Origin of the sequence: Solirubrobacter deserti (genome assembly GCF_027587175.1) — a bacterium.
Taxonomy (GTDB): Bacteria; Actinomycetota; Thermoleophilia; order Solirubrobacterales; family Solirubrobacteraceae; genus Solirubrobacter; species Solirubrobacter deserti.
In genome coordinates this window covers 1-45,450 of sequence record NZ_JAPCID010000056.1, presented here as the reverse complement: position 1 = coordinate 45,450, position 45,450 = coordinate 1, and the positions used below count along the sequence as shown (strand labels likewise).

Annotated in this window: 43 protein-coding genes and 3 pseudogenes; 27 read left to right on the top strand and 19 right to left on the bottom strand. The window is 72.4% G+C overall.

The window, feature by feature from the left end; all coding sequences use genetic code 11:
* A pseudogene (locus tag OJ962_RS28280) lies at nucleotides 1-354 on the top strand (hypothetical protein); the annotation flags it as partial.
* Nucleotides 355-392: 38 nt separating this feature from the next.
* Here the strand turns inward: OJ962_RS28280 and OJ962_RS28275 are convergent.
* Nucleotides 393-2,501 (bottom strand): MMPL family transporter, encoded by a 2,109-nt coding sequence (locus tag OJ962_RS28275; protein WP_202957516.1) that lies wholly within the window; start codon nucleotides 2,499-2,501, stop codon nucleotides 393-395.
* Nucleotides 2,502-2,656: 155 nt separating this feature from the next.
* Between OJ962_RS28275 and OJ962_RS28270 the strand changes: the two genes are divergently transcribed.
* Nucleotides 2,657-3,133 carry a GNAT family N-acetyltransferase gene (locus OJ962_RS28270; RefSeq protein WP_202957672.1) on the top strand — a complete coding sequence of 159 codons (477 nt, stop codon included), beginning with the start codon at nucleotides 2,657-2,659 and terminating at the stop codon, nucleotides 3,131-3,133.
* Here the strand turns inward: OJ962_RS28270 and OJ962_RS28265 are convergent.
* Nucleotides 3,120-4,040 carry a DUF2332 domain-containing protein gene (locus tag OJ962_RS28265; protein WP_202957515.1) on the bottom strand — a complete coding sequence of 307 codons (921 nt, stop codon included), beginning with the start codon at nucleotides 4,038-4,040 and terminating at the stop codon, nucleotides 3,120-3,122. The genes OJ962_RS28270 and OJ962_RS28265 overlap by 14 nt on opposite strands.
* A gap of 20 nt (nucleotides 4,041-4,060) precedes the next feature.
* On the opposite strand from OJ962_RS28265, the pseudogene OJ962_RS28260 reads away from it, so the two are divergent.
* A pseudogene (locus OJ962_RS28260) lies at nucleotides 4,061-5,764 on the top strand (aminodeoxychorismate synthase component I); the annotation flags it as partial.
* Between the two features lie 46 nt (nucleotides 5,765-5,810).
* Here the strand turns inward: OJ962_RS28260 and OJ962_RS28255 are convergent.
* Together OJ962_RS28255 and OJ962_RS28250 are read right to left on the bottom strand one after the other, a co-directional pair.
* Nucleotides 5,811-6,311, bottom strand: a complete 501-nt coding sequence (locus tag OJ962_RS28255) for a methyltransferase family protein (protein WP_238932285.1) — start codon at nucleotides 6,309-6,311, stop codon at nucleotides 5,811-5,813.
* 2 nt (nucleotides 6,312-6,313) lie between these two features.
* Entirely contained in the window at nucleotides 6,314-6,664 is a 351-nt protein-coding gene (locus tag OJ962_RS28250) for a nuclear transport factor 2 family protein (RefSeq protein ID WP_202957513.1), read from the bottom strand.
* Nucleotides 6,665-6,714: 50 nt separating this feature from the next.
* Here OJ962_RS28250 and OJ962_RS28245 point away from each other — a divergent pair, with 50 nt between their 5' ends.
* Nucleotides 6,715-7,461, top strand: coding sequence for a helix-turn-helix domain-containing protein (locus OJ962_RS28245; protein ID WP_202957512.1), 747 nt, complete (start codon nucleotides 6,715-6,717; stop codon nucleotides 7,459-7,461).
* Here the strand turns inward: OJ962_RS28245 and OJ962_RS28240 are convergent.
* Complete coding sequence (locus OJ962_RS28240) at nucleotides 7,436-8,716, bottom strand: NAD(P)/FAD-dependent oxidoreductase (protein WP_202957511.1); 1,281 nt, start codon at nucleotides 8,714-8,716, stop codon at nucleotides 7,436-7,438. The two genes, OJ962_RS28245 and OJ962_RS28240, sit on opposite strands and share 26 nt — an antisense overlap.
* Nucleotides 8,717-8,734: 18 nt before the next feature.
* Between OJ962_RS28240 and OJ962_RS28235 the strand changes: the two genes are divergently transcribed.
* The gene (locus OJ962_RS28235; RefSeq protein WP_202957510.1) at nucleotides 8,735-9,250 is read left to right on the top strand and encodes a DoxX family protein; all 516 of its coding nucleotides are present in this window, start codon (nucleotides 8,735-8,737) and stop codon (nucleotides 9,248-9,250) included.
* Here the strand turns inward: OJ962_RS28235 and OJ962_RS28230 are convergent.
* Genes OJ962_RS28230 through OJ962_RS28215 form a run of 4 tightly spaced genes read right to left on the bottom strand, consistent with a single transcriptional unit; the run spans nucleotide 9,247 to nucleotide 12,816 of the window.
* Complete coding sequence (locus tag OJ962_RS28230) at nucleotides 9,247-10,293, bottom strand: substrate-binding domain-containing protein (protein ID WP_202957509.1); 1,047 nt, start codon at nucleotides 10,291-10,293, stop codon at nucleotides 9,247-9,249. The two genes, OJ962_RS28235 and OJ962_RS28230, sit on opposite strands and share 4 nt — an antisense overlap.
* Nucleotides 10,290-11,777 carry a sensor histidine kinase gene (locus OJ962_RS28225; RefSeq protein WP_202957508.1) on the bottom strand — a complete coding sequence of 496 codons (1,488 nt, stop codon included), beginning with the start codon at nucleotides 11,775-11,777 and terminating at the stop codon, nucleotides 10,290-10,292. Before OJ962_RS28225 ends, OJ962_RS28230 begins: the two co-directional genes overlap by 4 nt.
* Nucleotides 11,774-12,484, bottom strand: a complete 711-nt coding sequence (locus OJ962_RS28220) for a DUF4097 family beta strand repeat-containing protein (RefSeq protein WP_202957507.1) — start codon at nucleotides 12,482-12,484, stop codon at nucleotides 11,774-11,776. Before OJ962_RS28220 ends, OJ962_RS28225 begins: the two co-directional genes overlap by 4 nt.
* 53 nt (nucleotides 12,485-12,537) lie before the next feature.
* A complete protein-coding gene (locus OJ962_RS28215) occupies nucleotides 12,538-12,816 on the bottom strand; it encodes a GNAT family N-acetyltransferase (protein WP_202957506.1) in 279 nt (92 codons plus the stop codon).
* Between the two features lie 163 nt (nucleotides 12,817-12,979).
* Here OJ962_RS28215 and OJ962_RS28210 point away from each other — a divergent pair, with 163 nt between their 5' ends.
* Entirely contained in the window at nucleotides 12,980-13,705 is a 726-nt protein-coding gene (locus OJ962_RS28210; RefSeq protein WP_202957505.1) for an SDR family oxidoreductase, read from the top strand.
* A gap of 234 nt (nucleotides 13,706-13,939) precedes the next feature.
* On the opposite strand, the gene OJ962_RS28205 is transcribed toward OJ962_RS28210, so the two are convergent.
* On the bottom strand, nucleotides 13,940-14,818 hold the full coding sequence (locus OJ962_RS28205) for an AraC family transcriptional regulator (protein WP_202957504.1): 879 nt from the start codon (nucleotides 14,816-14,818) through the stop codon (nucleotides 13,940-13,942).
* Nucleotides 14,819-14,882: 64 nt separating this feature from the next.
* On the opposite strand from OJ962_RS28205, the gene OJ962_RS28200 reads away from it, so the two are divergent.
* The 3 genes from OJ962_RS28200 to OJ962_RS28190 are packed head-to-tail and all read left to right on the top strand — an operon-like array spanning nucleotide 14,883 to nucleotide 17,414.
* Entirely contained in the window at nucleotides 14,883-15,548 is a 666-nt protein-coding gene (locus OJ962_RS28200) for an SDR family oxidoreductase (RefSeq protein WP_202957503.1), read from the top strand.
* Nucleotides 15,549-15,591: 43 nt separating this feature from the next.
* The gene (locus OJ962_RS28195; RefSeq protein WP_238932412.1) at nucleotides 15,592-16,785 is read left to right on the top strand and encodes an MFS transporter; all 1,194 of its coding nucleotides are present in this window, start codon (nucleotides 15,592-15,594) and stop codon (nucleotides 16,783-16,785) included.
* A complete protein-coding gene (locus tag OJ962_RS28190) occupies nucleotides 16,782-17,414 on the top strand; it encodes an MBL fold metallo-hydrolase (protein WP_202957501.1) in 633 nt (210 codons plus the stop codon). The genes OJ962_RS28195 and OJ962_RS28190 overlap by 4 nt, the downstream gene beginning before the upstream one ends.
* Here the strand turns inward: OJ962_RS28190 and OJ962_RS28185 are convergent.
* The gene (locus OJ962_RS28185) at nucleotides 17,411-17,878 is read right to left on the bottom strand and encodes a nucleoside deaminase (RefSeq protein WP_202957500.1); all 468 of its coding nucleotides are present in this window, start codon (nucleotides 17,876-17,878) and stop codon (nucleotides 17,411-17,413) included. The genes OJ962_RS28190 and OJ962_RS28185 overlap by 4 nt on opposite strands.
* A 98-nt stretch (nucleotides 17,879-17,976) precedes the next feature.
* Here OJ962_RS28185 and OJ962_RS28180 point away from each other — a divergent pair, with 98 nt between their 5' ends.
* From OJ962_RS28180 to OJ962_RS28165, 4 genes are all read left to right on the top strand, one after another.
* On the top strand, nucleotides 17,977-18,387 hold the full coding sequence (locus tag OJ962_RS28180; protein ID WP_202957499.1) for a hypothetical protein: 411 nt from the start codon (nucleotides 17,977-17,979) through the stop codon (nucleotides 18,385-18,387).
* Between the two features lie 10 nt (nucleotides 18,388-18,397).
* Nucleotides 18,398-18,775, top strand: coding sequence for a hypothetical protein (locus OJ962_RS28175; protein WP_202957498.1), 378 nt, complete (start codon nucleotides 18,398-18,400; stop codon nucleotides 18,773-18,775).
* Between the two features lie 85 nt (nucleotides 18,776-18,860).
* Nucleotides 18,861-20,552 (top strand): P-loop NTPase family protein, encoded by a 1,692-nt coding sequence (locus OJ962_RS28170; protein WP_202957497.1) that lies wholly within the window; start codon nucleotides 18,861-18,863, stop codon nucleotides 20,550-20,552.
* A complete protein-coding gene (locus tag OJ962_RS28165) occupies nucleotides 20,549-22,165 on the top strand; it encodes a GTPase (RefSeq protein WP_202957496.1) in 1,617 nt (538 codons plus the stop codon). The genes OJ962_RS28170 and OJ962_RS28165 overlap by 4 nt, the downstream gene beginning before the upstream one ends.
* On the opposite strand, the gene OJ962_RS28160 is transcribed toward OJ962_RS28165, so the two are convergent.
* The 7 genes from OJ962_RS28160 to OJ962_RS28130 form a co-directional block, all read right to left on the bottom strand.
* On the bottom strand, nucleotides 22,121-23,113 hold the full coding sequence (locus tag OJ962_RS28160; protein WP_202957495.1) for an NADP-dependent oxidoreductase: 993 nt from the start codon (nucleotides 23,111-23,113) through the stop codon (nucleotides 22,121-22,123). The genes OJ962_RS28165 and OJ962_RS28160 overlap by 45 nt on opposite strands.
* The gene (locus OJ962_RS28155) at nucleotides 23,040-25,142 is read right to left on the bottom strand and encodes a molybdopterin-containing oxidoreductase family protein (RefSeq protein ID WP_202957494.1); all 2,103 of its coding nucleotides are present in this window, start codon (nucleotides 25,140-25,142) and stop codon (nucleotides 23,040-23,042) included. Before OJ962_RS28155 ends, OJ962_RS28160 begins: the two co-directional genes overlap by 74 nt.
* Before the next feature lie 5 nt (nucleotides 25,143-25,147).
* Nucleotides 25,148-25,996, bottom strand: coding sequence for a type IV toxin-antitoxin system AbiEi family antitoxin domain-containing protein (locus tag OJ962_RS28150; RefSeq protein ID WP_202957493.1), 849 nt, complete (start codon nucleotides 25,994-25,996; stop codon nucleotides 25,148-25,150).
* A 104-nt stretch (nucleotides 25,997-26,100) separates the two neighbouring features.
* Nucleotides 26,101-27,486: a protein adenylyltransferase SelO gene (locus tag OJ962_RS28145; protein ID WP_202957492.1), complete on the bottom strand. Its 1,386-nt coding sequence runs from the start codon at nucleotides 27,484-27,486 to the stop codon at nucleotides 26,101-26,103.
* A 10-nt stretch (nucleotides 27,487-27,496) separates the two neighbouring features.
* The gene (locus tag OJ962_RS28140; RefSeq protein WP_202957491.1) at nucleotides 27,497-27,769 is read right to left on the bottom strand and encodes a hypothetical protein; all 273 of its coding nucleotides are present in this window, start codon (nucleotides 27,767-27,769) and stop codon (nucleotides 27,497-27,499) included.
* A gap of 43 nt (nucleotides 27,770-27,812) precedes the next feature.
* Nucleotides 27,813-28,334: a TetR/AcrR family transcriptional regulator gene (locus tag OJ962_RS28135; protein ID WP_202957490.1), complete on the bottom strand. Its 522-nt coding sequence runs from the start codon at nucleotides 28,332-28,334 to the stop codon at nucleotides 27,813-27,815.
* Complete coding sequence (locus OJ962_RS28130) at nucleotides 28,331-28,663, bottom strand: DUF1330 domain-containing protein (RefSeq protein ID WP_202957489.1); 333 nt, start codon at nucleotides 28,661-28,663, stop codon at nucleotides 28,331-28,333. Before OJ962_RS28130 ends, OJ962_RS28135 begins: the two co-directional genes overlap by 4 nt.
* Before the next feature lie 101 nt (nucleotides 28,664-28,764).
* Between OJ962_RS28130 and OJ962_RS28125 the strand changes: the two genes are divergently transcribed.
* The 9 genes from OJ962_RS28125 (at nucleotide 28,765) to OJ962_RS28085 (ending at nucleotide 35,358) form a co-directional block, all read left to right on the top strand.
* On the top strand, nucleotides 28,765-29,319 hold the full coding sequence (locus OJ962_RS28125; RefSeq protein WP_270006759.1) for an NYN domain-containing protein: 555 nt from the start codon (nucleotides 28,765-28,767) through the stop codon (nucleotides 29,317-29,319).
* Nucleotides 29,320-29,477: 158 nt separating this feature from the next.
* The gene (locus OJ962_RS28120) at nucleotides 29,478-30,506 is read left to right on the top strand and encodes an LbetaH domain-containing protein (protein WP_270006758.1); all 1,029 of its coding nucleotides are present in this window, start codon (nucleotides 29,478-29,480) and stop codon (nucleotides 30,504-30,506) included.
* Nucleotides 30,507-30,544: 38 nt separating this feature from the next.
* A complete protein-coding gene (locus OJ962_RS28115) occupies nucleotides 30,545-31,129 on the top strand; it encodes a carboxymuconolactone decarboxylase family protein (RefSeq protein WP_202957486.1) in 585 nt (194 codons plus the stop codon).
* A complete protein-coding gene (locus OJ962_RS28110; protein WP_202957485.1) occupies nucleotides 31,126-31,995 on the top strand; it encodes an RNA polymerase sigma-70 factor in 870 nt (289 codons plus the stop codon). The genes OJ962_RS28115 and OJ962_RS28110 overlap by 4 nt, the downstream gene beginning before the upstream one ends.
* 50 nt (nucleotides 31,996-32,045) lie before the next feature.
* A complete protein-coding gene (locus tag OJ962_RS28105) occupies nucleotides 32,046-32,489 on the top strand; it encodes a hypothetical protein (protein ID WP_202957484.1) in 444 nt (147 codons plus the stop codon).
* A 13-nt stretch (nucleotides 32,490-32,502) separates the two neighbouring features.
* Nucleotides 32,503-33,261 (top strand): SDR family oxidoreductase, encoded by a 759-nt coding sequence (locus OJ962_RS28100; RefSeq protein WP_202957483.1) that lies wholly within the window; start codon nucleotides 32,503-32,505, stop codon nucleotides 33,259-33,261.
* Between the two features lie 11 nt (nucleotides 33,262-33,272).
* Nucleotides 33,273-34,142: an NmrA family NAD(P)-binding protein gene (locus OJ962_RS28095; RefSeq protein WP_202957482.1), complete on the top strand. Its 870-nt coding sequence runs from the start codon at nucleotides 33,273-33,275 to the stop codon at nucleotides 34,140-34,142.
* A gap of 20 nt (nucleotides 34,143-34,162) precedes the next feature.
* Entirely contained in the window at nucleotides 34,163-34,519 is a 357-nt protein-coding gene (locus OJ962_RS28090; RefSeq protein ID WP_202957481.1) for a VOC family protein, read from the top strand.
* A complete protein-coding gene (locus OJ962_RS28085) occupies nucleotides 34,516-35,358 on the top strand; it encodes a helix-turn-helix domain-containing protein (protein WP_202957480.1) in 843 nt (280 codons plus the stop codon). The genes OJ962_RS28090 and OJ962_RS28085 overlap by 4 nt, the downstream gene beginning before the upstream one ends.
* On the opposite strand, the gene OJ962_RS28080 is transcribed toward OJ962_RS28085, so the two are convergent.
* The gene (locus OJ962_RS28080; RefSeq protein ID WP_202957479.1) at nucleotides 35,355-38,690 is read right to left on the bottom strand and encodes a choice-of-anchor Q domain-containing protein; all 3,336 of its coding nucleotides are present in this window, start codon (nucleotides 38,688-38,690) and stop codon (nucleotides 35,355-35,357) included. The two genes, OJ962_RS28085 and OJ962_RS28080, sit on opposite strands and share 4 nt — an antisense overlap.
* Before the next feature lie 223 nt (nucleotides 38,691-38,913).
* Here OJ962_RS28080 and OJ962_RS34550 point away from each other — a divergent pair.
* From OJ962_RS34550 to OJ962_RS28055, 5 genes and pseudogenes are all read left to right on the top strand, one after another.
* A pseudogene (locus OJ962_RS34550) lies at nucleotides 38,914-39,354 on the top strand (hypothetical protein); the annotation flags it as partial.
* A gap of 1,829 nt (nucleotides 39,355-41,183) precedes the next feature.
* Nucleotides 41,184-42,509: a Trk system potassium transporter TrkA gene (trkA, locus tag OJ962_RS28070; RefSeq protein ID WP_202957477.1), complete on the top strand. Its 1,326-nt coding sequence runs from the start codon at nucleotides 41,184-41,186 to the stop codon at nucleotides 42,507-42,509.
* Nucleotides 42,506-44,020: a TrkH family potassium uptake protein gene (locus OJ962_RS28065; protein WP_270006757.1), complete on the top strand. Its 1,515-nt coding sequence runs from the start codon at nucleotides 42,506-42,508 to the stop codon at nucleotides 44,018-44,020. The genes trkA and OJ962_RS28065 overlap by 4 nt, the downstream gene beginning before the upstream one ends.
* A gap of 10 nt (nucleotides 44,021-44,030) precedes the next feature.
* Nucleotides 44,031-44,921, top strand: coding sequence for an aminotransferase class IV (locus tag OJ962_RS28060; protein WP_202957476.1), 891 nt, complete (start codon nucleotides 44,031-44,033; stop codon nucleotides 44,919-44,921).
* Between the two features lie 92 nt (nucleotides 44,922-45,013).
* Complete coding sequence (locus tag OJ962_RS28055) at nucleotides 45,014-45,424, top strand: hypothetical protein (protein WP_202957475.1); 411 nt, start codon at nucleotides 45,014-45,016, stop codon at nucleotides 45,422-45,424.
* The last annotated feature ends 26 nt before the right edge of the window (nucleotides 45,425-45,450 follow it).

Here is a 45,450-nt window from a genome sequence, read left to right as displayed (position 1 = left end):
TGCCCCCGGCCCCCGGCCCGCCGGCGGCCCGCCGCCGACGACCGCCCCGCGGCCGCCGACACGGAGCGCGCCGCCATTCCCGCGGCTGCCGGCGATGAGGCCGCGCGCCTTGCCGCCGCCGCCCGCGCCGAGCGTGACTCGCTCGCGGCCGCGGCGCGGGAGGAGGCACGGCACCTGCTCGCGGAGGCCGAGCGCGACGCCGCCGCGCGGCGGGAGGCCCTGCTCGCGGCCGCGGAGCGGGAGGCGGACGACTACGCGGCGGAGCTGCGCGCGAAGGTCGACAAGGAGGTCGAGCGGCGCCGGCGGGAGATCGAGCGGCTGGTCGAGGCCGCGCGCAAGGAGCGCTACGGCTGACGCGAGAACGGCCCGCCGGAGCGGGCCGTTCGTGTGAGCTAGGCGGTCGCGGGGACCAACGTGCGCGGCGGCGTCGCGCCCGGGCCCTCGTGGTCGAGCTCGGGCAGCCAGCGCAGCCAGCGCGGCAGGTACCAGTTCCAGTCGCCGAGCAGCTTCATGGTCGCCGGCAGCAGCACGCCGCGGATGACCGTCGCGTCGACGAAGACCGCGAACGCGAGGCCGATGCCCATCTGCTGCATCTCGACGCCGCTCTGGGTCGCGAACTCGGCGAACACGCCGACCATGATCAGCGCGGCGCTCGTGATCGTGCCCGCGGTGGTCTTGATGCCGTGGGCGACGGCGTCGCTGGACGACATGCCGCCCTTCCAGGCCTCGCGGACCCGGCTGAGGATGAACACGTGGTAGTCCATCGAGAGGCCGAACAGGATCACGAACAGGAACAGCGGCAGCCAGGAAGTGATCGCCGTGTCCCCGAACACGAGCGTCAGCAGCCCGTACGACGCGCCCACCGACAGCAGGTTCAGCAGGATCGCCTTGAGCGGGATGACGATCGAGCGGAACGTGGTCAGCATGAGCAGGAAGGCGAGCCCGAGCACGAACGCGAACACGAGCGGCGTCTTGCTCTTCATCACCGCGTTGAAGTCCGTCGTGCCCGCGGCCACGCCCGTCACGTCGGCCGTGGCGTCGACCCCGCCGAACGCGGCCGGGATCGTGTCCTCGCGCAGGCGCTCGAGGGACGCCAGCGCCGCGTCGTCGACGCCGCTGCCGCGCAGGGCGACGTCGGCCTTGGCCACGGTGCCGCCCGGGTTGACCTCGACGTTGGACGGGTTGAGCGCCGCGATCGCCTCCTGCACCGCGGGCGCCTTGACGTCCTTGGCCTTGACGACGACGGTGGCGAAGTCGGCCTCGGCCGGGAACGCCTTCTGGACCTTCAGGTACGTCTGGACGGCGGGCTGGGACTTGTCGAGCGACTCGACGCCGGGCAGCTTGGTCTCCATGCCGAGCGCGGGGATCGACAGGGCGACGAGCGCGCCGCCGGCAATGACGGTCGCGAGCACCGGACGGCGCATGACGCGGTCGGTCAGCCAGCCCCATACGCGGGACTCGCGGGCCTGCGACTGGCGGCGGCCGATGAACGGGATGCGGCCCTTCTCGAGCTTTTCGCCCAGGCTCGCGAGCACGGCGGGGAGCACCGTCAGCGAGCCGATCACGGCGACGGCGATCACGAGGATCGTGGCGATGCCCATCGAGACGAAGAGCGTGTTGCCGGTGAGCAGCATGCCGGCCATCGCGGCCATCACGGTCAGGCCGGAGATGAGCACGGCGCGCCCCGACGTGGCGGCGGCGATGTCGATCGCCTCCAGCTTGCCGGCGCCCTTCGCGCGTTCTTCACGCTCGCGCCGGATGTAGAACAGCGAGTAGTCGACGCCGACCGCCAGACCGATCAGGATGATCGCCGGCATCGCGATGTCGCTCAGCGGAAGCAGCTGGCTGAACAGCGCGACGACGCCGGTCGTGCCGAGCACGGCCGTGGCGGCGAGGATCACCGGCACGGACGCGGCCACGAGCGCGCCGAACGTGAACGCGAGGATCAGCAACGTCACGCCGAACGACATCAGCATCGAGCCGTTCTCCTCCGCCTTCGCGGCGTCCTCGAGCTGCTTGCTCATGCTCGCGTCGCCGAACTGCTCAACGGTGAGATCCGGGTGACGCTGCGCGACCTGCGCGGTGGCGTCCAGCAGCGGGCCGACGCGCTCGGTGGCGGTCTCGGGATCACCCGTGAGGTCGAACTGGACGAGCACGGAGCGACCGTCGGCGGAGACGGTGTCCGTCGTGAGATGGGCGACGCTCTTCTGCTGCGCGAGCGTGTGGGCGACATCGTCGACGGCGGCCTCGAGGCCCTTGCCGCCTTGCACGAGCACCATCTCGCCCGTCTTCTTCGGGAACCCGGCGTCGGCGAGGATCGTCTCGGCGCGACGGGTCTCGCCGTCGTAGGTGTTCGCTTCGCTGGGCGTCTTCTGGCCGAGCGCGCCGCCGATCACGAACGCGATCACGATGAACGCCAGCCAGCCGAAGATGGCCGTCTTGCGGTGTCGGGCACTCCAGTGCCCGGCCCGGGCGGCGAAGCCCTTGGGCTTGGGAGTCATGGGTGGGAAGTCCTCTCCAGGGTGTCTTGGGGTGGACTCCAGAATCCCGCTCCGGAGGGTTCGAATTCGCCCGGCCAGCAGGCGTCACGAGGTCCCGCAAGGCCCCGGCCCGAGTACGGTTGACCGCCGTGAACCCTCCTGCGGACACCCCCACGTTGCACGGCGAGCGCGTGATCCTGCGGCCGCTGCGCGCCGAGGACGTCGAGACCCTGAACGCGATCCTGGCCACGCCCGAGGTGCGCGAGTGGTGGACCGAGGACCCCGAGGTCGACGACCAGGACGCGTTCACGATCTGGGTCGACGGGGAGATCGCGGGCTGGGTCGGCTGGTACGAGGAGGAGGACCCGGACTACCGCCACGGCGGCCTGGACATCTTCCTCTCGCCCGCCTTCCACGGCCGCAAGCTCGGGCGTGAGGCGCTGCTCGTCGCCGCTCGCTGGCTGATCTCCGAGCGCGGGCACCACCGGCTGATCATCGACCCGGCCGCCGCGAACGAGCGCGCCATCCGGACCTACGCGTCGCTCGGCTTCAAGCCCGTGGGCGTGATGCGCGCCTACGAGCGCGGCGCCGACGGCACGTGGCACGACGGGCTGCTGATGGACCTGCTGGCCGAGGAGCTCAGCCCCAGCTGAGGTAGCCGCCGTGCCCGTCCGCGTAGGCGACGCGCTCGCCGTCGCGGGTGAGCGCCATCACGTCGACGCGGTCGTGCTCGAAGCCGAGCACGTCCGGGCCCTCGCACGCGAGCCACGTGGCGTTCAGGCGGCGCACGCGCTCGCGGAACCCGGCCCGTCCGGGCGGCGGCACGTAGAACAGCACCGCGGTGTGGAAGACCACGAGCGTGGCGTCGTCCGGGGCCTCCATCGCCAGCTCGTCGAGGTCCCCGGTCGTGAGGTCGCCGCGGACGATTCGCGGCGGGTCCCGTCTCGCCACCTTTACGGCGGCGCGCAACGTGTCGACGCGGTGCTCCTGCCCGGGCCAGACGAGCAGCTCCAGCCAGCGGATGCGCTCCTCGTCGAAGACGTCGATCGGGTCGAGGTCCAGGCCGGCGCGCCACGCCACCTGCGGGAGTGCGTCGGGCAACGGCGGGTCACCCTCGGTCCGGCAGCGCAGGACGGGCGTCCCCTCGCCGACGGTGTGGCGCCCCGCGTCGTAGTCGAAGCCGTAGCGGTCGGGAAGCAGGCACAGCCCGGCGCTGGCGCCGACTTCGAGCAGCGCGAGCGGCTGGGGCAGGGCGGCCAGCAGCGGCAGCATCAGCGCGCAGCGCGCGGCCTCGTTGGTCTGCGTGCGCCGCTCGAGCATCACCGCCTCGACCTCGTCCCGCCGGTCGTTGAGGACCGTCTGGAACTCCGGCCACCCGGAAGGCGTGCCCGCCACCAGCCGGTAGGCCGCGAACACGAGGTTCGGCTGGCGCTTGGCCGGCGGCAGGCCTTCCAGCCATCCCAGCAGCTCCGCGTCCTCCGCGAACCCGGCCCCGAGCTCGGCGTACAGCGGCGAGCTGTGCGCGAACTCGCGGTACGTCTCGGCCAGCCGGTCGGTCATGCCTCGTACCGTTTCCCCTGGTGCGGGTTCGCCTAGACCTCTCTCTGCCGCCCGAGCGCGTGCTGCTGGCTCTGCGCGAGGAGCCGTGGCCCTTCGCGCTCGTGGGGCGCTGGGCGGGCGGGGGCGCGATCGTCGGCTGTGGGCCGCGGACGCTCCTCGCACCCGGCGAGGACCCGTTCACGCGGCTGGAGGACCTGCCCGCGCCGAGCGCCGACGCGGTCGTCGGCGGTGGTTGGTTCGGCTGGCTCGGCTACGGCCTCGGCGCGCTCGTCGAGCGCATCCCGCCGCGCCCGCCGCGGCCCGTCCCGCTCCCGGACGCGCACCTCGCGTTCTACGACCACGTGCTGCGCATGGACGACGAGGACGTGTGGTGGTTCGAGTCGCTCACGGGCGACACCGCGCCGCTCGACCACCTCCTTGAGTCGCTGGCCGCGGCGCCCGATCCCTCTCCGCCTCCGAGTGCGAAGTTCTCCTTGCGGGGCGGCGCGGGCCACGTGGCGGCGGTCGCGGACTGCGTCGAGCGAATCGCCGCCGGCGAGATCTTCCAGGCCAACCTGTGCCTGCGGCTCGAAGCCGACTGGAACGGAGACGTCGCCGAGCTGTTCGCGGCCGCGGCGCCGCGGCTGCGCCCCGCGTACGGCGCGTGTTTCGTCACACCGTGGGGCGGCATCGCGAGCCTCTCGCCCGAGCTGTTCCTGCGCCGCGCCGGCCGACACGTCACGACCGGCCCGATCAAGGGCACCGCGGCGCATCCCGAGGCGCTGCGCGACTCCGCCAAGGACCGCGCCGAGCACGTGATGATCGTCGACCTGATGCGCAACGACCTCGGCCGGGTCGCCGAGTACGGCAGCGTGCACGCCCCGCCGGAGCCGTCGCTGCAGCCGCACGCCGGCGTGTGGCACCTGGTGAGCGACGTCACCGCGACGCTCGCCCCCGAGCACGGCGACGCCGCCCTGCTGCGCGCGACGTTCCCACCCGGCTCGGTCACCGGCGCGCCCAAGGTGCAGGCGCTGCACGTCATCTCCGAGCTGGAGTCGACCGGGCGCGAGGTCTACACGGGCGCGATCGGCTACGCGAGCCCGAACGCCGGCCTCGAGCTCAACGTCGCCATCCGCACCTTCGAGGTCCGCGCGGGCCGGCTGTGGCTCGGGGCCGGCGGCGGGATCGTGGCCGACTCCGACCCGCACGCCGAGCTCGAGGAGTGTCTGGTCAAGGCGCGCCCGCTGATCTCCGCGATCGGCGGCTCCTTGAGCGCAGTCAAGGGGTCTGACCCTTCATCTTTCGCCGCGCCGCTGGTGAAGGGGCGGCCGGACCCGGCGCTCGGCGTGTTCGAGACGCTGCGCGGGCGCGAGAACCTGGAGGCGCACCTCGACCGGCTGCGGCGCTCGGTGCGCGAGCTCTACGGGGAGGAGCTGCCGGAGATCGAGGTGCCGGACTTCGACGGCGCGGTGCGGATCGACTACGTCCCCGGGCGACCCGTGACGCTCACGACGCGGGAGTACACACCGCGGCCGCTGCCGATCGTGCTCACGCCGCTCACCCTGCCCGGCGGCCTGGGCGCGCACAAGTGGCGCGACCGGCTGCCGCTCGGCGACGCGCTGCTGCTCGACGCCGACGGGACGCTGCTCGAGGCGGCCTGGGCGACCGTGCTGGTCGAGCGCGAAGGCGTGCTCTACACGCCGCGCGAGGACGGTCGCATCCTGCCGGGCACGTCACGGCCCGACGCGATCCAGCAGGACCTGCGGCTGGAGCCGGGCGACCGCCTGTTCGTCAGCTCGTCGCTGGCGGGACTCGTGCCGGCCGTGCTCGCGGGAACCAGCCCGGCACCGCACGCCGGTAGGCCTCGTACTCGGCCCCGAACTGGCGGGTCAGCGCCGGCTCCTCGTACCAGCGCACGAAGCTGAAGAACACGACCATCAGCGCCAGCGCGTACTCCAACAGCGCCAGCGAGCCGAACATCGCCGCCTGGCCGAGCACGCAGGACACGACCGCGATGTACATCGGGTTGCGCACCCAGCGGTAGAGCCCGCCGATCACGAGCTGCTGCGTCGGCGCGACCGGCGCCGGCGTCCCGATGCCCTCGATGACGAAGCGCACGAACGCGTGGATCAGCACCGCCGCCGCCAGCGCCGTGACCACCGCGCCCGGCACAGGCCAGCCGGAGCCCGACCAGCCCGTGATCGCCCACGGGATCACCCCCGCGACGACGCCCGGCGCCAACGCGAAGAACAGCGAGCTGCCGAGCGCCGCCGCGGTGCGATCCCGGGGCATGGCTACACCGTCTCGAGGAAGCCGGTGACCGAGCGCAGGCGCCCATCCTCCGCGACCGTCGCGAAGTCCGTCCCGCGCGCCACCGGCCCGTTGCCGGCCGTCAGCGTCCAGGCGAAGCGCACGACGTCGTTGTGCGCGTCCGGCCCGAACGAGAGCTCGAACCGGTGTCCGGGGAACTGGGCTTGCGCGGCCCCGATCATCGCGGCGATCTGGTCCGGCCCGGAGCCCTGCATCAGCGGGTCGAGGTAGGTGCCGTCCTCGGTCCAGGCCCCGCCGACCAGCGCGCGGCGCCGCTCCGCGTCGCCCTCGTTCCAGGCGGCGATGTACGTGTCCACAACGGAGGTGATCGTCATGCCCGGTACGATCCCGCGCCGACGTAACTGCTTCAATTACCTCTGAGGTAATGTCCGTCGGACCGCTGATCAAGACGTGGCGCACGCGCCGGCGCCTGAGCCAGCTCGACCTGGCGCTCGAGGCGGGCGTCTCCGCGCGGCACCTCTCGTTCGTGGAGACGGGCCGCAGCCGGCCGAGCGAGCAGATGCTCCTGCACCTCGCCGAGCATCTCGAGGTGCCGCTGCGCGAGCGCAACCGGATGCTGCTCGCCGCGGGCTACGCGCCGGTCTACGCGCAACGCCCGCTCGACGCGCCCGAGCTCGCGCCGATCCGCGGCGCGCTCGACCAGCTGCTCACCGCACACGAGCCGTTTCCCGCGGTCGTGGTCGACCGCCACAGCAACCTCGTGGCCGCCAACGCGGCCTCCCGACTGCTCACCGAGGGCGTCGCGCCCCACCTGCTCGAGCCACCGGTCAACGTGCTCAAGTGCGCGCTGCACCCCGAGGGCATGGCGCCGCGGATCGAGAACCTCGCTGAGTGGCGCGCTCACCTGCTGGGCGACCTCGCCGGCCAGCGCGACCAGACCGGCGATGAGGCGCTCGCCGAGCTCTACGACGAGCTCGCGGGCTACCCGGGGCCGGAGGCCGACAGCGGCGCGCACCCCGTCTTCGTCCCGCTCAAGATCGACGGCCTGACGTTCCTCTCCACGCGCACGACGTTCGGCACCGCGGTCGACGTCACCGTGTCCGAGCTGGCGATCGAGGCGTTCTTCCCCGCGGACGAGGCGACGTTCAGGGCATGTTCGACTCGCCGGTGATGAGCCGGGTGCCGCGGCCGTGGGTGATGAAGCTGAAGCCCCAGCGGATGAACACCAGCAGCCGGTTCTGGAACCCGACGAGGTACCAGAGGTGGATGCCGAGCCACAGCGCCCAGGCGAAGAAGCCGCTCACACGGATGCCCGGCGGCAGCTCCGCGATCGCCCGCGCGCGGCCGAGCGTCGCCAGGTTGCCCTTGTCCTTGTACTTGAACGGCCCGGACGTCCCGCCGCGCAGCTTGGACTTGATCGAGCGCGCGACGTAGCGGCCCATCTGCATCGCCACCGGCGCGACGCCCGGCAGCGGGTCGCCGCCGGCGACCTGGACCATGTCGCCGATCGCGAGCACGTCGGGATGGCCCGGGACGGTGAGGTCGGGCTCGACCAGCAGCCGGCCGACCTTGTCCTGCTCGGCGCCCGCGGCCTCGGCCAGCGTCGTCGCGACGCTCGCGGCGAGCACGCCCGCGGCCCAGATGACCGTGCCGGCGCGCACCTTCTCCTCGCCCTGGTCGGTCTTCATGGTCACACCCTCGGCGTCGATGTCGGTGACCATGTGGTTGGTCAGCGACGTCACGCCGAGCGAGCCGAGCGACTTCTCCGCCTTGGCCGAGAGGCGCTTCGGGAACGCGGCCAGCACGCGGTCGCCGGCTTCGACCAGCAGCACCTTCGCCTGCCAGGTGTCAACCACGCGGAACTCGTCGCGGGTGTCGCGGGCGATCTCGGCGATCTGCCCCGCCATCTCGGCGCCGGTGGGCCCCGCGCCGACGATCACGAAGGTCAGGAGCCGCTCGCGCTCGACGGGATCGGACGCCACTTCGGCCTGCTCGAACGCGTGCAGGATCTGCGCGCGGATGTGCAGCGCGCCCTCGAGCGTCTTGAGCTCGGCGGCGTGCTCCTGCCATTCCGGGTGCCCGAAGTAGTTGTACTTGGAGCCGCCGCCGACCACGAGCGTGTCGTAGTCGAGCGTCTCCGCGCCCGCGGCGGTCCGCAACTTGACGGTCTTCGCGGTCAGATCGAAGCCCTCGGCCTCGGCGAGCATCACCGACACGTTCCCCTGCCTGCGGAAGATCGCGCGCAGCGGGTACGCGACCTCGCCGGTGGCCAGTGCGCCCGTCGCGACCTGGTAGGCCAGCGGCTGGAACAGGTGGAAGTTGCGGCGGTCGACGATCGTCACGTCGACGTCGGCGTCCTTGAGATGCAGAGCGGCCTGCAGGCCTCCGAAGCCCCCGCCCACGATGACGACACGATGCTTTGGCATTTCCTCCAGACTATTGGTATGAGATTTGGCATCGCGATCCTCCGCGCCGTCATCGGCGGCCTCTTCATCGGTCATGGGCTCCAGAAGCTCAAGGGCTGGTTCGGTGGCTACGGCATCGAGGGGACGGGCGGCTGGATGGAGTCCCAGGGGCTCTTCCCCGGCACGCACCACGCCACGGCGGCGGGCGTGGCCGAGACGGCGGGCGGCGCCGCGCTGGTCGCCGGCCTCGCGACCCCCGCGGCCGCCGCGGCGCTCACCGGCTCCATGACCGTCGCCACGCTCAAGGTCCACGGCCCGAACGGCGTATGGGGCCAGAACAACGGCTATGAGCTGCCGCTGGTCATGACCGTGGCGCTGTTCGCGGTCACCGCCTCGGGCCCTGGCTCGTTCGCGCTCGACCGACGCGAATGGGGCACGGCCTGGGCGCTCGCTGCCCTCGGCGCCGGCATCGCCGGTGGCCTCGGGGCGATCAAGTACTCGGACTCCAACGCGCCGGCCGAGACCCCCGAGGCCGCGCCCGCGGAGGCCGCCTAGCGGATCGAACGCTCGCTCAGCTCCAGGGCCCGCGCGGCGTCGCCGCGCGTGACGAAGTTCGGCCCGGTGGCGACCACGTCACCCTGCGACGGGAAGATCCCATAGCGGGCGCGCAGAGCGAGCATCTCGATCGGCAGATAGCCCTGCAGGTAGGGCTGCTGGTCCACGGCGAAGCCGATCCGGCCCGCCTGGACCGCTTTGAGCACGTCCGGGCCGAGGTCGAAGGTGCCGATCTTCACGTCCTGCCCGGCGAGCGCGTCCGCCGCCGCGAGCCCGCCGAGCGAGTTCGTGGCGAGCACCCCGTCGGCGCGGTCCGCGCGCACGGCGGCGGCGATCCGCGCCGGTGTCCCCGGGGCGTCGTCCATGATCGCGAGCACGCGTGCGCTCCCGCCCGCCTGCTCCAGCGCCTCGATCATGCCCGCGCAGCGCTGGTCCAGGCCGGTGTTGCCGACCTGCTGGTTGACGCAGAGCGCGCGCTCGACGCCCGCGCGTGCCAGCCGCCGACCCGCCTCCCGTCCCGCCCGGAGCTCCTCCTGGCCGACGTGGGCGAGCACGCCGAACGAGCGGAACTCCCCGCTGCCGGAGTTGATCGAGACGACCGGGATGCCAGCGTCGACGGCCCGCTCGATCGCGGGCCTGAGCCCGGCCTCCGGGATCGAGACGACGAGCCCGTCGGGCCGCGTCGCGACCGCCTCGTCGATCAGCTGCACCATGCGGTCCAGCGAGTACTCGTCGGGCGACTGGTAGTCCACGAGCACGTCCAGGCGGCGCGCGGCGGCGTCGACCCCGTTGCGGATGATCGCCCAGAACTTCGAGGACGCCGGGCCGTGCGTGACGACCGCGATCCGCACCGCACCGTCGGGCGCCGGCGCGCCCGCGACGGGCGTGGAGCTCGGCTCGCCGGAGACGGTCACGTCCGGCTCGCGCACGACCGTTGGCTCGCCGCAGCCCGCCAGCAGCAGCACGACCATGCACGCCAGCAGCCACCGCCAGCGCGGGGCGGCGCCACGGTCCGGCGTTCGGGTGCGGGCGGGCGGCTTCATACGGGCAGCCTCGCCATCAGTCTCGTCCCTTCGCCGACCGGGCTGTCGATCTCGAGCGTCCCGCCGACGGTCGCGACACGGTCGTCGAGTCCACGCAGGCCCGCGCCCACGGACGGGTCCACGCCGCCGACGCCGTCGTCGGCCACGCGCACCACGAGCGCCTCCGGCTCGAGCTTGACGGCCACCCACGCCCGCGAAGCCTCGGCGTAGCGGGCCACGTTGGTCAGCGCCTCGGCGACCAGGAAGTACGCGGCGGCCTCGATCGGCGCGGGCAGGCGCTCGTCCGGCAGCTCGACCTCGACGTCGACGGGCACGGTCGCGCGGTCCGCGAGCGACTGGATCGCCGGCGCGAGCCCGCGGTCGGTGAGGATCGCTGGGTGGATGCCGCGCGCGAGCTCGCGTAGCTCGGCGAGCGCGCTCGCGAGCCGCTCGGACAGCTCGTCGATCGCGGGGTCCTTCAGCCGCGCCTTGAGGATCCGCAGGTCCAGCGCGAGCGCGACCAGCTGCTGCTGCGCGCCGTCGTGCAGGTTGCGCTCGATCCGGCGCCGCGCGGCGTCGCCCGCCTCCATGATCCGCGCGCGTGAGAGCCGCAGCTCCTCCAGCCGGGCCTGGAGGTCCGCGCGCAGGCGCTCGTTGTCCAGCGCGAGCGCGCTCGAAGCGGCCGCCGCTTCCACCAGCTCCTGCGACGTGTCCAGCGAGGCGTCGTGAACGATCGCCGCGAGCCGACGGCCGTCGCGCTCGACGACCGTCCACGCGCGGCCGGAGCCGGGCGCGGGCAGCTCGACGTCGCGGCCCTGCTCGTCCACGAACTTCTCGCGGTCCGGCAGCCAGTAGGCGACGGACACCGAGCGGTCGCCGAGCGACTCCGCCAGCAGCTCACGCGCGGGGCCCGACCCGGTGATGCGCGGCACGAGCACGGCCTGGGTGATGACGCAGAGCACGCGGTAGAGCGTCTCCAGCGTCGCGATGGTGAGCGCCGCGGCGGGGAACGTGAGCATCAGCAGCACCAGGCCGAGCAGCGGTGTCAGCGCCCACGGGCCGACGAAGTCCACCTCCCCGGAGCCCGACAGACCCTCAGCGCCGAGCTCCACGAGGAGCGCGAACATGAACACGGGGACCAGCGCGACCGCCATCAGCGCGAGGGCCAGCACGGGCCGGATCGTCAGGAACGCGGCCATCCGCCACAGGCTGCGCTCGTTGAGCAGCGCGAGCACCCCGCCGCGCGCACGTCCGGGATAGCGCGGCACCTTCGCGTCCAGCCAGCGGTTCGCGGCGCGCCGGTCCAGCCGCGCCAGCGCGCGGCACGCGCCGGCCCCGGCGACCACCAGCGGCAACCCGATCCCGACCACGCTCAGCGCGGCGCCGATCACCAGCAGCGCGACCGCCGGCCACGCGAGCAGCGTCACCGGCAGGCTGACGATCAGGTATGCGACGGCGTGGCCCGCACGGACGATCCGGTCGTCCAGATCGAGGGCGGCGATCACGACCGGCCCTCGACGGACACGTCGCCGGTCCCGCTCAGCACCTGCACGCTGTACGGGGCGTCCGGGCGCGCGATGATGCCGCGCACCACCGCGTCGCCCGAGCTGGTCTCCGCGTCGAGGTCGTAGCGGCCGGCCGGCATCACGGCGCGCACGTCGCCGGAAGCGGTGCGCAGGATCATGCGCGGCGGCGCGCACGCGGCCTGGACGGTCACCGTGCCGGAGCTCGCTCGCGCGTCCAGCGCGTTCCCGCAGTAGCCGGAGATGTCGATCGCGCCCTCGCCGGTCGTGACCGTGGCCGAACCGCGGTACCCGCGCAGCCAGACGTCCCCGGAGCTCGTGCGGATCTCGAGCGGGACGTTGTCGGGGACGAGGATCCGATAGGAGACGCTGCACGGCCCCAGCACCGCCGTCGGGCAGCGTGACCGCAACCCGAAGGTGCCGGCCCGCGGCAGCTTCTCCACCCGCGGGCGGTGCCCGAAGGCGTAGCGCTCGTCGCGCCGGACCTCGACGCTGTCGCGCCGGCCGCCGCCGACGACCACGATGTCGCTGTCGGCGACGTCGAACGTCAGCCCTTCCAGCGTTCCCTCGACCACGAACGTGGGCCGCACCTGCTCGGTGGATGCCACCGAGGCGATCGCGAGCACAAGGATGCCGCCCACCACGAGGAGGGCCGAGATTGCCACGACACGGCCCCACGGCGACAGCATGAAGGGGCGAGCTTATATCCGGCGCTGGCATGAACGCCAGCGCCGGAGGTCACTCAGGCGAAGCGCACGCGCGCGTGCGACCGGCGACGCTCGCCGCGGCGCAGCTGGCGCCCGCGGGCGCCGAGCATCAGGACGGCGTCGGCGCTCGGGCGCAGCGGGTCGGCGACGGCGTGCCCGTCGTCGAGCGACAGCGCGGCCCACAGCTCGTCGCCCACCTCGGCGATCAGGACGTCGCCGCCGGGAGCGTGGCTGGAGTCCAGCGCGGCCAGCCGCTCGATCGCGGCCGCGTCCGTCGTGCGGGCCGGGCGGATCCGCAGCGTGGAATGGGTCACGGGGATCTCCTTGCGTCGAGTCAGGCGACCAATGCGTGCTCGCATCGAGTCTTGGTTTCGCGGTCGCTGGTTGAACATGACTCCATCTTCGTGCTGAGACGCACCCCTTACATCAGGCGGATGGTGCGCGATCCGTACGCCGACCCCTTACGATCCGGCGGTCATGATCGCCGTCGTCACCGGAGCCGGTTCCGGCATAGGGAGAGCGGCCGCGCAGGCCCTTAGCGCGGACGGCTGGACGGTCGTCGCGGCCGGCCGGCGGGAGGCGCCGCTGCTCGAGACGCTCGGTGACGCGAACGGGCTCGCGGTGCCGACCGACGTCACGGACCCCGACTCCGTCGCGTCGCTGTTCACCAAGGTCCAGCAGGCCTACGGCCGGATCGACCTGCTGTTCAACAACGCGGGCGCCGGGCTCACCAAGCCCGTGGCCGAGATCACCTACGACGAGTGGCAGGCCGTCGTGGACGTCAATCTCACCGGCACCTTCCTGTGCGCGCAGGCTGCGTTCCGGGTGATGGCCGCGCAGGACCCGCGCGGCGGGCGCATCATCAACAACGGCTCGCTCTCGGCTTACGTCCCGCGCCCGCAGGCGATCGCCTACAACGCGACCAAGCACGCGGTCACGGGGATCACCAAGTCGCTTTCGCTGGAGGGCCGTGAGTTCGACATCGCGTGCGGCCAGATCGACATCGGCAACGCGGCCACGGACATGACCGCGCGGATGAGCGGCGGCGTGCTGCAGGCCGACGGCTCGCTCGCGCCAGAGCCCACGATGGACGTGGCGCACGTCGGACGCGCGGTCGCGCAGATGGCGGCGCTCCCGCTCGACGCCAACGTCCAGTACATGACCGTGATGGCGACCAAGATGCCCTACGTCGGCCGCGGCTGAGCGGGTTCAGCGGCGGGCGATCCGGGGGGAATCGCCCGCCGCGACAGGACTCTGCGGCATCGGCCTTGGCGCGACATTGGCAGGATCTTGGAGCGCTGTAGGCTGCGCCGATCGTCGTCAGGCTCGAGGCCGTGCTCGGGCTGACGAACGCGTTCCGGGCCGAGGCCGGCCTCTCGACCGGCGACACGGTGCAGGTGAGCCTGGAGCGCGACGAAACGCCGCGCGAGCGACGCGCTACGTAGACACTCGCGCGGCTGCGCGAAAGCGGCCGGGCGGGACCCCGCGGGCGCGGCGGAACGCGCGGCTGAAGGCGTACACCGACGTGTAGCCGACGGCCGCCGCGACCTGCTCGAGCGGCTCGTCGCCCTCGCGCAGGCGCTGCGCGGCGAGGCTCATCCGCCAGCGCGTGAGGTAGGTGGCGGGCGCCTCGCCCAGGACGGCGGCGAAGCGCCGCGTGAGCGTCGCGCGCGAGACCGCGGTCTCCCGCGCGAGCGTGGCGGTCGTCCACTCGCGCGCGGGGTCCGCGTGCAGCTTGGCGACGGCCGCGCCCACCACCGGGTCGCGCAGCGCGCCGAGCCACGTCGGCTGCTCGGGCAGCCACGCCCGCAGCAGCTGGACGAGCAGGATGTCCACGAGGCTGTCGAGGATCACGGCCGTGGCGAGCCGCGGGTGCGCGAGCTCGCGGCCGAGCAGCCGGATCGTGTCCTCGAGCTCGTCCGCGCCGCGCAGCACGACCACGTCCGGCAGCGACTGGAACGGCGGCGTGTCGTACTCGTAGTGGGCGCACAGGATGCGGGCGCGGACCTCGCCCGTGCCGATCCGGCCGATGCCCTCCGAGATCGCCTCGTACGTGCTCGACGCGCGGATGACCGGGTCGCTGCCGAGCGTGTGCTCGCTGCCGTGCGGGAGCAGGATCACGTCGCCGGCCGCGAGCTCGAACGGCTCACCGCCGCCGACGGTGAACCACACGCTGCCGTGCGTCACGGCATGGAGCGCGGCGCCGTCGACGCGGCTCGCGTGCCACGCCCAGTCGGTGCCGGCGTCGATGCGGGCGCCGAGCACGCCGCGCACGCCGGTCACGGCCAGGATGTCGGCGAGAACGTCCTGAGTCATCTGGATATCGATTCGCTTCCGACAGTCATTGATTGGCTCACGCTGCAGCTTAGCCTCTGAAGCCATGAACTTGAACGGCACCACGGCGCTCGTCACGGGCGCCAACCGCGGCCTCGGCCGCCACTTCGCCCAGCAGTTGCTCGAACGCGGCGCGGCCAAGGTCTACGCCGCCGCGCGTGACCCGCGGACGATCGACCTTCCCGGCGTCGTCCCGATCGCGCTCGACATCACCGATCCCGAGTCGGTCGCGCGCGCCGCGGCCGCCGCGCCCGACGTCGACGTGCTCATCAACAACGCCGGCGTCTCGCTGCACCAGAACCTCGTGACGGGGGACCTGGACAAGATCCGCCGCGAGCTGGAGACGAACTTCTTCGGCACGCTGAACGTGATCCGCGCCTTCACGCCGCTGCGCGCGATCCTGAACATGAACTCCCGGCTCTCGTGGATCTCGTACGCGGGCGCGGGCGGCTACGCGGCGTCGAAGGCGGCGCAGTGGAGCCTCACCAACACCGTGCGCCTGGAGCTGCCGGACACGCTCGTCACGGGCGTCTACCTGAGCGCGACCGACACCGACATGATGGCCGGCTGGGACATCCCGAAGAACGACCCGGCGGACGTCGTCCGGCAGGCGGTCGACGGGCTCGAAGCCGACGCGCTGGAAGTGATCGCCGACGAGGACACGGCGCAGGCCAAGGCCGACCTCAGCGCCGAGCCCGCCCTGGCCACCTAGCCTCGGGTGGGTGCGGCTCGTCGAGGCGATCCTGCCGGCCCGCATGGGCGCGGCGTTCCGGTGGCTGGTCGGCTCCTCGTGGCTGAGCAATCTGGGTGACGGGATCGCGCTGGCCGCCGGGCCGCTGCTGATCGCCTCCGAGACGCAGGAGCCGCTGCTGGTGGCGCTCGCCGCGCTGCTGCAGCGGCTGCCGTGGCTGCTGCTCGTCCTGTACGCGGGCGTGCTCGCGGACCGGCTCGACCGGCGACGGATGGTCGTGATCGCGAACGGGCTGCGAGTGGGCGTGCTGGCGGCGCTGGCGGGCGCGCTGGCGGCGGACGCGGTGAACGTCGCGGTCGTGCTGGTCGCGATGCTGGCGCTCGGCGTCGCGGAGGTGTTCGCCGACATCGCCGGGCACACGCTGCTGCCGATGGTGATCGAGAAGGCGGACCTGGGGATCGGCAACGCGCGGTTGATGGCCGGGTTCCTGACGGGCAACCAGCTCGTCGGTCCCGCGCTCGGCGCCGCGCTGTTCGCGGCCGGCCGCGCATGGCCGTTCATGGTCCAGGCCGTCCTGATGGCGCTCGCGGTGCTGCTCGTCACGCGCATGCGCGTGCCGCCGCTCGCCCGGCCGGACGCGCCCGCGCACGTGTGGCGCGACGTGCGCGAAGGGTTCGCGTGGCTGTGGGGCAACGCGCCGGTGCGGACGCTCGCGCTCACGATCGTCACCTTCAACGTGACGTTCGGCGCCGCGTGGTCGGTGCTCGTCCTGTACGCGGATCGACGGCTCGGGCTGGGCGCCGTCGGGTTCGGGCTGCTCTCGACGCTCGTCGCCGTCGGCGGGATCTTCGGCACGCTCGCCTACGACCGGCTCGAGCGGCGCTTCCGACTGGCGACGCTGATGCGCGTCGGGCTCGCGATCGAGACGTGCACCCACCTCGGGCTCGCCCTGACCACCAGCGCCGCGGTTGCGATGGCGATCATGGTCGTGTTCGGCGCGCACATCTTCGTCTGGGGGACGCTGTCGATGGCCGTGCGCATGCGCGCGACGCCGGCCGAGCTGCAGGGCCGCGTCGGCAGCGTCTACTCGCTCGGCGTGCACGGCGGCATCCTGGTCGGGCAGGCGATCGGCGGGGTGCTCGCGAGCGTCGCGGGGCTCACCGCGCCGTTCTGGTTCGGCTTCGCCGGCTCGGCGCTCATCCTCGCGCTGATCTGGCGCGCCCTCGCGGACGTCGCCCACGTAGAGTCCGCGCGATGAGCGTCGAGGTACGTGACGTGGCGGACGGCCTGTGGCTGTGGCGCCAGCCCCATCCGGCCTGGGAACCGGGCAACGATGACTGGAATTCCGAGGTGTCCTCGTTCGCGGTGCGCTCGGGCGGCGTCACGCTGCTGCTGGACCCACTCGCGCCGCACCCGCGCGAGCGCGCCGTGTGGGACCGGATCGAGCAGGTCGACCATGTCGTCGTGATCAAGCCCGACCACGTGCGGGACGTCGACCTGTTCGCGCGCTGGTACGGGGCAGAGGCGCACGGGCCGATGATGTACTGGCGCGACGACATCCCGAAGACCGAGCTCGCGCCGGTGCGCCCGGGGGACGAGCTTCCCGGCGGGTTGATCGCGCTCGACGACGGGCGCAACATGCTCGAGACGCCGCTGTATCTGCCCGAGCAGCAGGCGCTGATCTTCGCCGACGGCATGACCGCACCGCACGGCGAGCTGCTGGTGTGGAGCACGCCGTACCACGAGACGCGCGTGCTGCCGGCGCTGCGCGCGATGCTCGGGCTGCCGTTCGAGCACGTGCTCGTCTCCCACGGCGAGCCCGTGCACACGCGCGCGGACTTCGAGGCGGCGCTGGACCGCGCGCCCTGGGGCGAGGTCGAGGGCTAGAAGGCCTTGTAGAGCTTGCCGACCTCGGCGGCGAGCTCCGGCACCGGGCCGTCGACGAGGGCGCCGGGGAGCACGGTCGTGATCGGCAACGGCGCGACCGGCCCCGGTGGGCGGCCGAGCTCCTCCCGCCAGGCGACGAACATGTCCGTGGACGCGGCGATGACGATCCGCCCGAGGCCGACCCAGCCGTGCGCCGCGCTGCACATCGCGCAGTGCTCGCCGGACGTGTAGACGGTCGCGGCCGCGCGCTGCTCCAGGCTCAGGTTCGCGCCCGCCCAGCGTGCGATGGCGATCTCGGGGTGCTGGGTCCCGTCGCCGGAGACCACGTGGTTGTGGTCCTCGAAGAGCACCTCGCCCTCCGCGGAGACGAGGACCGAGCCGAACGGCTCGTCCCCCGCCTCGAGGGCCTGCGCCGCCAGGTCGACCGCGCGGCGCAGGTAGGTCAGGTCGGTGTCGGTGATCACACCGGCATTAAGTACCGGCTGTGCCGCTCACGCGCACGCCCGTCGAGGTGCCGCCCTGCCGCACGACACCGTCCGTGAACACGGCGACACTGCCTCTCATGAGCGTGGTCCTGCGATTGGAGGTCGAGTTCGCGCCGACGGAGCGCGACGGGCGGCGACGGCCCGCGCGCGACGGCTATCGCGCGTCGCTGTCGTTCGGACGGCGCCGCCGCGACGTCGAGCCGATCGTGCACGAGGCGGTGCTCGTGTTCGAGGAGGTGGCCGAGGTCGCGCCGGGCGGCTCGGCGATCGCCCGCGCGTGGATGTTCGACGAGCTACCGCGACGGGGGGTGGACGACGACGCCGTGGTCGCGCTGCTCGAGCGCGACCGGATCGTCGGCCGTGCGCGGGTGCTGTCCGTGCACGAGGACGACACCGCCCAGCCGCTGCGCGACTTCGAGGCCGCGAAGCGCAGGGTGTTCGGTGAACCACACCATGGAGCGGCAGACGGGGTCAACGGCGCCGCGTAGCGTGCCGGGCATGCTCAGGGTCTGCCTTCTCGCGTTCTGCATCCTCGGCCTCGGCGCAGGGTCCGCGAACGCCGCCACCGTCATGGCCTGCGGGTCCAAGTTCCGCCAGCACCCGTCCTCGTGCGCCGTCGGCAGCGGCGCGAGCGGCGCCAACTTCACCAGCCTGAAGTGGCGCGGCTGGGGCAAGCCGATCGCGACGGCGCGTGGGCGCCAGACCGCCAATCACCGCGACCGCGACGGCTCGCTCCCGCGCTACCGGACGACCGTGCAGGTGGGCGGGCTCGACTTCTGCGACGGCCGCTCCGTGTACACGCAGATCCGCTTCAAGACGTCGTGGCCGGACCAGCGCGCCCGCTACTCGGAGTGGCTGGCGCTCGACGGCTGCTGACCGTGGACGGTCTCGAGGTGTTGACGCGCGCCGACATCTGACCGCGGGCTGACTGCTTGTCGCGTGCGGTGGGAAGCGTCACGCCATGAGCGTGCAGTCCCCGACCGCGCTGACGCACGGGCTCGCCGGCCTCGGCCGGACGTTGCGGGGCCTCGAGCTGCGGCTGGAGGCGCCGGGCGCCGAGGAGGCCCGCCACGTGCGCGACGAGCTGATCGCCCAGATCGACGACTACCTGCTGCCACGCCTGCAGAGCATGGAGGCGCCGCTGCTGATGGTCGTGGGCGGCTCGACCGGCGCGGGCAAGTCGACGCTGGTCAACAGCCTCGTCGGCGCGCCCGTGAGCGCGGCCGGCGTGCTGCGGCCGACGACCCGCTCGCCCGTGCTCGTGTGCCATCCGGACGACCTGCGCTGGTTCGAGGACGACCGCATCCTGCCGGGGATGAGCCGTACGACCGGCCGGGACGCCGGGCCGGGTGGCCTGGAGCTCGCGCCGACGAGCGGGCTGCCGACGGGCGTGGCGCTGCTCGACTCACCGGACATCGACTCCGTGGTCGACACCAACCGCGCGCTGGCCCGCCAGCTGCTGGCGGCGGCCGACGCGTGGCTGTTCGTGACCACCGCGGCCCGCTACGCCGACGCCGTCCCGTGGGAGCTGCTGCAGAGCGCGCGGGACCGCGGCACCGCGCTCTCGCTCGTGCTGGACCGCGTGCCGCGCGAAGGCGCCGCCGAGGTCTCCGGGCATCTGCGCGCGATGATGGCCGAGCAAGGCCTGGGCGCCGCCGAGCTGCTGGTCGTGCCCGAGACGGCGCTGGAGGACGGGCGCCTGCCGGCGGCCGCGCTGGCGCCGGTCCGCGGCTGGCTCGACGGCCTGGCGGCGGACGCCACCGGCCGCGCGGACCTCGTCCGCCGCACGCTCACCGGCGCGCTCGAGAGCCTGCCGCGGCGCGTCGGCGCCGTGGGCAAAGCGCTCGATGAGCAGCAGGCGACCGCGGTCCAGCTGCGCGCCGATGTCGAAGGCGCGTACGAGCGCGGGCTGGACGAGATCGATGAGGCGCTGCGCAGCGGGACGCTCCTGCGCGGCGAGGTCCTCGCCCGCTGGCACGAGGTCGTCGGGACCGGCGATCTGATGCGCGAGCTCGAGTCCCGGCTCTCGCGTGTGCGTGACCGGCTCCGCTCGCTCGTGACCGGCGGGCCCGCGCCCGAGGCGCGCCTGCAGGCCGCGGTGCGCTCCAACGTCGACGCGGTCGTGCACGCCGCGGCGGACCGCGCCGCGGAGCGCGCCGCGACCGACTGGCGCAGCCGCCCGGCCGGTCGCGCACTGCTGGAGGGCACCGGCCGGCTCGACGCCGCCTCCGCCGCGCTGCTCGACCGCACGCGCGAGGAGGTCCGCGCCTGGCAGGGCGACGTCTTCGAGCTCGTGCGCAAGGAAGCCGGCAACCGCCGCCAGACCGCGCGCTTCGCGTCGCTCGGCGTCAACGGCGCCGGCCTGGTGGTGATGTTGGCGGTGTTCGCCCAGACGGGCGGGCTCACCGGCGCCGAGCTCGCGGTCGCGGGCGGGACCTCCGCGGCGGGCCAGCGCATCCTCGAGGCGCTGCTGGGCGACCAGGCCGTGCGCACGCTCGCCGCCCGCGCGCGCACGATGCTGCTCGAGCGCACCCGCGGGCTCCTGGAGGCCGAGGCGGAGCGCTACGAGGCGCTGCTCGCGCCCGCGGCGCCGCCGACGGACGCAGCGGTCCAGCTGCGCGAGACCGTGCGGAGCCTCGAGTCCGCGCGATGAGCAAGCTCGACCAGCGCCTGAGCGCGCTCGCCGAGGCCGTAGAGCTCGCCGAAGGCCGGCTGGATCCGGAAGTCGTGGCGCCGGCCCGCGCGCTCGTGCGGCGCGCCGGCGAACGCCTCGGCCACGGGCTCGACGCCACCGTCGTCGCGCTCGCCGGCCCGACCGGCGCCGGCAAGTCGACCCTGTTCAACCTGCTCGTCGGGCGCGAGCTCTCGCGCTCCGGCGTGCGCCGGCCGACGACGTCCACCACGACCGCGGCGGTCGGCGAAGCGGTCGAGCCCGCGCTGCTCGACTGGCTCGAGATCCGGCAACGGCACGCGCTCGGGCCGGAGGCGCCGGAAGGCCTGGCGCTGCTCGACCTGCCCGATTTCGACTCCATCGAGGCCGCCCATCGCGCCGAGGTCGACCGGCTCGTGCGGATGGTCGACCTGCTGGTGTGGGTCGTCGATCCGCAGAAGTACGCGGACGCGACGCTGCACGAGGGCTACCTGCGCCCGATGGCCGGGCACGCGGCGGCGATGCTCGTCGTGCTCAACCAGGCGGACCTGCTCGGCGACCAGGTGGACCGCGCGCGCAAGGACCTGCAGCGCGTGCTCGCGTCCAGCGGGCTGGGCGACATGCCCGTGCTCGCGCTGTCGGCGCGCACCGGCCAGGGGACCGACGCGTTGCGCGAGGCGGTCGAGGAGCGCGTGCGCAGCCGCAAGGCCGCGCTGGCCCGGCTCGAAGCCGACGTGTCCTCCGTCGCGGAGCCGTTGCGCGCCGCCGCGGGGAAGGGTCGCGCCGCGGGCGTGAGCCGGCGCGACCGCGAGCGGCTCGTCGCCGCGCTGTCGGACGCGGCGGGCCTGCCGGGCGTCGTGCGCGCCGTCGAGCGTGCGCACAAGCACCGCGGCGCGCTCGCGGCCGGCGTGCCGTGGATCTCCTGGGTGCGGCGGCTGCGGCCCGACCCGCTCCGGCGCCTGGGGCTCGAGCGCGCACAGGCCGAGGACGCGCGCACGTCACTGCCGCCGCCGACGCCGGTGGAGCGCTCGCTGCTCGACTCCGCCATCCGCACGCTCGCCCACGACGCGTCGTCCGGGTTGCCGGAGCCGTGGCCCGCGCTGGCGCGCCGCGCCGCCACCGCCGAGGAGGGCGCGCTGGCCGACCGGCTCGACCGCGCGATGGCGGGCGCGGACCTGCGGATGACCCGACCGCGGTGGTGGCGTGTCGCGCGCGGGCTGCAGCTCGCGTGCGCACTGGCGGCCGCGGCCGGCGCGCTGTGGCTCGTCGCGCTGGCGGGGCTCGGCTATCTCCAGCTCGACGACGTCGTGCCGACACCCGACATCGGAGGCGTCCCCGCGCCGACCGCGCTGCTCATCGGCGGCCTGCTGGCCGGGCTGTTGCTGGCGCTGATCGCGCGGCTGGTCAACCGGGCGGGCGCGCGCCGCCGCGCGCGGCGCGCACGCCGGGCACTGCACGAGCGCATCACCGGCGTGGCCGAGGAGCTCGTGATCGCTCCGCTGGAAGTCGAGCTGGCCGTTCCGGCCGCGCTCGGCCGCGCCCTCAAGGGCGAACGCAAACGCGGCCGCGGCCTAGAAGCGCACGAGCATCTTGCCCGTGTTGGCGCCGCGCAGTAGGTCGATGAAGGCCTGCGGCGCGGCCTCGACGCCACCGTCGACGATCGTCTCGCGGAACTGCACGCGGCCGTCCGCGACCCACGGGCCGACCTCGTCGATGAACGCCTGCCGGCGGTCGCCGTGGTCGCTGATGATGAAGCCCTGCAGCTTGAGCCGCTTGCCGATGGCCTGCATGAGCTGGAACGGCGCGGGCTCGTCGGTGTTGTAGCTGGAGATCGCGCCGCACAGGGCCGCGCGGCCGTTCTGCTTCATGGCGTGGATGGCCGCGGCGAAGTGGTCGCCGCCGACGTTGTCGAAGTAGACGTCGATGCCGTCGGGCGCGGCTTCCCGCAGCAGCGTGCGCACCTCGCCGTCGTGGTAGTCGAACGCGGCGTCGAAGCCCAACTCGTTCAGCCACTCGACCTTCTCGGGCGAGCCGGCGGAGCCGATCACGGTGTGCCCCTTGAGCTTGGCGATCTGGCCCGCGAGCGACCCGACGGCGCCCGCGGCGCCGCTCACGAACACGATGTCCCCGTCGCGCAGCTCCGCGATGTCGAGCAGGCCGACGTAGGCGGTCAGGCCCGGCATCCCGAGGACGCCGATGAACGCGGACTCCGGGACGCCCGCGGGCGGTGTGACCTTCTGCGCGTACTGCGCCTTGACCACGGCCACCTCGCGCCAGCCGAGGCCGTGCACCACGAGATCGCCCTCGGCGAACCCGTCGACCTTGGATGCGATGACTTCGCCGATCGCGGCGCCGTCGAGCTGCTGGCCGATCTGCCACGGCGGCGTGTACGACTTGACGTCCTTCATCCGCCCCCGCATGTACGGGTCGACGGACATGTACCGGTTGCGCACGACGAGCTCGCCCCGCTGGGGCGCGCGGACGTCGGTCTCAGCGAGCTCGAAGTTGGACGGCTCCGGCTCGCCCTCGGGGCGCGAAGCGAGCCTGATCTCTCGGCTGGTCATCGCCGTTGACGCTACCCACCCGCTCGACCTCGACGCGGTTGTCGTGGTAGACGGCGCCGCCGCCCATGTCGGAGTCGCGCTCGTCGGTGGTGGCGTTGACGTTCGCGCCGCCGCGGACGTGCTTGAGCCAGTGGCCCTTGGTGGAGGCGATCACGCCCTGGCGCACGCTGTCGGCGACGAGGACCTCCGCCTCGAACGCGCCGCGTGCGTTGAACACGCGGACCGTGTCGCCGGAGGTCAGGCCGCGCTCGCGCGCGTCGTCCGGGTGCATCGTGATGCGCGGGCCGCCGGCCTTGGCCATGAGGTCCGGCTTGTTGGCGAAGATCGTGTTCAGGAACCAGTGGCTCGCGGGCGCGATCAGCGCCAGGGGGTGCTGCTCGTCCGGCGCGGTGGCCTGGGACGGCGTGTAGCCGGGGATCGGGTCCAGGCCCGCCTCCGCGGCCTTCTCGGAGTAGAACTCGAGCTTGCCGGACGGTGTGGGGAAGCCGTCGGTGAAGGGCACGTAGCGCTCGGGCAGGTAGCGCTTCCAGCCGACTTCCCACAGCTCCTCGAACAGCTCGTCGCCGAGCAGCGTGCGCGCGACCTCCTCGTCGCTCGCGTAGAGCGCCGGTTCATCCAGGTCCATCGCGCGTGCGATCCGGCGGAACGTCTCCAGCGTGGACTTGGCCTCGCCGCGCGGCGCGACCGCCGGGCGGTTCAGGTGCACGTACGAGTGCCCGTAGCCGTCGTTGACGTCCAGGTGCTCGGTCTGCATCGTCGCGGGCAGGACGATGTCCGCGTAGTCGACGGTGTCGGTGGGGAACTGCTCCAGCACGACCGTGAACAGGTCCTCGCGCATGAGGCCCTCGCGCACCCGGCGCTGGTCCGGATTGGAGCCCATGGGATTGGCCTGGTAGACGACGAGCGCCCTGATCGGCGGGTCGTCCTGGTTGAGCAGCTCGTCGGCGAGGCGGACCATGTTGAGCGAGCGGACCGGCTGCTGGAGCAGGTCGTCGCGGTAGACCCCTTCGAAGTTCGGCGTGAAGCGCCCGCTGGTCGAGTACGACGCGCCGCCGCCCGGGTACTGCCAGTCGCCCGTCACGCCCGGGATGGCGTAGAGCATGCGCAGCGCGGCGCCGCCGCCCGCGTGGCGCTGCATGCCCTGCGTGCAGCGGATGCCGGTCGGGCGCGTGGTCGCGAGCCGCTCGCCGAGCGCGCGGATCCGCTCCTCCGGCAGGCCCGTGAGCTCCGCGACCCGCTGCGGCGAGAACTGGAGGATGCGCTCCTTGAACTCGTCGAAGCCGACCGTGTTGCGCGCGATGTACTCGCGATCCTCGGCACCCAGCTCGAGCACGACGTGCAGCAGGCCGAGCGCCAGCGCGGCGTCGGAGCCGGGGAGCGGCGCGAGCCACTCGTCGGCGCGCTCGGCGGTGCGGGTCTTGATCGGGTCGATCGACACCACGTACGCGCCACGCTTCTGGGCCTCGCGCATGAACTTGAACACGTGGTGGCCGGAGGTGAGCGGGTTCGTGCCCCACAGCAGGATCAGCTTGGAGTCCGCGAACGTCTCGGGGTCCATGCCCGCGGCCGTGCCGGTCGTGTAGCTCGCCCCGAGCTTGCCCGCCACGCTGCACGCCGTCATCTCGTGCACCGACGCGCCGAGCACGTTCCACAGCGGCTGGCCGGCGCGGCCCTCCAGGCCCTGCACGTAGCCGAGCGACCCCGTGCCCTGGAACGGCCAGATCGCCTCGCCGCCGAACTCGTCCTTCACCGCGTGCAGCTTCGCCGCGATCTCCGCCGTGGCCTCGTCCCAGCTGATGCGCTCGAACTTGCCCGCGCCCTTCGCCCCGACGCGGCGCATCGGGTACAGGATGCGGTCCTCGGCGCGCACGTGATCCAGGTAGCCGTTGACCTTCGCGCACAACGCGCCTGCCGTGTACGGATGGTCGCGGTTGCCGCGCAGCCGCGTGGCGACGCCGTCCTCGACCGTCACCACCCAGCTGCACCCGTCGGGGCAGTCGAGCGGGCACGCGCCGAAGAACTCCGTCATGGGAATCAGACTACCTCTGCGCCCAGCGCGTTCGCGATTCGTCGCTGAACCACGGCGGGCTGCGCGGTGGCCTCCCGCCACGTCGTGCGGATCACGCGCAGGCCCATCCGCTCGAGCACGAGCTGGCGGGACGCGTCGTCGGCGCGCGCGATCAGGTTGCCGTGGAAGCGCCGGCTGTCGGCTTCGAGGATCAGTCCCCGCTCGGGCCACAGGAAGTCGGGGATGTAGCTCGTGCCGTCCAGTCGCGGGTTGACCAGCGGGATCGGCAGGCCGGCATCGTGGATGAGGTGCAGGACGAGGTTCTCGTTCTCGCTCCTCGTGGGCGCCGCCTCGGCGAGGACGCGACGTAGCTTCTTCGCTCCGCGGCCGGTGTAGGTCACGAGTTGCCCGAGCGTGACGAGCTCCAGGCCGAGCGCATGGTTCACGACGCCGCGCAGGACCTTGACGGTCGCGGTCGCGGTGATGTCGCAGATCGCGCGAGCGGGCGTGACGACGGGGACGCCCCTGTGGACCGTGCCTTCGATGTGATCGGACCGATGGTTGACGATGCCGGCGCGGTCGCGTTTGGTCGGCGACGTCACGTGCGGGTCGTGCTCGATCCAACGCCGGAGGCCCCAGTGGACCACGGCGGACCAGTGGGAGAGGACGGCCCCGGGGCCGCAGGCGAGCACCGCCGCCAGAAACCGGCCTTCGAGGGGGAGGTTGGGGTGCCCCACCGCCCACACTCCGCGATACGCCGGAAACAGCCGTCCTGCCGCGACGCGCTTCGAGATCGCTTGGCGCGACAGCCCGAGCGCGCGCAGATCACGGGCGCTCACCAGGCCCCACTGCCGGGCGGCGATCCGAGCGATCACTTTGTCAACCGCTGGTTGACGAATCGAGCTTTCGACGACCATGCCGCGAATCGTCGCCCGCGGCGCCGTCGCGAAACAAGACGCGATTGCGAAGCTTCTGCGACTTAAGTGCCGCAGAACGTCTGGTAGAAGCGCTCCGGCCCAGGCTCCGCGTAGACCTCGCGGCCCTCGCGCTCCTCGAACGGGCGGGCGAGGACCTCCATCAAGCGGCCGAGCGGCAGCAGGTCGTCGTCCATCGCCGCGGCCAGCGCCTCCTCGACGAGGTGGTTGCGCGGGATGTAGATCGGGTTGACGGAGTTCAACGCCGCCAGGCCGTCCGACGAGGTCAAAGGCCGCCACGAGTCGGCCCACGCGTCGAACTCGGCCGGCGCGGCGAACAGCGCGTGCGCGCGGCGGTTGTCGCCCAACGCGGCGTCCGGCAGGGCGCGGAAGAACGAGGTGAAGTCGACCCGCTGCTCCTCGAGCACCTTCAGGGTCTCCTCGATGAACGCCGTGTCCGGCTCGCGCAGCCCGAGCTTCGCAGCCATGCCGGACCGCCAGGCGCGGCCGTAGCGATCCTCGAACGTCGTCAACACGGACGTCGCCCGCTCGACCGCGTCCTCGCCGCCGATCAGCGGCAACAGCGTCTCGCCCAACCGCGCGAGGTTCCACTGGGCGACGGCCGGCTGGTTGCCATAGGCGTAGCGGCCCATGTGGTCGATCGAGCTGAAGACGGTCGCCGGGTCGTAGCGGTCCATGAACGCGCACGGGCCGTAGTCGATCGTCTCGCCCGAGATCGCCATGTTGTCGGTGTTCATGACGCCGTGGATGAAGCCCACGAGCATCCAGCGCGCCACCAACGAAGCCTGCGCTTCGACGACCGCCTCGAAGAACTCCAGGTACCCGAGCCCCGGGTAGTGGCGGGCGATCGCGTAGTCGGCCAGCTCGCGCAGGCCGCCGTTGCGCGCCGCGTACTCGAACGTCCCCACGCGCAGATGCGAAGAGGCGACGCGCGTGAGCACCGCGCCCGGCAGCGGGCCGGCCTCGCGCATCACCTTCTCGCCCGTGGCGACGACGGCGAGCGCGCGCGTCGTCGGGATGCCGAGCGCGTGCATCGCCTCGCCGATCACGGCCTCGCGCAGCATCGGGCCGACGACGGCCTTGCCGTCCCCGCCGCGCGCGAACGGCGTACGGCCGGAGCCCTTCAGGTGCAGGTCACGGCGCCGCCCCGCGCGATCCACGACCTCGCCGAGCAGCAGCGCGCGCCCGTCGCCCAGCCGCGGCGAGTACCCGCCGAACTGGTGGCCGGCGTAGACCTGGGCGACCGGCGTCGCGCCCTCGGGGACCTCGTTGCCGGCGAAGACATCGACGCCCCACTCCACGCCCAGCTCCGCCGCGAGCGCCTCGTTGTGGATCAGCAGCCGCGGCTGCGGCACCTGCGCCGCCTGCCACGGCACCGAGAGCCCTTCCAGCTCACGGGCGAACGTGTTGTCGAGGGTCGCGACCGCCATGCAGACGAGGTTAGGCGCTGCCCACGGGGGTCGTCCCGAACATCAACGTGCGACGGCGGACGTCGTAGTGCACGATCTGCGCGGTGGACAGCATGTCCTGCAGGTTGTCGGCGTCGTCGGGGTCGACGGTCAGGACCTCCTCCCACGCGCCCTGGTCGAGCACGAGCTGCAGGGTCCACATGCCGGGCTCGCCGGGCTCCCCGGCGATCCACGTGAACTGGTAGTGACTGAGCTGACGCACCTGGATGGTGTCGTCGGTGACGGGCTGCTTGGGTTGGGGCATGCGGCGGGGCTCACCACCCGCCCGCGCGGTCAACCGGCCCGGGTCACGTCGATGACGCCACGCCCCGGGCGAGCAACGCGCGCACCTGCGCGCGAGCGTCTTCGGGCTGCATCAGCGCCACCCCGCGCAGCAGCGCGACGACCACGGCCGCCATCGCCTCGTCGCCGTCGAGGTAGCCGGCCATGGTCGCGCGGAAGCGGGCGTCGCGCGCCTCGAACGCGGGCAGCAGGTCGACGTCGCCCGCCTGGGCCTCCGCCCACAGCACTGCGTACACGCGCGTGTCCAGCGGCCGCTCCTCGAACGCGGCCAGGTACGCGTCGACGAACTCGAGCACGTCGTCGGTCTCCGGCGGCACGAAGCGGTTCTGCAGCTCCAGCGTCAACGCGTCCAGCAGCCCCTGGCGGGACCCGAACTGGTGCGTGACGATCCCGCGGGAGTACCCCGCCGCCTCGCCGACCGCGGCCAGCGTCACCGCGCGCACGCCGCGCGAGGCCACGATCTCCATCGTCGCTTCCAGCAACCGGCGTTCGGTCTGCGCCCGGCGCTCCGCCTGTGTTCGTCTCACATCAGCCAGTGTGTCGGTTGCACCACGGCGTCCTCCAGCGCCTCGCGTCGCAGGGGCTCGATCGCACGGTACTCGGGCGAGCGGATCATGCCCGCGAACGCCGCCCGGCTCGGGTAGCGGACGAGCAGGACCGCGTCCCAGTCCTCGCCCTCGAGCGACGGGAAGCCGGTGCCGAAGAACAGCGGCTCGGCGTCGGCGGCCACCCCCGACGCCAGCAGCGCCTGGCGGTAGTCGTCGTAGCGCGCTGCGCCGCCCGGCCGGAAGCGCAGCAGGTTGAGCATGACCACGGGTCCACCCGGGTCCTCATCGAGGAAGCGATCCAAGTCCATGCTGTCCAGTCTAAGTACTTGCTTGTCATATGGCAAGTTTTGCTGGCATGAGGTCGCCGCGGCGCCTGGATGGACTGACCGCCTGCGTTAGTCTCGCGGGCGTGCCTGAGACGTTCCTGCTCATCGACGGCGAGAACATCGACGCGACGCTCGGCGCCGGCGTCCTCGGCCGGCGCCCCGCCCCGGAGGAGCGCCCGCGCTGGGATCGCGTCCGCGACTACGCCCGCGCCGTCTGGGAGCAGCCCGTGCGCGGCCTGTTCTTCCTCAACGCCTCCGGCACCGTGCCGATGGCGTTCGTCCAGGCCCTGACCGCCCTCGAGTACCGGCCCGTGCTGCTGAGCGGGCCGCCCGACGTGAAGGTCGTCGACGTCGCCATCCAGAAGACGATCGACGCCCTCGCCGAGCGCGGCCACGGCGACCTGCTGCTCGCCTCCCACGACGGCGACTTCGCGCCCCAGGTCGAGAACCTGGCCGAGCAGCCGGGCCGTCGCATCGGGGTCATCGGCTTCCGCGAGATGACCAGCACGCTGCTCACCGAGATCGAGGGCGTCGAGCTGTTCGACCTCGAGGACGACGTCGGAGCGTTCACGGTCGCGCTGCCGCGGATCCGCGTCGTGCCGATCGAGGCCTTCGACCCCTGGACGCTGCTGGGGTAGGCGCGGCGAGAGCCATGGCGTGTGCAAGGGTGCGCGCCATGCGTTCATCGCTAGGGTCTGAAGTACCTCATCAACCTCGCCGCATTGCGCTCGCAGTCGCGGCGGGGGTGCTCGCGGCGGGTACCGGGGTGGCCGTCGCAGCCACCGCCGGCGAGCCAGTGAGCAGCTCCGCGCCGGTCGTCGTCAACGGGTCGTTCATCAGCCCGCTGACCGAGCGCTTCGGCGACGTCCGCGTCGGCAAGGGCGTGTTCGTCACGGCCAACACGACGCTCCGGGCCGACCCGGGACACCACGTGCAGCTCGGGGACCGCACCAACGTGCAGGACAACGTGTCCGTGCTCGCGCTCACCGGCGAGCCCGGCGCGCGCACCGCCGCCACCGGCGCGCGCACGAGCCTCGCGCACCAGGCCGAGGTGGTCAACAGCCGGATCGGCAAGTTCACGTTCATCGGCTTCCGCGCCCGGATCGTCAACGCCACGCTGGCCGACGGCGTGTTCGTCGGCCACGGCGCGATCGTCGACGGCGTCAAGGTTCCGAAGGACCGGTTCGTCGGCGTCGGCCAGGTGGTCACCACGCAGGCGCAGGCGGACGCGCTGCCCAAGAAGACCGAGGGCGACGCGGACTTCCAGCGCGACGTGCTCGAGGTCAACCGCGAGTTCGCCGAGGAGTACGCGCACCTGTACGAGAAGAGTGGCTACACGGCCGTGACCGGGATCAGCCGCTCGCCCAGGACGAGCTTCAACCCCGGCAAGCGCCCGACGATCGGCGCCGGCGCCGTCATCCAGCCGAGCGCGCGGATCGAGGGCGACGTCCGGCTCGGTGCGAACGCGAAGGTCGGGCGGCGCACGTCGATCCGCGCCGACGAGGGCTCGCCGATCAGCGTCGGCGCGAACGCGGAGATCGAGGACCGCGTCACGTTCCACGCGCTCAAGGGCACGAGCGTGAGCATCGGCGCCAACCTCGACACCGACGACAACGTCGTCTTCCACGGGCCGCTGAGGGTCGGCGACCGCCTGACGATCGCCGACGACGCGATCCTGTTCCGCGCGACCGTCGGCAACGACGTCACGATCGAGCATGGCGCGATCATCGCCGGGCCGGCGACCGGCCTCACGCTCCGTGACGGGCTGAGGGTCCCCGCGGGCACGGTGCTCACCAGCCAGGCGCAGGTGGACGCGCTCAAGTAGTTCTGTCACACGGGGGAGGCGGGCGGTGTCTGGATGCCATGACCAGCACCGTTCGCATCCCCCCGACCGAGATCACCGGCGTCAAGGGCGCCATCGTCAAGCGCTTCTCCCGCAAGATGCTCGGGGATGTCCCCGAGTCGCTCGGCGTGCTGTGGCACAACCAGAAGGTCCTGAACTTCGGGTTCGGGCTGGGGCGCAAGACGCAGAAGTGGGACGCATGCCCGCAGGACCTGAAGTCGTTCGCGCACATGGCGGTGGCCAGCCAGGTGGGGTGCAGCTTCTGCCTGGACCTCGGCTACTTCGAGGCCAACAACAAGGGGCTGGACCTCACCAAGGCGCGTGAGGTGCCCGTGTGGCGCAGCTCGGACAAGTTCACGCCGCTCGAGCGCGACGTGCTCGAGTACGCCGAGGCGATGACGAACACGCCGCCCACCGTGACCGACGAGCTGTCCGCCACGCTGCTCAAGGCGCTCGGCCCGGCCGGCCTGCTCGAGCTCACCTCGTTCATCGCGCTGGCGAACTTCTACAGCCGCTCCAACGTCGCGGTCGGGATCGAGGCCGCGGGCTTGGCGGCGCGCTGCGAGCTCAAGCCGCTCGCCGTAGCCTCTCCGGCAGTCGCATGACCGACGATCCGTTCGTCACCCACCGCAGCCTGCTGTTCACGGTCGCCTACGAGATGCTCGGCTCGGCGGCGGACGCCGAGGACGTCGTGCAGGAGACGTGGCTGCGGTGGGAGCCGATCGACCGCGACGAGATCGTCGACCCGCGCGCCTACCTGGTCCGGATCGTCACCCGCCAGGCCCTGAACCGGCTGCGCACGCTCCGGCGCCGGCGCGAGGACTACGTGGGGGAGTGGCTTCCCGAGCCGCTGCTGACCACGCCCGACATCGCCGAGGACGTCGAGCTCGCGGAGTCGGTCAGCATCGCCATGCTCACCGTGCTGGAGACGCTCAAGCCGCACGAGCGCGCGGTGTTCGTGCTCAAGGAGGTCTTCGACTTCCCGTACGAGGACATCGCGGCCGCTGTCGAGAAGTCGCCGGCCGCGGTCCGGCAGATCGCGCACCGCGCGCGCGAGCACGTCGCCGCGCGGCGCCCGCGGATCGAGGTGGACCGCGCCGAGCAGGAACGCGTGGTCGCGCAGTTCATGACCGCGATCGAGTCCGGCGACATCCAGCTGCTGCTGAACGTCCTGGCGCCGGACGTCGTGATCGTCGCCGACGGCGGCGGCGAGGTCGGCGCCGCGCTGCGGCCGATCCGCGGCCCCAAGACGGTCGCGCGCCTGCTCTCGCGCTTCCGCTCGTTCGTGCCGGACGCGGTCGTCGTCCCGATGCACGTCAACGGCATGCCGGGGACGCGGATCGAGCTCGACGGAGCGCTGGACACGGTGATCAGCCTCGTGGTCGAGAACGGCCGCGTGAGCCGCATCTACTCCATCCGCAACCCGCGCAAGCTGGCGCGCGTGTCCGCGGCGGCCGCCCTCACCCGTTGACCGCGAAGGAAGGGTTGACCGACGCTGCGCAGGGGGCGTAGCGTCGGTCCATGCGCCGGGTGCTGATCGTCGCGAACCGCACGGCCGGGACGCCCGATCTGCTGGCCGCGGTCGAGCGGCGCGCCGCCGCCGAGCGGACCGGGTTCACGCTGCTGATTCCCGAGGTCAAGCGCAGCAAGAACGCCGACTGGACGCTCGAGCAGGCGCTCACCGCGCTCCGCAAGGCGGCGGCGGGGGAGACACGGAGCCGGGCGACGCACGTCGACGGCCGCGTCACCGGCCTCGATCCGCTCGCCTCGATCAAGGCCGCGCTCGCCGAGGAGCGCTACGACGAGGTCCTGATCTCGACACTCCCGGCGCGCCGGTCGCTCTGGTTACGCACCGACCTACCGGCCGAGGCGCGCAAGCTGGGCGTGCCGGTCACGGTCGTCAGCGCGCCGGAGGAGGCGAGGATGGGGCTCAAGGACCTGCCGGTGATCGGCGGCCCCAGCTGAGATCATCCGCTGGGTGAAGGTCGCGCTCGTCACGGGGGTCAGCCGCCGCGCGGGCATCGGGTTCGCGATCGCGCGCCGGCTCACGGAGGCCGGCGTAAAGGTGTTCGCGCACCATCACGTGGCCCACGACGCCGAGCGGGCGTGGGGCGCGGACCCGGCCGGCATCGAAGCGGTGATCGCGCAGCTCGGCGGGGAGACGGCGCACGCCGGGTTCGACCTCGCGCGGCCGGACGCGCCCGCGCAGTTGATCGACGCCGCGCGCGCCGCCTTCGGGCACGTGGACATCCTCGTCTGCAACCACGCGTCGAGCGGGCCGGACGGCGCGCTCGAAGACGTCACGGCCGAGATGCTCGACGCGCACTGGGCGGTCAACACGCGCGCGTCGCTGCTGCTGGCGCAGGCGTTCGCGGCCCAGCACGACGGGCGCGAAGGTGGGCGGATCGTGCTGCTGACGTCCGGCCAAGGGCAAGGGCCGATGCCCGGTGCGATCGCCTATGCGACATCGAAGGGCGCGCTGGCGGCGATCACACTCTCCCTGGCGGACGGGCTCGCCGACCGCGGCATCACGGTCAACTGCGTCAACCCCGGGCCGACCGACACCGGGTGGGCGACGCCCGGGCTGCTGGACGCGGTGACCGAGCACATGCCCGCCGGCCGCTGGGGCGAGCCGGACGACGCGGCGCGGCTGATCGCGTTCCTGGTCTCCGACGACGGGCGCTGGATCACGGGCCAGACGATCCACAGCGAGGGCGGCTTCCGGCGCGGCGAGTAATCATCCCGGGTGTGATCGCCGTCACCACACCCACCGGAAACGTCGGGCGCCACGTCACCGCCATGCTGATCCGCGCCGGCGTCCGCCCACGCGTGCTCGTGCGCGACCCCGCCAAGCTCGACCATCCGGACCACGTCGACGCCGTCCAGGTCGACCTCACCGACCGGGACGCGGTCGCCGCGGCCATGGAGGGCGTCGACGCGCTCTACTGGGTCACGCCGGCGAGCTTCATGTCGCCCGACCCGCTCGCCGACTATGCCGCCTACGCGGAGGTGGCCGCGCACGCGATCGAGCGCAACGGGATCGCCCGCACGGTCTTCCAGAGCAGCGTCGGCGCCGAGCTGCGCGGCGGCGCGGGGGAGATCGACGGGCTCGCGGCCACCGAGCAGCGCCTCGAGCGGGTCGCGCCCGCGATCACGCACCTGCGCTGCGGCTTCTTCTTCGTCAACCTGCTCCACCAGCGCGAGGACATCGAGCGGGGGGCGCTGCCGATCATCCTGCCGACCGACTTCAAGATGCCCTGGGTGGACCCGCGCGACATCGCCGAGGTCGCGACGGGGCGGCTGCTCAACCGCGACTGGACCGGCCGCCACGTGCAGGCGGTGCACGGCCCGGAAGACCTGAGCTGGGACGACGTCGCCCACCTGCTGAGCGAAGCGACCGGCACGCCGGTGAAGGCGGAGCGGGTGCCGGACGAGGCGATGCGCGCGGGCCTCCAGCAGGCGGGGATGAACGAGCGGCAGATCAGCGCGCTGATGGGCATGTCGACCGGCCTGCGGGAAGGCTTCACGCCCGAGCAGCCGCGCGACGCGACCACGACGACGCCGACCACGCTGCGCGCGTTCATCGCCGATCACATTTCTCCAAGACAGCCGGCCTGACGCCCCGTACCGTCCCGCCCATGACCTCCATCAGCTTCTTCGAGCTCGGCGTCGACGACGCGGAGAAGGCGCGCGACTTCTACGGCGAGCTGTTCGGCTGGACGTTCGAGACCGGCCCCACGATGAAAGGCTTCGCGATCTCGACGCCGGGCGTGCCCGGCGGCATGCATCCGGGCGACAAGGGCGCGTGGCCGTACGTGTTCTTCCGCGTCGACGACATGGACGCGGCGCTCAAGCGCGTAGTCGAGCTTGGCGGCGAGGTCCAGGACGACTTCGGCGACGACTCCGAGGACAACGTCAAGCGGTTTGGGCGCTTCAAGTTCGTCAAGGACAACCAGGGCTCGCCCTTCGGGCTGCACCAACCGCCGAGCGCATGACGCGGGTTCTCCGGCACGTCTCCGAGCTGGACCGGTGGGAGATGGTCCTGGGCGCGCCGGACCCTCGCTTGGCGCCGTACATCCTGCGCTACTGCGACTACGACGAGCGCACCGGCAGCTTCGTGCGGCGCCGCGAGCTGCCGGGCGTCCGCGTCGTGGCGATCATGAACCTGGGCGCGCCGATCCGCGTCCGCGACGCCGAAGGCGAGTGGGAGACCCACCACGACGGCTTCTTCGCCGGCCTGCACGACCGCTACGCGATCACCGAGACCAGCGGCGCCCAGCGCGGCGTCCAGATCGACCTCACGCCGGTCGGCGCGCACCTGCTGCTGCGGCTGCCGATGCACGAGCTCACCGGACGCGTCGTCGAGCTCGACGCGTTGCTCGGCGCCGACGGTCCGCTCCTGCACGAGCAGCTCGCGGACGCCCGCCACTTCGAGCAGCGCTTCGCCGCCCTGGACGCCTTCTTCCTCGCCCGCCTCGACGACGCCGTCTCGCCCGTCCCCAGCATCACCCGCGCCCTCACCCGCCTGCACGCGACCCGCGGCACCGTCTCGATCGGCACGCTCACCGACGAGCTCCAGTGCAGCCGCCGTCACCTCAACGCCGGCTTCAAGGACCACGTCGGCGTCTCACCCAAGCTGCTGGCCCGCATCCTGCGCTTCACGCGCGCCGTCGAGCTCAGCGCGACGACACTGAGCTGGGCGGAGATCTCGCAGGTGAGCGGCTACTACGACCAGGCGCACATGGTCCGCGACTTCCAGCAGTTCTCGGGCTCGCCGCCGACGGACTTCGTGCGCCGCCGCCTCCCGGACGGCGGCGGCTACCGCGCCGACTAGCGCGGCTTGGCCAGGTACCGCTTGCCGGCGCGCACGATCACGCGCTTCTTCCCCGCCCGCACCTCGACCGCGCCCTGCGTGACGCGCGTGAGCGTCCCCGCGCACGTGTCCTGCACCAGCCACGTCGTGCCGCGCACGGTCGCCGCGCTGTAGCGCCCGCTGGTGCGGAACGCGCCCTTGCCCTTGCCCCAGAGCTTGCGCGACTTGGCCTTCTTCTTCTGGGCCGCGGACGCCGCGCGGCCCTTGCGCGGGCAGGGCGCGAGCGGCTCGCTGAGCGTCAGGTTCGTGATCCCGCCGACGTAGGAGAGCCTGAACAGGCCGTCGTAGAACTCCGCGGTCTCGGCCGGCGCGCCCGGCTTGGGGATCGACGTCAGCGTCACGCGGCCCTTGCGCGTGTCGATCTCCGTGCCGTACGGGAGCTCCTGACCGGCCGTGAGCGCCACGAACCGGTTCGTGCCCGGCACCTTCACCAGCACGGTGCCGCCGGCCGGCGCGGCCACGATCTCGCGGCCCGGCTCGGGTTGCGGTGTGGGCGTCGGGGTGGGCGTGGGCGTCGGGGTCGGCTGCGCGCCCGGCACGTTCGGCGTCGGCGTCGGCGTCGGCGTGGCGGTCGCCGTCGGCGTGGGCGTGACTCCCGGGTCGGGGCGCGCCGCGATCGCGGCGTACACGACCTCCGTGAAGTCGGCGATGTCCACCTCGATCCGGTAGCGGCCCGCTTCGGCGTACGTGTGCGCGGCGGACAGCCGGTACGCCCACTCGCCCGTGGTGCCCGTGCACGTGAAGGGGTGCGCGGTGGGGGTGGTGTCGTCGCCCCAGTCGACGATCGCCTCACCGGGGCAGAACGAGGCCACGCCCGTGATCACGAGCGGCGTCGGCTCGCCCGCGACGCCGCTCGTGCGGTTCGCCGTCTCGAACATCGTGGCGGCGGAGTCCTCACCGTCCGCACTGCTGACGAGCACCTCGACGTCGTACGCCTCACCCGGATCGAGCCCGTTGAGCGTGTAGGTGAGGCCGGCCGGATCGTCGCCCGCGCCGGCGAAGCCGCCGGTCACCTGGGCGCCGTTCAACAGCACGCGGTAGGTCGTGGGCGAGCCGTTGGGGTCGACGTCGAAGACCACGCGCGCGGAGGCGTCGGTGACGTCGACCACGTTGAGGCCGCTGAGCTGCGGCGGCTCGGCCGGCAGCTCCGTGCCGCTGAAGTCCGCGAAGGCGCGCTCATCCTCCGTCAGGGTGAGCTCGCACGCGCCGGTGCCCTGGCAACTGCCGGCCCAGCCGTGGAACTGCTCGCCCGCGCCCGGCGTGGCCGTGAGCGTCACCGCACCCGCGGGCCGCTCGACCGAGCACACGCCTGGGCAGTCGAGCCCGCCTCCGGTCACGCGCCCGCGGCCCGCGACGTTGACCGACAGCACGCGCCGGTTCGCCGTCGGCGTGACCACGGTCGCGAGCTGCGCGTCCGGGCCGCGGTCATAGTCGACCCGCACCCGGTGGCGCCCGCCAGCGGCGTAGGTGTGCGCGGCGTCGAGCGTGAACTCCTCGCCCGGGCCGCAGGTGATGGCCGTCGTGGGGGAGCTCGACCCGTCACCCCAGTGGATCAGCGCCGACGTCGGGCAGCCCTGCACGGGCACGCCGACGTCGCTCACCGTGAGGGGCTCGCCCGGCACGCCGGCGAAGGTGCGCAGCGTCCGCCGGTCGATGATCCCGTCGTCGCCGGACGTGGAACCCCCCGGCCCGGTGACCACGATCTGGATCCGGTGCATGGTGTCGGGGTCCAGGCCGGGAATCGTCCGCGTGATCTCCCGCTCGCCCAGGCCCGGCAGCGGCGTCGGCGGCATCGGGGCGCCGTCGACGAGCACCTGGTACTCGGCACCTTCGCCGCCCGGGTCGACCGTGAAACGCACCGTGATGCTGTCTCCGCCGACATCAACCGCCTGAAGCTGGCCGATCGACGGCGGCCCGGCCCCGGTCATGAAGGACTTGACGGCGCCGCGCGCCTCGCCTGACGCGTTCGCCGCCACCGCGCGGTAGTAGTACGTCGTCCCGGGCGCGAAGGGCGGCCGCGACTCGCTGCGGGTGACCGCGCCGTCGACGACGCCCGTGCCGAGGCCGGTGGTCCGCTCGTACTCGCCGGGCACGGTGCCGTACTCGAAGTACAGCGCGCCCGCCTCGCCCTGCAGGTCCAGGGTCGCGAACAGCGAGTCGCCGATGTCGAGCGTCGTCACCGACGGCACCCCGACCTTGACCGCCTCGAAGGCGCCGATGTCGCACGCGCCGGAGCGGGGGACGCCGCGCTGATCGACGGCCGGGCAGCCCGTGATCAAGGGCGCGTCGATCGCGGCGCTGTCGAACAGCAGCGCCGCGGTCGGCGTCGCGCCGGTGTTGTCGGCCAACGGCGCCAGCCCGGCGACGCGCTGCTGGTCCTCGGTGCACGAGCCGTCCTCGTCGAGGTTGCCGCCGAGGTCGGAGCTGATCGCGTTCGGGCCGCACGCGTCGTTGTGGCCGCGCGCGAGGATCGTGTTGCGCACGGCGGTGGTGCCGGACTCCCGCTGCAGGGAACCGTTGATGTTGCCGGTCATCGTCACGTTCAGCAGCGAGAGCGCGCCGCCGGCGTTGAGGATGCCGCCGGCCGGCCCGAACGAGCCGTTGTCGGCCACGGTCGTGTTGGTCAGCGCGACCGTCCCGCCCCGCATGTAGACGGCGCCGCCGCCGCTCGGGCCCTCGTTGGCCCGCAGGGTCGAGCGGTTGATCGTCACGGTGCCGCCGTGCACGAACAGCGCGCCGCCGAACCCGCCGTGGTTGCCGTAGGCGTCGACCTCGGTGAGCGTGAGCGTCCCGCGGTTGGCGATCGCCGCGCCTGCGGCGCTGTGGCCGTTGCCGCTGAAGACGACCCGCTCCACCGTCGTCTCGCCCTCGTTGAGCAGCGCGCCGCCGCCGTCGACGGCCAGCGGATCGGAGCCTTCGAAGCCGGTCCTCCCGCCCTGGAGAGTGAGGTCGCGCAGGGTCACGGTGGCGCCGGGGCGGACGCGCAGGATCCGCCGCGGATTGGTCGAGCCGTCGATGCTGGTCACCCCGGAGCCGGCGCCTTCGATCGTGATCGAGCGCTCGACCTCGAGCGTGCCCTGCTCGACGGCGTGGACGGCCACGTTCGGGCCGCCGCCGAGCCGCACGGTGTCGCCCGATGCGGCGGACGCGATCGCCTCGCGCAGCGTGCAGTCGCCGGGGACGCAGACGCCGCCGCTGCGGTCGTCGAGGCGGTTGACATCGATGACCACGCCGTGGGCGGTGCCCGCGAGCGTCAACCAGAGGACGAGGGCGAGCGCGACGCGCGAGAGCATCGGTTCATCGTGGTCGGGCGCACCGGCAGCGAACCTACCGGAACGTGCAGTCCGGGCGAGATTTTGTGTGGAGTGCACAGCCACGGAGATCCATCGTTGTGTGGCTGCCTGAGCGTTGAGGGATCTCAACGGGGAGTGCGGTGGACTCGCCTTCTGGACCCTGGCTAACTGGCTCGTGAGCGGGCCATGAGGGGCCCGGCTCGGACAAGGAGAGGGGCTCCGTATGCGGTTGAAGGGCTTCGCCGGCCTGGCCGGCGTATTAGGCGTGCTCGCGATCGGCGCGCCCACGGCGCACGCGCATCCCTGCGCGGAGACCTGGTCGCTGTCCACGGCGACCTTCCTGTCGGCCAACAACAGCAGCATCGGCTGGGGTGGCTCGCTGCCGACGATGAACAACGACGCCGACTGCGCGCCCGTGGAGGGCTCCAAGGTCGCCGCCAGCGTCGCCATGACGGGCGCCGACGCCGCCGCCGACCCGGTCGAGGAGGCCGTCGCGTCGTTCGAGTACACGCCGAACATGACCCCGCTCGGCTACTCCAAGCGGGTTCCGCCGCTGCACACGGGCACGAGCCTCGCCGACATCAACTCCGACATCGCCTTCAAGGGCAACCTCGCCTTCCAGGGCCACTGGAGCGGGTTCCGCGTGATCGACATCTCCGACCCGAAGAACCCGACCCAGCTCTACAACACCGAGGCCTGCCGGCACACGGCCGGCCAGGGCGACGTGATCGTGCACGGCAACATCCTCGTGCGCACCTGGGACAGCGGCGCGACGGGCTCGCAGGCCGGCGCCACGTGCATGGACGAGCCGGTCAACGACCCGGGCCTGACGGGCTTCCAGGGTCTGCACATCTGGAACATCGCCGACCCGGCGAACCCGGTCTACGTCCGCAAGGTCCGGATGGCGACGACCGGCAACGGGGCCGGCGTCCCGAACGGCTGCGGCGCCCACACGGCGACCGGCGTGCCCGACGACGCGCGCGGCTACTTCTACGTCTACGTCGGCGGCTCGGAGAACAACTGCCCGGGCATGGACATCGTGCGCATCAAGCTCGACGACCCGTCCGACGCCGTCTTCCTGCGGCGCGCGGTCGCCAACCGCCAGTGCCACGACAACAACGTGATCATGGGCCAGCTGAACATGGCGATGTGCGCGGGCGGCAACGGCTTCTCCGTGTTCAAGTGGGACCCGAGCAAGCCCGCCGACGAGGCCGGCACGCCCGAGTCGCCGGGCGGCATCGCCAACCCGACGCTGATGTATTCGCGTCAGGTTCCGGAGATCGGCAACGGCCCGGCGCACTCGGGCTCGTTCACCTATGACGGCAAGGTCCTGATCTTCGGCTGGGAGCCGGGCGGCGGCACCAACCCGCGCTGCCAGGCCGACCTCCCGACCTCGCCCAACGACAACCTGCTGTTCTTCTTCGACCCGGCGACGGGCACCGAGCTCGGTCGCATGACGCACACGCGGCCGCAGAGCGCGATCGAGAACTGCACGTGGCACAACTTCAACGTCGTGCCGACCTACAAGGGCTACTACGCGGTCTCGGGCAACTACCAGAAGGGCATCTCGGTCATCGACTTCACCAACCCGGCGGCCGCGACCGAGGTCGCCTACGCCGATCCGAAGCCGTTCAGCACGCACTTCCAGCCGACCGCGGGCGACTGGTCGACGCACTTCTACAACGGCAAGATCTACCAGTCCGACATCCGCCGCGGCCTGATCACCTGGGACCTCGACCACGACCTGATGCGGCGCGTGCGCACGCCGGATCTGTCGAACCCGCAGACGCAGACCGCGTCGTTCGCGCAGGACCTCGACGGCCCGACGATCACCTCGGCCAACGAGGGCCAGGGCTACAAGAAGGGCACGATGGTCGCCGTGCAGTTCGCCTGCGCCGACGGGGACTCGGGCGTCGAGTCCTGCACCGCCGACGCCGAGAACCTGGACACCGGGACCGTCGGGACCAAGTCCTTCCGCGTGACCGCGCGCGACAAGGCCGGGAATGTGACCACCAAGGACGTCACGTACCTGGTCAACAGCGCCGACTTCCCGCACACCGTGGGCGGCGGGGTGCCGGCGACGCTGTCGCTGACGCTGGCCGGTCCCACCCAGTTCCCGCCGTTCGTGGCGGGCACCGCGCAGGAGTACACCACCACGAGCGAGGCGAACGTGATCTCCACCGCGGGTGACGCGGCGCTGACCGTGGCCGACCCCGGGCACATGACCAACGGCGCGTTCTCGCTGGCCGCGCCGCTGCAGGTCTCGTTCTCGAAGGCGGCCTGGACCGCGCCGGTCTCCAACGACAAGGTGACCGTCACGTTCAAGCAAGCCGTCGGGGCCAATGAGCCGCTCCGGACGGGCACGTACAGCAAGACGCTGACGTTCACGCTCTCCACCAGCACCCCATAGAGCCGTGAACTGTGGGGCCCGCCACCTCAAGGCGGGCCCCTCGTGCCCCCTGAGGGCTCGACTTGCCCTACGCTCTCCGACCGATGCGCATCGTCGTACTGGGCGCCGGACACGTGGGGAGAGCGATCGTCGATGCGCTCTACGAAGAGCACGAGATCACGGTGATTGACACCAACGCCGATCGGCTGACCTGGCTCGCCGACCGCTACGACGTCCGCATCGTCGAGGGCAACGGCACCACCAAGCGGGTGATCCGCGAGGCGGGCATCCAGAACTGCAGCCTGTTCATCGCCTCCACCTCGCGTGAGGAGGCGAACCTCGTCTCGGCGATGCTGGTCAAGAAGCTCAGCGGCGCGCGCGTGATCGTGCGTACGACCAGCGTCGAGTACCTGGACGCGTGGCGCGAGCGCGAGATCGACGTGGACTTCATGGTCTCCTCCGAGCTGGAGACCGCCAACGCGATCTCCGGCCTGATCGGCATCCCGGCGGCACGTCAGACGGACGTGTTCGCCGACGGCAAGGTGCAGGTGGTCGAGTTCGACGTGCCCGACGGTGCCGGGGGCAACGGCGTGGTCGGCCGCAAGCTGCGCGACGCGGAGCTGCCCGTGGACTCGAAGGTCGTGAGCATCATCCGCGGCGACGAGCGGATCATGCCGGACGGCGGGCAGCGGGTCCTGGCCGGGGACCGCATCGTGGTCATCGGCTCGCCGGACGCGGCGCGCCAGTGGAGCCGGGTGATCTCGCACGAGCGCCAGCGCGTGGACGACATCGTGATCTTCGGCGGCGGCCGGATGGGCACGACGATCGCGCACGTGCTGCTGGACCGCGGCATCCGCGTGCGCTTCGTGGAGGGCCGCCTGGAACGGGCGCGCGAGGTGGCGGAGGAGATCCCGGAGGCCCGCGTGTTCAACGCCAGCGCGTTCGACTCCGAGTTCTTCGAGCGCGAACGGATCGGCCACACGACCGCGGCCGTGTTCGCGCTCAACGACGATCCCGGCAACCTGTTCAGCGCCGTGCTGGCCAAGTCCAAGGGCGTGCAGCTGACGATCGCGCTCGCGCACGACCAGACGTCGCTGCACGTGTACGAGCGCGGCGGGGTGGACGTCGCCATCAACCCGCGTCAGGTGATCGCGGAGGAGCTCGTGCGCTTCGGCCACGACCCGCGCATCCGGCAGATCGCGATGCTCGACGACGACCGCTTCGAGATCCTCGACCTGACCGTGCGGGCCGAGTCCGAGCTGGCCGGGATGCGCTTCGACCAGATGCCGGAGACCGGCTCGGTGATCGGCGCGATCATCCGCAACGGCGACGCGATCATCCCCCACTCGAAGGACATCCTGCGCGCGGGCGACCGCGTGATCGTGTTCGTGGAGTCGCGCCGCGCCTCCACGGTCGAGCGCATCCTGTGAAGCGCAAGAGCGGGATCGAGGTCGGCGCGGCGCTCGACCTCGTCGGTGGTGTGTTGAAGTGGATGGCTCCGGCATTCCTGCTGCCGACGCTGGTCGCGATCGGCTATGGCGAGAACGTCTGGTGGGCGTTCGTCCTCGCCGGCGTGATCACGGGCGTCGCGGGCTACGCGCTCGACCAGATCACGGGCGACAAGGAGGGCGCGGCCGTGACGCCGCGCGAGAGCTTCCTGGTCGTCGCGCTGCTGTGGCTGCTGATCCCGATCTTCGGCTGCCTGCCGTACATCCTGGCCGGCGGGCCGCAGCTCTCACGCCCGATCGACGCCTACTTCGAGGCCGTGTCCGGCTTCACCGCCACGGGCGCGACGCTCGTGCCGACGATCGAGGACCTGGACCGCTCGATGCTGTTCTGGCGCCAGCTCAGTCACTGGCTGGGCGGCATGGGCATCATCGTGCTCGCGGTCGCGATCCTGCCGCGGCTGCGGATCGGTGGGCGTCAGCTGCTGCAGTCCGAGCTGGCCGGGCCGACCGAGATCGAGAAGCTCGGCCAGACGATCCGGGAGACGGCGCGCCGGCTGTGGCGGCTGTACGTGATCCTGACGCTGATCGCGATCCTCGTGCTCGGGTTCCTCGGCGTCAGCGGCATCGACGACGAGATGACGTTCTTCGACGCCGTCGGGCACGCGCTGTCGGTGGTCGCGCTCGGCGGCTTCAGCACGAGGACGATCTCGGTGGCGGCGTTCTCGCCCGTGACGCAATACGTGCTGCTGGTGTTCATGATCATCGCCGGCATCAACTTCCTGCGCCTGTACCGGGTGCTGGTGCAGCGGCGCTTCGACGTGCTCGCCCGCGACGAGGAGCTGCGGCTGTACCTGATCCTGATCCTGCTGGGTTCGATCCTGATCGGCGTCGAGGTCATCGGCGGCGGCTACGAGAGCGGCGAGGCGGGCGTGCGCCACTCGCTCTTCCAGGCGACCGCGATCCTCACCACGACCGGCTTCGCCACGGCCGACTACGCGCAGTGGGGGCCGATCGCGACCGTCACGCTGCTGCTGCTGATGTTCTCCGGCGCGTCGGCCGGGTCGACGGGCGGCGGCATCAAGATCATCCGCCACCTGCTGCTGTTCAAGCTCGTCAGGCGCGAGCTCGAGCAGACCGTGCACCGCGAGGCGATCGTCCCGATCCGGGCCAACAACCGCGTCGTGGACGAGAAGGCGCTGCGCTCGCTGATCGTGTTCGTGCTGCTCTACCTGCTCGTATTCGCGATCGGGTCTTTGGGGCTCGTGATCGACTCGGGCCGGGCGGGAGAAGGGCTGAGCGCGTTCGAGGCGTTCGGGGCGGCCGCCGCGTGCCTGGGCAACGTCGGCCCGGCGTTCGGGTTCGCCGGCCCGTACGGCTCCTTCGAGCCGTTCAGCGATCTGTCCACGCTGATCTGCACCGTGTTGATGTGGCTGGGTCGTGTCGAGATCATCCCCGTGGTGGTCATCCTGACCCGCGCATACTGGCGTTCCTGAGGAGAGGTACATGAGCTTCGACACCACCGGACTGGTCGCGTACGTCAACGGCGAGTACAAGCCGTTGAGCGAGGCGTCCGTCTCGATCTTCGATCACGGCTTCCTGTACGGCGACGGCGTGTTCGAAGGCATGCGGGTGTTCGATGGTGGCCTCTTCCGCGCCGAGCTGCACATGGCGCGGATCGCGCGCAGCGCCCGCTCGTTAGGGCTCGCCATGCCGGTCGACGGCGACGAGATCGTCTCGATCATCGGCGAGGTCGTGCGGCGCTCGGACCTGCGCGACGCGCACGTGCGGCCGATCATCACGCGCGGCTTCGGCGGCCCGGGCATCGACCCGCGGCTGTGCCCGGTCCCGTCGCTGATCGTCAGCGCGTACCCGTTCCCGCCGTTCCTGGGCGCGGACCCGATCAAGCTCTTCACGAGCGCGATCGTGCGCAAGGCGCCGCGGTCGCTGGGCGCGCACGTCAAGTCCTTGAACTACCTGGACGCGATCGTGGCCAAGCAGCAGGCGGGCGAGCTCGGCGTCCACGACGCGGTCATGCTCGACTCGCTCGGCGCCGTCGCCGAGTGCACGGGCGCGAACCTGTTCATCGTCGTGGGCGACACGCTCGTCACGCCCACCACGCGCGCCGCGCTGCCCGGCATCACGCGCCGGACCGTGCTCGAGATCGCCGCCGAGCAGGGCATCGACGCGGAGGAGCGCGATGTGTGGCCGATGGAGCTGCACGCCGCCGACGGCGCCTTCGTGTGCGGCTCGGGCGCGGGCGTCGTGCCCATCGGTTCCTTCGACGGACGGCCGGTCACGTATCCCCACCACCCGCTGATCGAGCGCATCCAGGAGGCGTATCGCGAGAAGACCCGCGACGCCGCGTACCGCACGGAGCTCTACGCGGCCGCCTGACCGCTCGTCTCACCACGGCGACTCGCGCCGCGAAGGTCGGCGTCGCGCCGTGAGTACCCACGGGCGCCGACGGGCAGTGAACGGCCATGGACGTGCCCAGGATCCTCGCCGGGACGCTGGCGGTCAGCCATGCCGCGTTCGGTCTCAACTACCTCGTGCGCCCGCACGAGGCGCGGACGAGCTGGATCGGGCGCGCCGCGAAGCGGCCCGGGACGCAGGTCATGGTCCGCGCGCAGGGCGGTCGCGACGTGGCGCTGGGGGGCGGGGCGCTGCGGGCGCTGGCGCGCGCGGACGCGCGCGAGCTGCAGGCGTGGGTGGCGGCGCTGACCTTCGCCGACCTCGTGGACGTCGGCGCCACCTACTGCGCCCGCGACGCGCTGCCCGAGCGACGTGCCCGGATGGTGCTGGTGCTCGCCGGCGCCTCCACGCTGGTCGGCACCGCGGCGCTGGCGACGCTCGCCCGCGCGGGCGCCGAGCGGCCGCCGGCCGGCGAAGCGCCCTAGCGCGCCGCCGGCGCCCGCGCGCCGCG

Bases quoted from the DNA above. Each gene is read 5' to 3' on its own strand.
- OJ962_RS28275 (WP_202957516.1), bottom strand. From the start codon at position 2,501: ATGACTCCCAAGCCCAAGGGCTTCGCCGCCCGGGCCGGGCACTGGAGT.
- OJ962_RS28265 (WP_202957515.1), bottom strand. From the start codon at position 4,040: ATGACCGACCGGCTGGCCGAGACGTACCGCGAGTTCGCGCACAGCTCG.
- OJ962_RS28255 (WP_238932285.1), bottom strand. From the start codon at position 6,311: ATGCCCCGGGATCGCACCGCGGCGGCGCTCGGCAGCTCGCTGTTCTTC.
- OJ962_RS28250 (WP_202957513.1), bottom strand. From the start codon at position 6,664: ATGACGATCACCTCCGTTGTGGACACGTACATCGCCGCCTGGAACGAG.
- OJ962_RS28245 (WP_202957512.1), top strand. From the start codon at position 6,715: ATGTCCGTCGGACCGCTGATCAAGACGTGGCGCACGCGCCGGCGCCTG.
- OJ962_RS28240 (WP_202957511.1), bottom strand. From the start codon at position 8,716: ATGCCAAAGCATCGTGTCGTCATCGTGGGCGGGGGCTTCGGAGGCCTG.
- OJ962_RS28235 (WP_202957510.1), top strand. From the start codon at position 8,735: ATGAGATTTGGCATCGCGATCCTCCGCGCCGTCATCGGCGGCCTCTTC.
- OJ962_RS28230 (WP_202957509.1), bottom strand. From the start codon at position 10,293: ATGAAGCCGCCCGCCCGCACCCGAACGCCGGACCGTGGCGCCGCCCCG.
- OJ962_RS28220 (WP_202957507.1), bottom strand. From the start codon at position 12,484: ATGCTGTCGCCGTGGGGCCGTGTCGTGGCAATCTCGGCCCTCCTCGTG.
- OJ962_RS28210 (WP_202957505.1), top strand. From the start codon at position 12,980: ATGATCGCCGTCGTCACCGGAGCCGGTTCCGGCATAGGGAGAGCGGCC.
- OJ962_RS28205 (WP_202957504.1), bottom strand. From the start codon at position 14,818: ATGACTCAGGACGTTCTCGCCGACATCCTGGCCGTGACCGGCGTGCGC.
- OJ962_RS28200 (WP_202957503.1), top strand. From the start codon at position 14,883: ATGAACTTGAACGGCACCACGGCGCTCGTCACGGGCGCCAACCGCGGC.
- OJ962_RS28195 (WP_238932412.1), top strand. From the start codon at position 15,592: ATGGGCGCGGCGTTCCGGTGGCTGGTCGGCTCCTCGTGGCTGAGCAAT.
- OJ962_RS28190 (WP_202957501.1), top strand. From the start codon at position 16,782: ATGAGCGTCGAGGTACGTGACGTGGCGGACGGCCTGTGGCTGTGGCGC.
- OJ962_RS28180 (WP_202957499.1), top strand. From the start codon at position 17,977: ATGAGCGTGGTCCTGCGATTGGAGGTCGAGTTCGCGCCGACGGAGCGC.
- OJ962_RS28175 (WP_202957498.1), top strand. From the start codon at position 18,398: ATGCTCAGGGTCTGCCTTCTCGCGTTCTGCATCCTCGGCCTCGGCGCA.
- OJ962_RS28170 (WP_202957497.1), top strand. From the start codon at position 18,861: ATGAGCGTGCAGTCCCCGACCGCGCTGACGCACGGGCTCGCCGGCCTC.
- OJ962_RS28165 (WP_202957496.1), top strand. From the start codon at position 20,549: ATGAGCAAGCTCGACCAGCGCCTGAGCGCGCTCGCCGAGGCCGTAGAG.
- OJ962_RS28160 (WP_202957495.1), bottom strand. From the start codon at position 23,113: ATGACCAGCCGAGAGATCAGGCTCGCTTCGCGCCCCGAGGGCGAGCCG.
- OJ962_RS28155 (WP_202957494.1), bottom strand. From the start codon at position 25,142: ATGACGGAGTTCTTCGGCGCGTGCCCGCTCGACTGCCCCGACGGGTGC.
- OJ962_RS28145 (WP_202957492.1), bottom strand. From the start codon at position 27,486: ATGGCGGTCGCGACCCTCGACAACACGTTCGCCCGTGAGCTGGAAGGG.
- OJ962_RS28140 (WP_202957491.1), bottom strand. From the start codon at position 27,769: ATGCCCCAACCCAAGCAGCCCGTCACCGACGACACCATCCAGGTGCGT.
- OJ962_RS28130 (WP_202957489.1), bottom strand. From the start codon at position 28,663: ATGGACTTGGATCGCTTCCTCGATGAGGACCCGGGTGGACCCGTGGTC.
- OJ962_RS28115 (WP_202957486.1), top strand. From the start codon at position 30,545: ATGACCAGCACCGTTCGCATCCCCCCGACCGAGATCACCGGCGTCAAG.
- OJ962_RS28110 (WP_202957485.1), top strand. From the start codon at position 31,126: ATGACCGACGATCCGTTCGTCACCCACCGCAGCCTGCTGTTCACGGTC.
- OJ962_RS28105 (WP_202957484.1), top strand. From the start codon at position 32,046: ATGCGCCGGGTGCTGATCGTCGCGAACCGCACGGCCGGGACGCCCGAT.
- OJ962_RS28090 (WP_202957481.1), top strand. From the start codon at position 34,163: ATGACCTCCATCAGCTTCTTCGAGCTCGGCGTCGACGACGCGGAGAAG.
- OJ962_RS28085 (WP_202957480.1), top strand. From the start codon at position 34,516: ATGACGCGGGTTCTCCGGCACGTCTCCGAGCTGGACCGGTGGGAGATG.
- OJ962_RS28080 (WP_202957479.1), bottom strand. From the start codon at position 38,690: ATGCTCTCGCGCGTCGCGCTCGCCCTCGTCCTCTGGTTGACGCTCGCG.
- trkA (WP_202957477.1), top strand. From the start codon at position 41,184: ATGCGCATCGTCGTACTGGGCGCCGGACACGTGGGGAGAGCGATCGTC.
- OJ962_RS28060 (WP_202957476.1), top strand. From the start codon at position 44,031: ATGAGCTTCGACACCACCGGACTGGTCGCGTACGTCAACGGCGAGTAC.